We start from the raw sequence: 57671 nt of genomic DNA on the forward strand, positions 1-57671 counted from the left end.
TGCGAGCCGCTGAGGATCGCGCGCGACAGATTGGCCGTCGCGAATCGCGTCCCCGTCAGCACGGCCTTTTCGAAATTGGCGCGTCCGAGTTCGGCCTTTTCGAAATCGGCACCCGTCAGCCGCGCGCCGGTGAAATCGGCGCGTTGCAGCTCCGAGCTGGCAAAGGAAGCATGTTCAGCGGAGATGCCGGTGAAATTGCCGCGATAAGCCTCCACTCTCGAAAAATTCGCCTTGTCCGCTTTCGCACCGGCCAGCGATGCGCGCATCAGCGTCGCCTTCTCGAGATTGGCCGACGTAAGATCGGAGCCGCTGAGATCGGTGGAGGTGAAATCCGTATTGAAGAGAGTGCTGCCCGCCAGATTGCTCCTGCCCAGCATGATCTGCCGCTTGTTGCAGTCGCTCCAATCCGTTCGCGGCTTAGGCAAACTCTTGCAGTCCGCCGCCGCTGCTCCCGAGGCAAGGATCGAGGCGGCCATCGCAACAAGAAGGCCGACAGTTCCCGCGCCCGGCGAGAGCATGCGCCGGCGTCCCGCTCCGCGTCGAATTCCTCCGCACTCGACCCGTCTTGCCGCCCACGAAACCATGTTGTCCCGCCTCCTGCGTGGAAATCCATTTTATTGCGCACGGCCCCCCAATGAAAGCCATCGTTTCCGAAGCGATGCACACTCCATGCCCTGCCGCAAGTGAGCAGACATCATGAAACCGGTTGAAACCGAGAAACACCGCCGGTTGCGCGGCAGGTATTACGCCTCGACGGCCTGGATCGCGGAAACCTGCCAATCGGCACCGCGCCTGCGCAGGAAGGTCCAGAGTTCCACCGCGTCCGTCGGCCGTTCGGGATCGCCGCTGACGACGCGGCCCGTGGCGCGCTCGCGCATCACGTCGATGCTCTCGTAGCGCATCGCAACCGTCGCATAGTCGGTGCCATTCTCATGCCACGCCTCGGCCACGTCGCCCTCGACGAGATGCACGTCCCGCACGTCGTTCTTGAGGCCCTTCGTGGCGTTTTCGCTGAGTTCCTCGGCAAGGTAGGACATCGCCTCGGGCGTCGTCAGCCGCCGAAGCGCCGCATAGTCCTCGGCAGCATAGGCCGCCTGGAGCTGCTTGAGTATCGCCTCGAATTGATCGAGGTCGCCCTGACCGATACCGATCTCGTCATTGTCCCATGCGCTCTTGGCCGACGGAGAGGGTCGGTTTGCCGAGGCGGCGGCTGGGCCCCCGCCGAGCCCCTCGCCGATCCGCGGAATGCGGAAGGACGGGGCAGCGCTCGCAGCCGCGTAGTTTCGCGCGGCGGCAGAAGGCGCCGAATAGGCCGGCTGGCTGCTGCGGCCGAAGAAGCGCTTCGCAAGCGCAATGGCTGCGACGATCAAGCCGACCTGCAGCAGCAGGCCGAGAAAGCCGATGCCGCCGCCGAGCCCATGGCCAAGCAGCATGCCGATCAAGCCGCCCATCATCAGGCCGCCGAGCATCGATCCGCCGAACCCGCCGAAGAGGCCCGGTCGCGACGCCGTCGTCTGGCCCTGCGCCGCCGGCCGCGTCGCAGCCGAAGGTGCCGGCTGCGGCGTCATCGTCCGCTCGATCGGCGCCGCATTGGTCGGCGCCGTCCGGGTAGTCGGCGGCATGGAAAAGGTCCGGCTGCCGCGTGAGCCGAATCCGCCGCCCGCCCTGCGCGCCTCGGCCACGTCGGCCACCGTCACCATCACCGCAAGACCGATGGCGGCCATCGCCAGGACTCGTTGAACACGCTGCATCATTTCCGATCCCGTTTCTCGCTCACGCCGAAGCCGGCCATTTGCTGCCGATATAGACATCGAAGCCGGACAGTTAAAGTCGCTCGTAAGGATTTTGCCGTCCACAGCCGATCAGGGTGCGTCGACAGGAAAGGAAACGGGCGCGATGAACCCCAACTCGAGCAGCTGCGCCGATCCCGAAAAGCGGATCGAATGCTCGTTGGCGAAATCGAATTCGCCGGACTTCTGCAGGTCGTCCAGCATCGTGCGATAGGCGGCAGCTCCATCGAAATACTGCCCATCGGCGACCGCTTCCTCGATTTTCTCCTTGTAGTCGGCGAAGAACTTGAAATGCAGCAGCACCCCGGAAATCGGCAGGAAGTTTCTTTGGAATGGCAACGGCTGATGGATGCTTACGCCCAGGCTGCACTCTCTGTCCCAGAAGATCAGCGGATATTTCATCAGCTCCAGCTCATAGGAGAATTTGCGTTTGCGCGGCCCGCCCGTGACGCTGATCGCCCTCTTCGTATGGGTCAGACCGTAACCGGCCCCATCGAAGTGGTCGGCGATTTCCCAGGGCATGCGATCGTCGCCGTCGAGCGTCGCCGATCCGAGCGAACCGACCGGGTACATGTCGAGCATCGGCGCCGCCAGGCGCTTCTCGCCCCGGCTTTCGAGCGCGCGAATGAGGCTCTCGAGCGGCTGCCGCTCGCAGTCCTGATAGAACAGGAACTCGTCGGAATCGACGTTGAGATACCACCGGTCCGTCCCGTAGCGCTCGAACAGCGTCTCGCGCCATTCGCGCCCGCGGCGGGCATCCCGGTAGCGCAACGGCGATCCCCAGACATCCACATCCGCCTGCGACAGCAGAAACTCGCGCGTGCCGTCGGTCGACACATCATCGACACAGATGAAGCGCGTCACGCCGAGCTTGCGATAATGCGCCAGGAAGGACGGCATCAGCTTGAGGTCGTTATGCGTGTTGAATACCACCGGAACGTCGTCCCGGCCGAGCGGCCGCGGCCCGCCTTTGCCAAGGCAGGTCATCTCGATTTCGCGCCTGCGCCGGCGAACCCGTGCGGTCAGCCGAAAGGTGTCGTAACGCGTGATCAAACGATCGAGAAACGCCCTCCGGGGCGGCCCGTTCCGATTGTCGGAAAGGCGAAATGGGTAGTGATGATCGTTCAATTATGTCGCTCCACTCGAGGCCGCGATAGGAGCGTTTATCGGCATGCCGCCGGGATTTCAACTCTGCGCAAGCCAGGCCCCGCGCATTGCCGGAGCGCAACGCGCGAACGCCGAAAAATTTCCCGACAATTGTGAAAAGGGTGCTGGACAAGCCGAACGAAGGCCATTATACGCCCCTCCATACCGCGGCGACGCGGTCCTGGACGGGTGATTAGCTCAGTTGGTAGAGCAGCTGACTCTTAATCAGCGGGTCCACGGTTCGAGCCCGTGATCACCCACCATTCTTTTCAAAGCCTTGGCGAACTTCTTGAGCGAGCGCCTTGAAGCGCGATGCACCGGGCCAACGATTGGCTCATAACCTCGCCTCGCTTAACACCGACACGCGGCGGTGACGTCCCGCAAGCGACTATCGGTAGGGCGCTTTGGTGGGTACCAGTGCCTGCCTGTACTTCGGCGCGTCAAGCGCTGCCTGATCGACAACCAGTATGCTCCCCACGAGTGAGATGAGGACGAGTATCAGCGCCACGAATGCGATGCCTGCTTTATCCATTCCCCATCATGGTCGGGCGAATGCGAGCAAAGCGAGGCGCCTGCGGCGCAGATCTTCACCAAAGCCCGTGATGGTTAATTTTGCCTAAACGAATGTAAGCACGTCAGCCACATCCCGCGGCACGTCAGACCATCATCTCACCCCCGGCGATCTTCACCGCATGTCCGCCGATGCGGGCAGTGGAAATCCGGCCGGCGACGACATCGAGATGCAGGTGGATGAAGGAGGGGCGGCCCATTTCGACGCCCTGCTCGATCAACATCGGATGGTGGCCATCCACCAGTTCGTCGAAGACATTGATCGCACCGGCAAGGGCCGCCGCGGCAGCCCCGGTCGCCGGGTCCTCCGCGATGCCCATCTCGGGCGCGAACATGCGGGCGTGGAAGCGCGCCATGTGGTTGATGCCACCGCGACAATAAAGATAGGCGCCGGCGAGCCGGCCTTCGGCGAGCGGCGCGAGCTGCTCCCAGCGCTGAGGATCGAACTCCACGGCCGCCACCGCCGCGATGTCGTGCAGCGGCACCATGACGAAGGGAACGCCCGCGCTCCAGAACGAGATGACGTGATTTTCAAAACCGATCTGCGTCGCCTTGAGACTCACCGCATCGGCGATCGCCTGTCTTTCGAAACGGGCATCGAGCCGGACCGGCTTGCGCGGCAGATCGAATTCGGCAAAGGTCGCCTGCCCCGGTTTCAGCCGCACCGCCGCGCGCACCGGCCCGACCTTCTCCTCGAGCACCTGCATGAGATCGAGCCCTCTTTCGGGCTCTCCGTACAGGTCCTCCGCGATCGCAACCGCCGCGCCGACCGTCGGGTGCCCGGCAAAGGGCAGCTCCTGCGAGGGAGTGAAGATCCTGAGCCGCGCCGAATGGGCGGTGCTTGCCGGCCGGTGAATGAAAACGGTCTCCGAAAGGTTGAATTCCTGCGCGATCGCCTGCATGGCCGCATCGCTCAGGTCATCGGCATCGAACACCACGGCAAGCGGGTTGCCCTCCAGGCGCCTGCTGGTGAAGACGTCGTAGATCGCGTAGCGCCGTGCCATAGATATCCCCTTGCCTGGCAAGACCTGCGCCGGAACCTTGCAACGCCTTGGCCCGAGCGGCAAGACAAAAAGCATCCGATCCGATACGCCGGGTTGCAAAGGACCGAAGCTTCGAAAGGCCCATATATCGCGATCGCAGCGCTTGGCCTCCGCCTTGAAACCCTTCCCCGTTGGAAAGATAACCGTTATCACCGCGCCGCGTCGCTCCGGCGGAGGCGAGCTTTGCCGAAAGAACCTCGACGGGTGCAAGCATGACGAATCGGACGCAGAATGACGGATGAGACGATTTCGCGTCGGCGCCTGCCCGCCGGTGTCTGGGCACTCGGCTTCGTATCGATGTTCATGGACATCTCGTCCGAGATGATCCACGCGCTCCTGCCCGTCTACATGGTCGCTGTTCTCGGCACCTCCGCCTTCACCGTCGGCGTTATCGAGGGAATTGCCGAAGCGACGGCCTCGATCACCAAGATCTTTTCCGGCGCGATCAGCGACTGGCTGGGACGGCGGAAACTCCTGGCCGCCCTTGGCTACGGTCTGGCGGCGCTCACAAAGCCGATCTTTCCGCTTGCCCCTTCCGTCGAATGGCTCATGTTCGCCCGTTTCGTCGACCGGATCGGCAAGGGCATTCGCGGCGCGCCGCGCGACGCGCTCGTCGCCGATATCGCGCCGCCGGAACTGCGCGGCGCCAGCTTTGGCCTGCGCCAATCGCTCGATACGGTCGGCGCCTTCATCGGCCCGCTGCTTGCCATCGGACTCATGTGGCTGACGGCGGATCATTTCCAGGCGGTCTTCTGGTTCGCGGTGATCCCGGCATTCCTGTCCGTCGGCGTGATCCTCATCGCCGTGCGCGAACCGGAACGGCCGAAGGAACTGCGCCGGGTACGGATGCCGTTGCGTCGCGACGAGTTGCGCCGGCTCGGACCATCCTATTGGTGGGTGGTCGCCATTGCCGCCGTCTTCACGCTTGCCCGCTTCAGCGAGGCCTTTCTCATCCTGCGCGCCCAATCGATCGGTATTGCCCCGGCGCTCGTCCCGATCGTGCTCGTCGTCATGAGTCTCGCCTACGCGCTGTCGGCCTATCCGGTCGGCGTCCTTTCCGACCGCGTCGATCGCTTCACCCTGCTCGTCCTCGGTCTCGCCCTGCTCCTGGCTGCCGATCTCGTCCTCGCCGTGACCACCGGCATCGCGGCGCTCGGCGCCGGTGTCGTTCTCTGGGGCCTGCATATGGGATTCACCCAGGGCCTGCTCACGACACTCGTCGCCGAAACTGCACCACCGGAACTACGCGGAACCGCCTTCGGCATGTTCAATCTGGTTTCCGGCGTGGCTACTCTCCTTGCAAGCATCATTGCCGGCACGCTCTGGGATTTTGCCGGGCCCGAGGCGACCTTCCTCGCCGGTGCCGGTTTCACGGCGATCGCCATCGTGGGCCTCTTTTCCATTCGCTCCCGCTTGAAGCGCCGCAGTTCCAACGGCTGACCCGATAGGCCATGGGAGCCACCGCGCGGGGTCGCATCTCACTCGGCTGCTTCGACGGGCAGCCCGGCCGCCTTCCATTCGGGATAGCCGTCCTCGAGCCGGCGGACGAGATAACCGCGGGACCTCAGCTCCGCGACCGCTTCGAAGGAGAGGACGCAGTAGGGACCACGGCAGTAGGCGATGACCTCGCGGTCGGCGGGAAGTTCGTCGAGCCGGCGTTCCAGCTCGCCGAACGGGATGTTGAGCGCACCGGGAAGATGGCCGAGCGCGAACTCGTCCTCGGGACGGACATCGAGGACGGTAGCAAGACCATCGTGCAGCCTCGATACCAGGTCTTCTCGTGATACTGGCTCCAACGTGTCGCGCGCGCGGAAATAGTCCGCCATAATGCGGTTGACCTCGGCCACGTTTCGTTCACCGAGGCGTCCGAGCGCATTCATCAACGCGACCACTTCGGTGTCGCCGTCAAGGCGATAGAGCACGTGCTTGCCGCGGCGTTCGGTCTCGACAAGGCGCGCGCGCCGCAGGATCTGAAGGTGACGCGACGTATTGGCGAATGTGAGGCTCGCTCTGGCGGAGAGCTCTTCGACGCTTCGCGCCCCTTGCGCGAGGTGCTCCAAGAGTTCGAGCCGGTGCGCGTGGCCGAGCGCCTGTGCCACCTCTGCGAGACTTTCATAGATCGCCTGTTTCGGTTTGGTACTTGACACGACACCTCCTCAATATATCATTCAGCGGATCAATTGAACGTAATCATACCCTTTCTCAGCGAGAGCGCAAGCTCATGATCCTCCGCCAGTTCCTGCACGCCGGCCCGGTCGCAATTTCCTACCTCTTCGGCTGCGGCGGCAAGGCCACCGTGGCCGTTGTCGATCCGGTCGGCGACATCAATGTCTATCTGCGCGCGGCCGAAGACGCCGGCATGCGCATTCACTTCGTCATCGACACGCATGTCCATGCCGACCATTTGTCGGCTGGCCGCACGCTCGCGGCGGCGGCCGGCGCCGAGTACGTGCTCTCGGCCAATGCGGATGTGTCGTTTCCGTTCAAGGCGGCGCGCGACGGCGACGTCCTGACGCTCGGCAACGTCACCGCCACGGTGTTGCACACCCCCGGCCACACCCCCGAGCATCTCTCTCTGCTCGTCACCGACCACACACGCACCGAGGAACCCTGGTTCGTTTTCACCGGCCATACGCTGATGGTCGGCGATCTCGGCCGCACCGAGCTCGCCGTAAGCGCCGAAGAGGGCGCAAGAGGCCTGTTCCAGAGCGTAAGCCGGCTCAAAGCGCTTCCCGACTATGTCGAGATCCTCCCTGGCGCCCATGCCGGCTCGGTCTGCGGCCGGCGGTTGAGCGGTAAGCCATGGTCCACCATCGGCTTCGAGAAGCGTCACAACGAGGCATTCCGTATAGAAGAGGAAGCGGAATTCATTCGCTTCATGCTCGCCGAGATTCCTCCGCCCCCACCTGAGGCCGCAGTGATCAGAGCCGCCAATTCCGCCCTTGAGGCGGCCGCGATATCAAGAAGGCCGGCTCCTCATCAGTCCAGGCAATGACGACTCCAACCGTCAGTTTGGGGCTCAGGGAGAACTGGCGGCAATTCGCACTCCTCGTGCTGATCAACGCCTTTGTAGGCGGCATGGTCGGCATCGAGCGCACCGTCGTTCCGCTCATCGGTTCGGAAGAATTCCATCTCGCCTCCACGACACTCATCGTCTCGTTCATCGTCAGCTTCGGTATGGTGAAGGCCTTTGCCAATCTGGTCTCCGGCCAGTTCGCCGATAGCTGGGGGCGAAAGCGCGTCCTGGTTCTCGGCTGGCTCGTCGGCCTCCCGGTCCCCTTCATGATCATCTGGGCGCCGAGCTGGAAATGGATCATCGCCGCCAATGCCCTTCTCGGCATCAATCAGGGGCTTGCCTGGTCGATGACCGTGATCATGAAGGTCGATCTGGTCGGGCCGAAGTCACGCGGACTGGCGGTGGGGCTGAACGAGTTCGCGGGCTATCTCGCCGTCGGCGTGACGGCGTTCCTCACGGGCTACCTCGCATCGGAATATGGACTGCGTCCGGTGCCGATCTATCTCGGAATCGGGTATGCGGTTCTGGGCAGCGCGCTATCGGTCCTGCTCGTGCGTGACACACGCGACCATGTTCATTTGGAAGCCTCGTCACATGCTCGACAAGCTCTGCCGATCAGCTTCCGTGAAGTCTTCGCGCTCACCTCGTTCAAGGATCGCAACCTGTTCGCCGCCTCGCAGGCCGGTCTCGTCAACAATCTAAACGACGGCATGAGTTGGGGCATGTTTCCCCTGTTCTTCGCCTCCTTCGGTTTGGGCGTCGAGCGCATCGGTATCCTCAAGGCGATCTACCCCGCGACCTGGGGCATTCTGCAGATCGCCACCGGCCCCTTGAGCGACCGCTGGGGGCGCAAGGGCCTGATCGTCGCCGGCATGTGGGTGCAGGCAGCCGGTCTGTTCCTGACCGCGGCGACGGGCCGGTTCGAATGGTGGCTCGTCGGCAGCCTGCTTCTCGGCCTTGGCACGGCCATGGTCTATCCGAGCTTGATCGCCGCCGTGTCGGACGCCTCGCATCCGGCCTGGCGCGCCCGTTCGCTCAGCGTCTACCGCTTCTGGAGGGATCTCGGCTACGCAATCGGTGCGCTCTCCGCAGGTCTCATCGCCGATCGCTTCGGGCTTTCGGCAGCGATTGCATCAATCGCCGCCCTGACCTTCGTCTCTGGTGCCATTGTCGCGGTGCTCATGCGCGAGCATGCGGCGAGCGCTCTTGATCCTGCGCAACGGACCACGCCGGCCAGTGAAGCAGAATGAGATTTGCGAAGGAGGTGCCAATGCGGGAAGTTCGAGGGATACGTCAAAACAAAAAGCCAAGCGGTTGAAGCGTTGTACCAACGAAGTCTGCTTATGGAGTCAGACGGGGATTCCGGCGGAAAGGTTCGCCTTTTTCCACAATCCCGCTCTAACCCCCGTTTCGCGCAAAAAGCCACTCAAGGATCGGCGGCATGAATCCCGGATAATCGTGCGCCCCGGGGGCCGACGAGCGGATCGCCACCGCCTCGTCGATCTCCGGATGCGGATCGGCCGCGACATGGGCCGCCACCCGCGCGACGATCTCGTCCGCCGCGGATCGCAGCCGGAACACGCGGAAGACGGTGACGGTGCCCTCCATATGGATGACCTGCCAGCCCGGTTCGGCATCTGCCTCGCGAAGCACGATCCCCGTCTCCTCCCTCACCTCGCGCGCGATGTTGGCGGCCACGTCGCAGCGCCCGCCGACAATATCCTCCGGTTCGAGCGAGCCGCCCGGGCTGTAGACCCGTCCGGCATTGGCCGTGTGCGCGCCCATGCGAATTGCGATGAAGGCCCCGTCGGAAGAGACGAGCACCGGCATGCCGAAGAGATGACAGGCTCCCGGAGCACGCGTCTTCCGCCACCAGAGAAAAGTCGAATAGGGAACGACATGCGCCTCGGCATCGATACGCCCGTCCGAAATACGGATCGACCGCTGCAGCACCATCTCGCCGTCGAAGAGATGCGGATTCGCCGCGATCTCCTGCCGCCAGTTCTCCCGCACCCTCTCAGCCTGCCCGAGGTGGAACGGATGCGGTCCGGCGACGACCCTCACATCGACCTCGGAGACGGGAAAAACCGTGCCTTCCGCCGGCCAGTGCGGTTGGTTGCTTTCGATGAGAGCCATGTCAGATATCCAGGGTCATGACCACCGGGCAATGGTCGGAGGCCTTAGGCCGGTCCCAGCCGGTGCGCGGATAACGCTCCACCTCCTGGCCCGCAGGAAAGATCGTCCGGAAAGGCTGGCCGGCGCGGATGATTTCCGGGACGTGGGCCGCGTTGCGGCTGGCGAGCGCCGGCGAGAGCCAGATATAGTCGAGCTGGCAGAGATGCCGCTCCGCGGGTCCCCGGCTGTGGAACAGGGTCCAGCGGTCGAGCACCGGCCGCTTGAGCATCGGATTTTCGACGAATCCGTCCTTGGTGAAGACATCGAGCGCGCTCATCGTCTCCCGCCGCGGCACGAATTCGTAGCCGTTGCGCCGATCGCCGTGGATCTCCACCTTCTCCTGATAATCATTCATGTCGCCGCAGATGGCGAACATCTCGTCCGCCGTCCGGCCGCGGCCGAAGCGACTCTCGACGATGTGGCGCACGGCCGCGGCCTCCGCGATGCGCTGCGCCATTGTCGCCTGCCGCCCGTCCATCCCGTCGCGCGCCGGTCCCATCGACTTGAAGTGCACGACGTAGAGCGTGAGCGGCCCCCCGCCGATGCTCAGCTCCACTTCGAGGCAGTCGCGCCGGAATATCCGGTCGCCCGGCTGGTTCGTCTGCGCCAGTCGATCGTTGAAGAGATCGAGATCCTGATAGGTCAGCGCCGCATGGCTTTTCACATCCAGGCACTCGATCTTCTGCCCATCGCGCGTCTCCTCCCGCATCAGCACCGCCACGTCGATGCCGCGCGAATCGTTGCCCTCGATCAGGTATTTCTGGCGATAGCCGTTGTCGACCATTCGGAAGAGATAGCCATACTCGAAGGCCTGCAGCGCCGCCAAACTGTCGGCCTCCTGCAGGCAGAGAATATCGGCGTCGCAGTCGGCAATCGCCAAGGCCGACATCTGCCGCGTGTCGTCCGTATGCGCGATCGTGCGCGCCTCCTCGAGCCTCTGATACTCCGCCTCGCTGCGCACGTCGAAGAGCCTGAGCACCCGATCCTGCTTCAGCTGGTTGCGGAAGCCGGAAAAGTCGAAACGGCTCATGAGGTTTTCGACATTGAAGGTGGCAAGACGAAGCGACATCAGGCAATCCCGCGGTGAGTTGCGCGGGAGATTAATGCATGTCGCCCGGAAGTGGATAGTGATTTTGGGATAGTGACCTGACGCCGTCACGTCACTCACTCAGTCGTCATCCTCGGCCTCGAGCTGCTCAAGGCCGAGGATGACGGCGGGCGGGCAATGTCAGGCGTTTGCCAGGCCACGCACGTATCGAGGCGCGTTCGGCGTGAAACACGGAAGCTCTAAACGAACTCCAAACTCGACCCTACCGTCTGACCGCGACCACCCGGCCGCGGCTGAAGTAGGAGAACTGGACCCGGCCGGACTGGTTGCCGCCGATGAGTTGCGCCCGTGTTTGCGACATTTTCGCAAGGATGCCGACGTGATAGCCCCGCCCTGCCCTGACGACGACAACGTCGCCCGGGCGGGCGTAGGCGAGCCGTACCGGGGCGCCGAAGCGCAGCCACGAGCGGGCGATGCCGTATCCTTCCGGCGGTGTGCGGCCGGTCAATCGGGCGATCAGCCCCATGAAATGGCCGCACCAGGGCGTGCGTGCGGGATTGACGCCGAGCACGGTGCGCAGTTTGCGGTTGTGCTTGACTTCGTGCAGACCGGCATATTTCTGGGCCTGGTTGAGCATGCCGGCATAGCTGATATCGGGGGACGCAAGCGCGACAAATGCCGCAGTCAGAAACACCATGACCTTCATGATCTGGTCTCCTAGGATGCGCGAACCGGGCGTCATGCCGGCATGCGCCGCTTCGTCTCCGTCCATTGCGACGAAACGCCCTCCGGAGCGCGGCATGTATTGGCACGCACCAAGCCGCCCGCCGTCAGGGGACCTAGTCCTGAAGGCGGATAGTTTGCTCTGGAAGCAAAGGGCTAGAGCGTCCTTGAAATTATCCGCGCGCTGCTCTCAGCGGGCACCGCGCATCCGTGAAAATGCACAACGAAAAACGCTCTAGCACTTTGTGGCTGCACCTGGCTCCCCGGAAAACCGCTTGCCGGTTTCCGGTTCCCTGTTGCAGCCGGCCGCGACCTGCAATGGCCGTGCCCCAACCTGATGGCGTTCGCTACGCGCGACCTGGAAATCCCCTGCCAGCCGTTGATGGCGGCGCGACTTTGCCGGTCGGGTGGAGCGAAATTATGGCAAGGACCGCAACCCGTGCGCCGAAAGCCGCATTTCTTCCCCGAAATGTCTATTCGGGCAGGGAAAAAGCGGACATTCGACGGCAAACGGCCTCGTTCGTCGGATCAACGGAGGGGCCACTACTCGTCGCCAAACTACACAGCTACTGCTGCCTCGCCGGTTGGTGGAATGGCAACGCCAACCGTCCGTCCTCATTCCCGTGCTTGTCACAGGAATCCAGCCAACCCAAGTCCTTGGGCTGAAAAGACGCCTCCGCACCGCAGACGCGGCGCTGCTCGACCCCCGTGACAAGCACAGGGGTGAGGGCAAAAGAGGATACGCCAAACCCAAACGACGCTACTGTCATGTACCGTCACCCGCCGCAGGCGTTCCGATGCGCTGAACAGATATTCAATTGCTTGCCCACGATTACCCGCTGGGGCCGCTTAGGTTTGCCGGAACCTGCTTAGCGCACGAGCCGGATCGTGCCCGGATAGTTCAGTTGCTTGTCGGCGAGTTCGGCGCTGCAGTCCATCTTGAACGTGGCATTGCCGATCATGGTGATCTCCTGGGCGATCAGCCGGATGCACTCGCCGCTGGTGAGCCCGTTGCCGGAATATTGCAGTTCGGCCACATCCGGCAGGTAGACGATGCCGGTCAGCGATGAGTTGCTGTTGCCGTTGATCACCGCCGGCTCGGTATTCCCATGTTCGGCGACGATCGAGAAACCGGCCCAGTCACCGGTGAGCGACGGCGAGATGTCGAAGGTGGCGCCGCCGCGGATCAAGAGCTCGGCCCCGTTCATCAGGAAGAAGGTGACGCCCTTGCCGGTCACCACGGACTGGGCGGCGAGTTCGAGGCGACCGCCGTCGATGATGTAGTTTCCGGGCTCCAGATTGACGCTTCTCTTGACGTCGAGCGTGCCGTAGGTGCCGGGCTTCAGCGTCACCACGTAGCCGTCGGTCTTCTTTGGGGTCTTGCCGGTGCCGTTGCAATCGCCGTTGCCGCCGCCGCCGCTGATATAATCCTGGCCGCAACCCGAGAGATCGACCCAGGCGGACGTCTTCGGCATCGCCTTGCTCGCGAAGGGATCGGGCACGCGCGGCGATCCCTCCACCGCATGGTCGCAGGCAAGCGTGATGTCCTGCGGCGAGCCGTAGATGGCCCCCGCCGCATAGAGACATTCCGCTTTCAGCGTGCTCGTACCACCGACATAAATGGACTCACTGTAGTTCGAATTGGAGACGACGGCGCATCCGGTCAGGTCCACGATCGCGCTGCCGCTGACATTGAAGCCCCGCTGGGCCGTATAGTGAAGGGCCAGGATACAGGCTTCTGCGCCCGCGGCTCTCGCCGCCACCGCCTGGCGCCGGATCTGGAACGGCGCGCGCTCGAGGAACAGCGGCGTATATGCCACGGCATATTCCGCCGTGGCCGTGTCTTCGTTGACGTCGCGGGTGAAGCTCACCTTCAACGCCTCCTCCGTCGGGGTGTCCATCGGCGAGGCCAAAGCTTCGGCCACGACATCCTGCGGCAGCGAATAATTGCTCCAGAAGAACTTCGCGCCTTCCTTTGAGGCGGCGTCTTCGGTCGCCCCCTCGCCATAGGCTCTCACGGATCCGAGCGCCGCGGCATCCAGTGCATTCTGGATCTTTTCCGCTTCGAGATAGGCGCCGACGAAATCGAGCGCCAGCGCCGCTGCGCCTATGATCGGCACGAAGGCGATGGCGCCCAGTACCGCAAAATTCCCGTCCCTGCTGTCTGCCAGTTTCCCGAATTGCGCACGGAACCGCTTGGCCATCATAGCCTTCCCCCTCCGAAACAGGAAATGCCGGCCACTTAAGCATCATCGAATTCACGTTTCGTTAGGAAAATCGTCAGTGTTTTAAGCAATTCTTATATACAAAGGAATAGGTTGCGCTACCGCTGCCACGCGGCTTCATTCTTCTTCTCGTAATCGCCGAACGCCTTTGCGAGCCCGCCCAGAACCTCGGCCGCCGTCTCGAACATCGCCTTGAACTGCGGCTCGTCGACCTTCGTGACGTCGTCGCGCAGATGCGCGATCAATGCGTTCAGCTCCCGCGTCATCTTCCGCGTGTGGTATATCGGATCGGTCTCAGGCTGAGCCATTGTATCGTCCTTTCGCTCCTGCAAGCGTCTGATAAGACGCGCCGCGTGTAGGGGTGAAGTGTGCCGAGGATAACGCCGGCCGCGGGGGGGCGGTTCCTCATGCGGCCGGGTCCGGTGCGGCAGCGTATCGCCGCGCAACATTCGATCCGGCTCGGTAACAAAATGCCCTCAAATGTTACTGGACCAACCCTGTCGATCCTGCAAAATAGGCGGGCAAAAGCGTCGAAGGGGTTTTCAGTAGGAATTTAGATCAGAGCTCGCCCGAGCGGTGAGCTCTGATTGTAGAGGGACCCGATCGAGTTTGCGGCGGCTCTCGGGAGTGGATACTGATCGACGACCAGATTAGCGGATGAGCTTGACGCTCTGCGCAAAAGAATTGCGCCCACAGGTTGGAAGCATTGACCGCAGTCTTCGGCCCGCCTCCTTCGGAGGCGGGCTCTTCTTTGCCCCTCTGCAGCGCTTTGTGTCGCCTGGGGCAGCGGCAAATCCATTATGTCATTCTAATGGACACCCGACTCGGTGATTGCTACTCTCCTCCCGCGGGATGGAAGCCTTCGGCATAGCTTGGGGCGCCGTGCGTCTATCAAAGGCAAGTTGAATTGCCGCATGGCGTTGTCCCTGAATCGAGATCGCTTCAAGGAGACGTCCAGGAACTCACTTCTTCGACTTCCGTCACGCTCGCGCTTCGGGTCGGCTCGTTCCGACCGATCGCGATTGTGCAATCAGGAGGTTGCTGCATGAGGCGGCTGGCAGCGATCATGGATGCCGACGTCGTCGGCTACAGCCGATTGATGGGGCGGGACGAAACGGGAACCTTCCAGGCATTGAAGGCGTGCCGCAATGCTTTTATCGCGCCTGCCGTTGCCGAGCATGGCGGACGCGTCGTGAAACAGACGGGTGATGGTACCCTTGCGGAATTCTCGAGCGTCGTCGATTCCGTCGCCTGCGCCATGGCAATCCAGAAACGAATGGCTGAACGCGACGGGCGGGCCGGCGCCGAAGACCTGCAACTGCGTATCGGCATCCATTTGGGCGACGTCATCGTGGAGGACGGCGATATTCACGGCGACGGCGTCACGGTTGCCGCCCGACTGCAGAGCCTCGCTCCCCCGGGCGGCATCTGCGTTTCCCAGCAGGTCCATGACCAGGTCGCATCGAAGCTCGACTTCCCGTTGAGCGATTTCGGCCGGCGGACGCTCCGCGACGGCCATGCGCCGATACGCGTGTGGCGATGGCAGCCGGACGGCACCGACGGCCCCGTGGCCGAGACACCCGCCGACGACCGGCCGCCCCCGGATCAAAAGCGCCCGTCGATGGCCGTCCTGCCCTTCGCCAATCTCTCGAGCGTCGACGGCCAGGAACATTTTTCGGACGGTTTTACCGAAGAGCTCATTGCCACCCTTGCCCGCTGCCGCTGGCTCCGGGTCGTCGCCCGCAACTCCTCCTTCGCCTACAAGGGCGCCGCCATCGATGTCCGCAAGGTCGCCGAGGACCTTGGCGTCAAATATGTGATCGAAGGCAGCATCCGCCGCGCGGGCAACCGCATCCGCATCACCGCGCAATTGCTGAGCGGTGAAACCGGCATGCTGCTCTGGGCGGAACGCTACGACCGGATGCTCGACGACGTGTTCGTGCTGCAGGACGAGATTGCCGGCCAGATCACCGGCACAATCCAGCCGGAGCTCGGCATCATCGAATTCGCCGCGCTGCGCGGCCACACCGCCGCCGACCTTAACGCCTGGAACATCTATCTGAAGGGCCTCTGGCATCTCTATAAATTCAATCTCGACGACCTCAGGATCGCCAAGGAGTTGTTCGAGCGGGCGATCGAGCTCGAACCCGGCTTCGCCCAGGCCCATGCGCGCCTCGCCTATGTCCATATCCAGCTCGGCTGGTACGGCCCGCTTTCCGAACGCGCCGAGCGCATCGGCGACGCCATCGCCCTGGCCGAGCGGGCGATCGTGCTCGACAGCCGTGAACCGGCCGCGCATGTGGCCCTCGGCCGGGCGCTTGCCCTCGGCGGCCAGCCGGAACGCGGCATCAATCATCTTCGCAATGCGTTGAGACTGGATGCGAGCTTCGCGCAGGGCCATTTCGCCCTCGGGCAGGCGCTCTGCTATGTCGAGCGGCCGGAGGAAGCCATTGCCGAGATCAAGGAGGCGTTCCGGCTGAGCCCGCGCGATCCGCATCTCTGGACGTTTCACAACATGCTGGCGATCGCGCATTATCAATCGGGCCGCCTCGACGAGGCCGCCGCGGCGGCACGGGCATCGCTCCGCCAGGAAAACGTCACCTTCTGGCCGGCCATGGTGCTGGCAGCGGTCCTCGGCGCCGAGGGACCGACCGCCGAGACCCGCGAAGCCGTCTCGGATATTCTCCGCCGACGCCCCGACCTGACGACGGCGACGGCGCGGGCCGAATTCTATTTCGGCGACCGCCCGGCCATGTCGGAACAATTCGTCGACCGCTTCGTCAATGACCTGCGCCGCGCCGGCCTGCCGGAATAGCCTCGAGAATCCGGGTGAGGGACTTTCCCCACCGCCGCTACTGCAGCGGCCGCCCCGGCGCTGCCGCCTGGCCGTTCACGGCCCCGGCCGCTGCCTCGTCCGCTCGGATGCTGTCGAGGCCGGTCGCCACGACCGAGACGCGGAACGTGCCGTCGAGGGTGCGGTCGAAGATCGCGCCGACGACGATGTCGGCCTCGTCATAGACTTCCTCGCGGATGCGGGTGGCGGCCTCGTCGACCTCGAACAAGGTCATGTCCATGCCGCCGGAGATCGAGACGAGCACGCCCTTGGCGCCGCGCATCGAAACCTCGTCGAGCAGCGGGTTGGCGATCGCCGCTTCGGCGGCCTTCATCGCCCGGCCTTCGCCCGTCGCCTCGCCGGTGCCCATCATCGCGCGGCCCATGCCCTTCATCACCGTCTTCACGTCGGCGAAGTCAAGATTCATCAGGCCTTCCTTGACGATCAGGTCGGTGATGCAGCTGACGCCCGAATAGAGCACCCGGTCGGCGATCATGAAGGCGTCGGCAAAGGTGGTCTTCGCGTCGGCGATGCGGAAGAGATTCTGGTTGGGGATGACGATCACCGTGTCGGCGCTTTCGCGCAGTCGCTCGATGCCGAGCTCCGCCGTCTGCATCCGCCGCCGCCCCTCGAAACTGAAGGGCTTGGTGACGACGCCGACGGTCAGAATACCGGCCCGCCGCGCCGCTTCGGCGATGACGGGAGCTGCCCCGGTGCCGGTGCCGCCGCCCATTCCGGCGGTGACGAAGCACATATGCGTGCCGCCGAGGTGGTCCATGATCTCGTCGATCGATTCCTGTGCCGCCGCATTGCCGATATCCGGCACCGAGCCGGCGCCGAGACCCTCGGTGATCGCCGTGCCGAGTTGGATTCGCCGTTCAGCCTTCGACATCGCCAGCGCCTGCGCGTCCGTATTGGCGGCGATGAAATCCACGCCCTGCAGGTCTTCGGCAATCATGTTATTGATGGCGTTACCGCCGCCGCCGCCCACGCCGATGACGGTGATTTTCGGGCGCATCTCCGTGATGATCGGCTTCTTGAACTCTGTCATGCTCTTCTCCTTGGGCAGATCCCCGGCTGTCAAAGGCTGTCCGTCCCCCCGGAACCTGCGATCGAAAGCGGCGCGGGCGCGAATCACGCATTGTCATTGTAGGAATTCAAAAAAGCCACGGAGAAGGCAAGAGCGGCGAAAACAAGGCGCGTCCACAGCTACGAGCAAGAGTAGCTTGGCGAGCCATTATATGACGCCGGAGCGCCTGCGGAGAGGAACAAGGTCCGACTGCCAGCGTTCATGCTGCACATTCACCTAAGGGAGTGGCTGCCATGGGCGTGAGAAATGCACCGACGGAAAAGGGCAAGCAAGCTGCCCGCGGCCTGCGCGACAGCGCCGCGCAAGAAGAGAAGGAGACCGAGGCGAGGAAGGGATCGGACCTCGCCAAAGGTGCAGACCGGTTCGATGAACGCTCCAGGAGCTCCGACGGCAGGAGCGCCGCAGCGAAGCAAAAGCCCAAGAAATAGGGCGGAAACACCGCCCTCAGTCTTTCTCCGAGGCGGGCGCGGTGTAGCGGCGGCGCACCGCTTCCGCCAGCCGCTTGCGGCTTTCGGCCGGGGCCAGCGAACGATCCTCCTCGAGGGCCGCGGCTTCGTCGGCGAGTTCCGGATCGCCGATGCGCTCGCCGAACCATTTCGAATAGTCGCCCGCCCGCAGGTGATGGTCCCAGGTCTCATCGTCGACCCCCTCTGCGATCTGCAGGAACATCATCAGATTGTGGGCCCGCAGGTTCAGCCTCTTCTCCGGGCCGCGGAAATAGAAGCTCGCATCCTCTCCGAGATGTCCCTCGGCATATTTCCGCGTGTGCCGCTTGCGCACCTGCTTCGGCTTTTCGACGCGGATGCGCTGCGCCGGCGCGCCGGCCGAGCGCCGCCAGAAGAGGACTTCCTCGTCCGAGTGGCGCCGGTCGAGCCCCTCCGGCAGATCGTCTCCGGTGGCTTCGCAGAAGCTCTCGATCGCCTCCCGCCCCTTGGGCCCGAGCGCCGCGACCGCGGTCACCGCCGAAAGCGCCTTGGGCGAGACCGAATCCGGGTGAACGGTGATCATGATGGTTCCCGAGCGGTCGTCGGACAGCGCCAGCGAAGCGCTGTCGCGCGCCGCCGGCATGAGGTGGTGGGCCTCGTCGATGATCAGCCAATGCGGCCTGCCCGTTCGAGCACGCATCGCCGAAATGTCCGGCATCAACTCCGCGAAAAACCCCGGCCGCTCCTGAAGCTCGAAGCCGAGCGCGCTGACGACGACGTTGTCCTCGGGATTGGCAAGGAGCTCCAGCACCTGGCGATTCGTCGGCGTGACAGAGCCGCTGCCGACGGTCACGGCACCCTCGAGATCTTCGTAATCGCCCTCCGGATCGAAGACGCAGAATTGAAAGCTCTGTTCGCGCAGCCGCTCCGAAAGCGCCGTCGCCAGTGTCGATTTGCCGATCCCGGAGCTGCCGGTGATGAGCAGCACGTCGGGCGGCGTTATCACAACGGGCCCGGCGTCATTTTCGCCGATCTGCACCTGATGGCGCGCATTGGTGCAGAACGCGAAATCCTGCGCGATAATCTCGCCGATCAATTCCTCGACGCCTTCGCCGCGTGCGCCCTCCAGCGCGAAATCGGCGGTATCCTTCACCGCAGGCAACGCATTCGCCACGGCGGCGCCGCAGCCGCACATCCGCAATAGGGCGTGGTCGTTTTCCGCATCGCCGACGGCGACGACATTCAGGAAAGAGAGTTGCATCTCCTTGAGCGCCGCCTTGAGCCCGCTCGCCTTGTTCACCCCGCTCGGCAGCACCATGACGGCGCCCTTGTTGAAGATGATTTCCAGCTCGAGGCCGAGCTCGTGGATCGCCTCGAGCACGGCTGTCTGATGCGGCTCCCAGGTGGCGACGATCGTGCGCCCGACCGAGATATTGTCGACGCCCTTCTCTCTCAGGAGATCGACGAACTCCGCCGGCGGCGCCGGCGCCAGCGGCCGCTCCTCTTCGGTCTCCGGCGTATAGAGGAGCGCGCCGTTCTCGGCGACGATCTTGTCGAAGAGATCGGTTTGCGGAAACACCCTTTTCAGATCCGGCAATTCGCGTCCGGTAACGAGCAGCAGCTTGCGGCCCGTCTCCCGCAGTCTTTTCAGCGCTTCGAGGCTTTCGGTCCTGACCGTGCCGTGATCGGCCAGGGTCCCGTCATAATCCGTCGCAAGAGCCATGTAATACATGCGGGCTGCCTTTCCTTGAGCTCGTTCTGCAGGATGGAACGTCAAAGCTCGGGGCTGGTTCCCGCGGCGCTGGCTCGGAGTTCCGCCGGGTCCGTCGGCTTGGGCATGGATCTTCGGGCCAAGCGCCCCAAGCAGGAGCGGCCAGTCACCTTGCCGCTCCGCCCGCTCGGGCAGGGCAAGTCAGAGCTTCGCTTCGAGGACCAGGTTGAATGGCGTCTCGAAGGCGCGGCGGAAGCGGGTGAAGCCCGCCTTGCGGAAGACATCGGCCAGCCGCCCCTCGCCGGCCTGCGCGCCGAGCACCAGGCGACCGCCGTCGGAGATCGCATGGGCACAGCAGATGGTGGTCGAGGCCGCGTAGTACAATCTTCCCACCGGCGAAATGTTGTCCTCGACGCGATCATTCGCGAAGGGCTCCACCAGCATGACGACGCCGTCCGGCGCCAGTGCCTTGGCGGCATGGCTCGCTGCCGCTACCGGATCGCCCATGTCGTGCAGCGCGTCGAAGAAGCAGATCAGGTCGTAGTCCTTGCCCGGATAGCCATCGGCGCGCGCCTCGCGGAAGGTTGTCTGATCGGCAATGCCCGCTTTGGCTGCGGCTTTCCGCGCCTCGAACAGCGACTCCTGATGCGTGTCGAAGCCGCAGAACCTCGATGCCGGAAAGGCCTCCGCCATCAGCACCGTCGAATGGCCGTGGCCGCATCCGATGTCGGCAACAAGACCACCCGCCTCGAGCTTGTCGACGACGCCGTCGAGAGCTGGCAACCATTCGGAGACCAGGCTCGCCTTGTAGGCATTGCGATAGAAGGATGCGACCCCGCAGGAGAGCCGCCCGTCGTGGTCGCCCCATGGAATACCTCTACCGGTGCGGAACGCCTCGACGGCCTTGTTCTCGTCCGCCCACATGGATGCGGGGACTGCCCAGGCATTGGGAATGAAGGTGGGGCTGTCCGGATCGGCAAGCACGAGAGCCTGTTCCGGAGTGAGCTCGTAGGTGTTGCTGACACTGTGGTAGGAGACGTAGCCGCCTGCGACTTGCGAATTGAGCCATTCGCAAACATATCGTTCGGCGCAGCCGCTACGCTTGGCCAGTTCACGCGCGCTGAGCGGGCCGGCCCCAGCCATGGCCTTGTACAGGCCGAGCCGGTTGCCGAGGCTGATCATGACGCCGCCATAGCCGGCCGAAAGATCGCCGACCGCTCGCGCGACAAGCGCGTCGAGCTTCGCAGAATCGATTGCGCCGCGGTGGATGTGTTGCATGTTCGTGTCTCCTCTTGAAGCGCTCCGGGGAAAGATCCGGGCTGCCCCATCAATCGCAGAGACAGGGCACGAGAGGCAGAGCCGTTATCTCCAGAATCGGGCCGTTCGGGCCACATGGGCAGCAGCAGGCCAGGAACGTGGCGCGACAATCTCGCCGGCGCTATTGTCGGACTCGCAAAGAGGGAGTCGACATGCTGCGTGATACAGTTGCGACCAGATCCGAGCCGCTCCACGTGAGCCTCATCGCCATTCCGGAGGCCGTCGTCTCGACTCTCTCCGGCATCTTCGACGTGATGAACGCCTTCGCCATGATGCCGTCCTCCGACAATGCCCCGGCACCGGCACCGCCGTTTCGCGTCGAGATCGTCGGGCTCAGACCGGGGTTACTCGAGCTCGCCAGCCGCGTCCCGGTCATGGTCCAGCGCGCCGTTGACGAGCTCGAGGCAACCGATATCGTCATTGTCCCATCGATCCTGCTTGGCCCGGAAGGCTGGCAGAAGGGCCTGCATCCGGAACTGGTCGACTGGTGTCGCGCGATGCATAGACGCGGAGCGCTCCTGTGCTCGGCTTGTTCAGGCATTTTCCTGCTTGCCGAAACCGGCCTCTTCGATGGCGAGCAAGCGACGGTGCATTTCGGCTATGCGGCAGCCTTCGCCTCTACCTTTCCGCAGGTGCCGATCCACCCCGAGCGCGTGCTTGTCGTCTCCGGAAAGAGCGACGAGCTGATCACTTCCGGAGCGTCGATGACGTGGCACGATCTGGTGCTGTATCTGATCGCGCGCCACGCCGGAGCAACATCCGCACAGACGGTCGCGCGATCCTTCGCGCTGCAATGGCACCAGGACGGGCTCGCGCCCTATATCGTATTCGAGGGGCGCAAGGACCACGGAGATCACGCGATTCAATCGGCCCAGGACTGGGTTGCCACGCACTTCTCTGTGGCCAGGCCCGTGGAAGAAATGATCCGGCGCACCGGGCTCACCGAGCGTACCTTCAAACGACGGTTCACCAGCGCTACGGGCCTTAGCCCAATCGCCTATGTTCAGCGCCTCCGAATAGAAGACGCCAAGCGCCGCCTGGAGCGGACTGAAGCCTCGGTGGACGAAATCAGCTGGCGCGTCGGCTACGAAGAACCCGCCTTCTTCCGGCGCCTCTTCAAACGCATCACCGGCCTGCCGCCGGGGGTCTATCGGAGGCGTTTCAAGATCCCCGACTATGCCCTTCCACTCTCCCGAGGCGGAGGAGCCTCTCCATAAGTGGCGGTCCCTGTCGGCAGCAGGTATCGACCCGACTTGAGCCACATTCATCGAGTCGCCTAGGCAGTCGCCGCTAAAGGCGCCAGCCATGGCCGATGACGAACGGCACCAAGGCGCCCCCGTCGATCGCCACGCTGCTGTAAGCCTTGAGGCGCTGGCCACCGGAAAGCGCGAGGTCGAGCGCGAAACGCTCCCCTTCGAAAACGCAGGAAACCACCCGCATGGGGATCCCGTCGGTGCCGCGGTGGACATGCTCCGGCCGGATGAGCACATCCGCAACCGGCCGCCTGCCCGAATCTCCGGACCCAGAATCTCCGGGCCCAAGCGCTAACCTGAGGCGTGGCCAGTCGATCTGCCGCCCCGCCCCTTCGGGCAGGCTCAGCCGCAAGATATTGCCGCGGCCGATCAGTCCGCCGACGACCCGGCCCTCGGGGCGCGCATAGATTTCCGCCGGTGGCGCCACCTGCAGGAGCCGGCCTTCCGACATCACCGCGACGTCGGTCGCAAGCGCCATCGCCTCCGCCTGGTCGTGCGTCACATAGATCATGGTCGCGCCGGAGCGCTCGTGAAGGGCGCGGAAGGTTTCCTCCATCGCCTTGCGCAGATGCTGGTCGAGATTGGCGAGCGGCTCGTCGAGCAGGACGACATCTGGTTCGGTGACGAGGCAGCGGGCGAGCGCCACCCGCTGCCGCTGGCCGCCGGAGAGCGCCGCCGGCCGCCGCTCGGCAAAGTCTTCGAGCTTGACGAGCGCCAGCGCCTCGACGACCCGCCGGCGATAGGCCTCGCCGGAAACGCCGCGCACTTTCAGGGGGTAGCCGACATTCTCCGCCACCGTCATATGCGGCCAGAGCGCATAGGACTGGAACACCATCGCCATATTCCGCCTTTCCGGCGGCAGCGACCGGGCGGCGTCCGATAGCCGCCGCCCGCCGAAGTCGATCGAACCGCCCGTCGGCTGCTCGAAGCCGGCGATCATCCTGAGAAGCGTCGTCTTGCCGCAGCCGGAGGGACCGAGAAGCGCCAGAAATCCCTGGCGGCGGACGGCAAGCGAGACATCCGAGACCGCTGGGCGCTCGCCTCCGAAGGTCTTCATCACGTGATCGAGGATCAATTGCGCCACGGCAGCACGCCCTCCGGCATGTATCTCGCGGAGATTTCCAGCGCCGCCATCAGAGCCGTCACCATGAGGACGACGAGGACCGAGAGCGCCGAGGCAAGATCGGAGGAACCGCTGTCGTCGAGATTGAAGATCGCCACCCCGAGCGTCTGCGTGCCGGCCGACCAGAGCAGCGCCGACACCGTCAGCTCGTTCGCCGCGATCAGGAAGACGAGGATGACGGAGGCGCCGGCCGCGGGCGCGATCACGGGCAGCAGCACGTCGCGCATGCGACGCAGGAGACCGGCCCCCGCGAGCCGCGCCGCCTCTTCGAGCGACGGGTCCATCTGCAGCATGGCGCTCATCACCGGCTTCAGGCTGACAGCAAGAAAGGAAGAGAAATAGGCGGCGAGAATGATCCAGACCGTGCCGTAGAGCGACAGCCCGACGAGCGGCAGCGGCGCCGCGAAGAGAAGGACGAAGGCGACGGCAAGGACGATGCCCGGCAGCGCATAGGGAACCTCGATAAGGATCGCCAAAAAATTGGCAAGCGCACCCTTCCGTCGCGCCAGCAGATAGCCGGCAGGCACGGTGATGACAAGCAGACCGACCGCGGCGGCGGAGGCGAGAAAGAGTGAATTCCGGAACGCCGTCAGCGTCAGGGATTGGCGACAGAGGATTTCGCCATAGGCGCGGAAGGAGACCGTCTCGAGCGTCAGAGGCACGCCATAGGCCGGCACCAGCGAGCTTGCGACGAGCGCCAGCAGCGGCGCCGCGAGCACGAGCGCCAGCACGCCCCAGAGCAGGCCTTCGACGAGGAGCCTGAAGCGGCCGAGCGAAAAGGCGGCACTGGCACCGGAAAGGCCGAGCGGGCGATAGTCCCGGCCCTGAAGCATCCGCTGCTGCAGGAGGAGCCCGGCGGCGGAAATGACGGCGATCAGGGTCGACAGTATGGCGATCTCGCCGAAGGTGGAGGTGCCGAAGCTCGCGAGCCGGCTATAGATCAGGGTCGGCAGCGTTTCGATCGAGGCGGGAATGCCGAGGATCGCCGGAATGCCGAAATTGCCGATGCCGGAAACGAAGGCGATCGCCGCGCCCGCGACCAGTCCCGGACTTCCGAGCGGCAGCAGGATGTCGCGGAAGACCCGCAAGGGCGAAGCGCCCGCAAGGCGCGCCGCCTCGACGCCGTCACGCGGGATTGCGGCAAGCCCGGCCTTCACCGCCAGGAAGACGAGCGGCGCATGCTGCACGCCGAGCAGAAGCGCGATGCCGGAAAGCGAGTAGAGCGGCTGCGGTCTACCGAGCGGCGGCGCCAGCCCCAGCGTCTTCAGAAGCGGACTCGACGGGCCCGACATCTCCACCCAGGCAAGCGCCGTCACCTGCGGCGGGATCATCATCGGCAGCATGAAGGCGAAGCTCAAGAAGAGCTTGCCGCGAATGTCGGTGAGCGCCAGGGCGAAGCCGAAGAGCGTGCCGAGCACCAGCGAAACGGCCATGCCGCCTGTGGCGGCCAGCAGGGTGTTGCGGAGCGCGGCGATGGTGGCGGGCTCAAGAAGCAGCTTTGCGCCCTCGCCATCCGTCAAACCGCCAAGGCCGGCCCAGCCGAGACGGATCAGCGGCAGCGCCGAAAGCAGGAACACGAGGCAGAAGACCAGGGGCAACAGCCAGCCGGGCTCGCCGCCGGCGGTCGCCTGCGGGCTGCTGCCGTGCTCCTGCGGCGCCAGCCGCCTCGGCTTGCGTAACCCGTCTTCCGTAACGTCAGGCGACGACGGGTGGTTCAGTTCCTTCGCGATCCTGCCCGGCACGGCCGGCGACGCCTCCCCTCGCCGTCCGGCGCCTTCCAGCGTTTCGCCGCCAAAGGCAAGCCGCAGCCGGCCGAAACGGCCACCGCGGGCGATCTCGTCCGTTCCGGAGCAGGCACCCGCGGATTTCCCCGCGGGTGCCTGGCCGGATTCCGTCTGCCGCCGGTTCTGAACCGGGAACCGTGACACATTTTTGCGCAACTTGCTCAGCATCAGCCGATCAGTTGGTGCCGAAGACGCCGGAGAAGGTTTTAAGGTCCGCTTCGGCATTCTTCACCGCCGCGGCCGCATCGACCGGCAGAACCTTGATCGTCTCGCGGGCCGGAAAGCCTTGCGGCAGCGCCACGCCGTCGCGGGCCGGGATATAGCCCATCTTCGATGCCAGCTTCTGGCCCTCCACGGAGAGAAGGAAGTCGACGAACTTTTTCGCGGCGTCTGCATTCTTCGCGGTCTTGAGGATCGCCACCGGCTCGGTGACGACGGAAACGCCTTCCGCCGGGAAGACGAACTCCACCGGTGCGCCCCTGGCCTTTTCGCGGATGGCCATGAAATCGACCACCATGCCATAGGCCTTCTCGCCGGTTGCGACTGCCTTCAACACCCCGCCATTGCCGCCGGCGGCCGTCGCGCCGTTTCCGGCAAGCGCCTTGTAGTAGTCCCAGCCGAGGCCGTCGATCGCGGTCAACGTCTGCGCATGGATCAGCGCCGCGCCGGAGGTGAGCGGGCTCGGCATGGTGACGAGGCCCTTTGCCTCCGGTTTCGCCAGGTCCTGCCAGCCCGTGGGCTTCATCGCGGCAGCCGTGTTGTAGATGATCCCGGTGGTGATCATCTTCGTCGAGTAGTAGGCGCCGTCCGCGTCGAAGAGCGCGGCATCGTAAGCCGCCGCTTCCGGAGACTTGTAAGGCATCAGGTGCCCCGCTTCCTTCAGCCGCTGCATCGTCACCGTATCGGCGATCAAGAGCACGTCCGCCGCCGGATTGCCCGCTTCGATCTCGGCCATCAGCTTGGCCATGATCTTCGTCGTGCCCTCACGCACCCACTCGACCTCGACACCGGGATTTGCCGCCTCGAACGCATCCACCGTCGCCTGCGCATCCTCATTCGGCTGGCTGGTGTAGAGGATCAGGCTTTCGGCCTGCGCCGCGGTGGAGAGAAGACCGGCAATGGCTGCTGCGGCAACGGCGGAGATGATCGTTTTCATGGCGTAGCCCTCGGCTTGTGGAATATGGAGCCGAGGGATAGTGGCGTTGTTTTACAGGGGTGTGACAGGGGGGGCGAATGCGGCGCTACTGCATGTCTCCTTTGATTGGTCTAAGGCAAAGACATGCAGCAGTTCAAAGTGTTACGACGCCGCTGCGTGCCTCAGGACGGCGACGCCGCCGGCAAGGCGTTTCCGGCAGTGCCCCGCGCCTCCGTGACTGCGGCCCGGACGAGCGTCCGGCGGCGCAGCATCAAGGCGTAGACTGCCGCGTAGATGCCGATCACGACCACGCCGACCCACTCGATCTTGAACGGCGTGAACTGATAGGCCATCACCAGGCCCAGCTGAAGAAAGAAGTGCAAAGGATAATATGCCGGGCCGAGCCGTGTCTTCGTCCAGCCAAGATTGAGGCCGTAGAGACGGATCAACGAGTCGAGCGAATTCACGACGAAAACGATCCCGACCGTCACCATGAACCAGTTCAACCAGCCGGGAATTGTGATCTGCCGCTCGAAGTAGATGTAAAGCACCGCGAACCAGACGGCCAAGGGGATGGAAGGCAGAAGGATCATCGCGCCGGCCAGCCGCCATGTCCTGAGCCCTCCGACGAACATGGACACGAACTGGCCGATCATGATGCTCCACGAGAACCACCAGAAAAGATAGAATTCGTGATAGGCGGTGATCGGGCTGACGAAACGGTGCAGATTTGCAAAATAGTCCGACAGCAGGCCGAGATTCGACGCGAGACTGCCCGCTCCAGCGCCGCCGGAGTAATAGGCCGCCGCCGGTACCGCGACGACAGCCAGGGTCACGAACATCCATGTCGAACTGACGGCCAGCCATTTCATGAAATTGACGCTGCCGCTGGAATAGACCGACACCGCGATGACGCAAAGGACGATCGCCCACAGCGCGGTCGCCGAAACATCGCCGATATAGCTCGGCAAGGCGGTGAGAAAGAGATAGCAGGTGAAGGCGCAGGTCGCGATCACCGTGAGGTTGTAGACCCATTTGACGATCGCAATCTCGAAAATCTGCAGCCGCGGTTCGAGCACGACGAAGTAGAAGGCCGAGAGAAAGTACATCATCCAGACCAGCGGTCCCCACATGCCGAACTCGATGGCGAGCGGATTGGTGAACCGGTAGGCCTCATCCGCCGCGTAAACCGGAAATTCGGTGAGCGGCAGCATGACGAGACCCATGTCCAGGCCGGCCGTGAACAGCAGCGCCACGAAGGTGAAGGTGCCGACCGGGGTTTGCCCGCAACAGCGGACGTTGCTCCAGCGCAGGATGACGAAGACAGCGCTGATTAATACCGCCAGATAGGCGGTGCTGATGATGTAACTCACTGATGACCTCCCTTGCGGCAGTTCCGCCAGATTGATCGAGAGGGGAAACGCCGCCCGTAGGACGCCACAGGAACGGCAGAGATCTACGTCGGAGAACGACGCGGCGACAACCAAATGCGACGAAAGCGCCTCGCATGTTCGGATGAGCCCCTGCAGATGGCCGCCTCTTCCGAGGCGGCCATCCTGCCCGAGTTGCCCGGCTTTCCGCACAGCTTTCACCATAGCCTCGTAGCCAAAGCACCCCCAGCAACCGAGCAATGTGCGCTCCAAGCTGCGTCCGGGCCATGACTATTACCGCAGCAGCGCGGCGTCTTCGCGAGCCCTGTCCAGGACGTAGCCGACATCCTCCGGCAACATGAAGCCATCAGCGACCAGGGCCTCCGCGGCGGTCTTGACCGCCATCAGATAGGCTTCCTCGTCGGGATAGCGCTCGCCGAGGGACTTTCGGTCATCGGTCGCGTTCGGCTCCTTCGGGAAGGGGATGAAAGTGCCAGCGAGGCTACAGAGCTCGCCCTCCGCAAAGCCCTCCCTTCGAAGGTTCCAACCGGCATAGGTTCCGAGCGGCGCCTCGACATTTGCCATCCTGATGCCTCCCAACGGATTGCCGTCATCATCGAGCGCAGGCACGGACACCGGATAAGCCTTTCCGCGCACCGGCGGCTGTGAAGAATGGTCCATTACCCTCAGCTCATTGAAAACAGGCCGCGCCACCTCTCCGCCGATCCTCGGCAGCTTCAGATCTTCAAGGCGGACCAGCGTCGCGTCGGTCAGGCTGGGATAGCGGCTGGCCGGCGGTGCCTTGTCCTCCGATACCCAATTCGCCAAGGCGACATAAAGCGCCCGCATCACGGGTGCCGCACTCAGCGGATTGGTCGGAAAGGCGCAGGCAGCCTCCTCTTTCGACTGGGCCGACCAGCCGTTGAAATGCGGCGCTCCGGCAATGAAGTAGAGCCGCACGTCGTCCGGCATTTCCAGGGGTTCGCCGGCGGGCGAGGTGGTGACCAGCGATGCACGAGCCTGCCAGAACTCTGTAGACGTATCAGTGTGCATGATCTTCGGGCAGGTGGCGGTGGCGCGGCAGGCGGACAGAATGCTGCCGCTTTCGCCGGTGAGCGGATCGGTGGTCTCCGCATAGGTGAAGGGGAATTGATCGCCCGGATAGTCGTGATCCTCGTGCTGGCGCGAATACCGGCCCGGCTGCGCGAAGCGGAAATTGGTAAAGGTCTTTCGCGATCCGGCGATGTGCGGGATGGCTCCGTCGAAAACCCTCTTGCCCGCCTCGTCGGCGTTGAAGCCGTGATAGACCAGGTCGCGCAGGAAGCGTCCCGATTGCGAGACACCGAGGGCGATCGTGTGCTCGACGCCGTCCAGCGGGCTTTGCACCTCATGGCCATGACTGCCGCGGAGGAAGGAAACCAGGTCGCTCGTCGCGACGAAGGCAAGCCCGGCCGGAACCGCATCCTTGGCCGGATAGATGAATTCGTAGATCGCACCGGCGTCCATGTCGGCGGGTCGGGTGATCTCGATCTCCGTCGGGCCGAGATATCTGAAACTCAGGCCGGCCTTCTGCTCCGGCTGGTCGGACTCCCTCGCGCGCACCGTGAGCCTTGCCTTTGACGGATCGAGATCGGCGGCGGCATAGGTCAGGACGGCACTGCTGACGGCACCGGGCTCGTCGAAGATGAACTGCTCCCGCGATTCGCCCGTGATCCCGTCGAGAGTGGGCAGCTCCATGTTCAGCAGATTGTCTGGCAGGTGGGTCTGCCAGCCGCTCCAGACGATCGTGTCGCCGCGATCCAAGAGAAAGCCATCGCCCGCATCGGCGGCCGTCGCCGGGACGTCGGTCGTACCGCTGCGATTGAGCAGCATGAAACTGAGATTCCTGCCGCGGTTCGGAACCTCGTAGAGAAGAAACGGCGAACGCCGCGCCGGATCTGCGGGCACCAGCATCGAGACCTCGGCCCTGAACACGACCTCGCCCGATCCATTCACCGGTGCCTTGTCGATGTCGACGATGCCGGCGACACGCGGCGATTTCGAGTCAACCGCGAAACTCGCGATCGCATCGATACGCTTATACGCCCCGACGCTGCCGAAGGTCTTGCCTTCGAAGGCCGGGCCTGTGGCCTTGACCTCGAAGCCGGTGACCCGCGCCAAGCCACTGCTCGACAACAGGGCGCCCGCCAGGGTGGCCGAAATTAAGATCAGGTATTTCAACATGGTCTCCTCTCCTCTGCTGACAACGATGTGCGGAGATTTTCGGGACCTGCCCATGGCCCGCGTCGGGTCCCTCCCTGCTTCAGCCTTGCGTTGAGTCGTATTATGGATCACTTCTCTTGCGCACAAAGTCAATATTCTTGTATGCAATAAGCACCGGTCTGCATAATCTGAAGGGTGGAGCCGGTATCTTCCGGAAGCCCACTCGGTTCAAGTTCCGGAACCGTTGGCAGCCTGTCCCGTTGGAGCGTCGAGGCATCCAAGAGCGATTTGTCCGGAAAGGTTCAGGTGCGATGGATCTCCTGCGATGGATATCCAGCCATGGCCAGTTGATCTCGGCGCTTACCGGCGTCGGCATGCTGCTGGTCTGGGTTATCTATCTGCAGGTATTCATCAGCAGCTACAGAAGGCAACTGCGCGCGACGCTTCTGATCGCGCGCGGTGTCGGCGACGGCCTGGAGGCCCGCTGCTTCCTGAGCAATATGAGCTCGGGGCCGGTTTACGTGCAGAGCGTGATCATCACGCTCGAAACCCCCGATGGAACATTGGTCAGGCCGGCAACCGACATTCAGGACGGCGAAGGCAGCCCGATCCAGCGGACGCGCCAGGGGCCGCTTCAACCCGGCGATATCCGCGACATCGGCTCCTTCCGCAGCCTGATCTGCCATGCGCTCGAGGCCGCCGATGACGACCCGGAGATGGTTGAGGCGATGGTCATCGAAATCCTCGGCGTCTACGGCTCCGAGGACCTGCCCGTCGGCGCCCGCCGGCGCTTCATCCTGACGAAGACGCAAGGCCGGATACGCCTGCGAGGAGCCACGATCGAGACGCAGCAGATCAGGAAGAGACGCGAGCGACGAAGGCTGATCTCCGAACTCGGGCGGGACCAGTAACAGACCGCTCAAGAGAGTGTGCCGCGCGGCCGCTTCCAGACTGTGACCGCGCTCATCCCTCGGGGGCTGCGCGCCACGCGCTTACCACCTTACCCGAGGCCTGGGCAGAATTGTCGGTGGCAGGGGCCAAACTCTCTCATTAAACCGATTGCTCGGAAGCGTGGGGCATCAGCACCTGCCGCGTGATCACGGCTCCCAGCAGCGCGATCCCCACAATCGTGGCGGCCAGATCGGGCGCGATGAGCAACAGCGCCGCGATCATCAGCAGCAGCCGCTCTATCAGGTAGAGCGGTCCGCGGAGCCAGTTGGTGATTGCCGCCGACAGGGCGAATATCCCCAACATTGCACCACCGGCCGCCAGTGCGAAGTCCGTGACGGTGAACTGCGGCGTGACGATCAGCAGCGCGGGCGAGAATACGAAAACGAAGGGCACCAGCGCCTTACCCATGCTCAGTCGGAAGGCAGTGTTCCCGGCCCGGAAGGCGTTCGCTCCCGCAATTCCGGAGGCAGCATAGGCGGCCAGCGCCACCGGCGGCGTTACATCCGCGAGCACGCCGTAATAGAACACGAAGAAATGCGCGACGAGTGGCTCCACGCCCATCAGGCCGAGAATCGGCGCGGCCACCGCCACCATGATGATGTAGTTGGCCGTCGTCGGAATGCCACAGCCCATCAGCACGCAGACCACCGCCGTAATCATCAGCGTGAACAGGAGCGTGATCGTCTGCACGCCCATCAGGTCGAACGGCAGGATGGACAACGCCGCATGCGCGGCAACCGCCCAGCCGCTGGCGAGGCTGGTGACCATGAAGGCGATCTTGAAGCCGACACCGGTCAGGGTGACGACCCCGATGATGATACCGACAAGCGCCGCCGCCGCGGTGACGGACAGTGACTGCCGCGCCCCAAGGACAAATCCCTCCCAGACGCCGATAGCCGCCTTGCGCATCCCTTCTGCGACGCCAAGCGTTTGCACCGACTGAATGACGAGCACGGCGATACAGGCAACGATGGCCCAAAAGGCCGACAGGAACGGCGTGCGCCCACTCATCAGCATCAGGACGAGAAGAATCAGCGGCAGGACCGTCAGCCAGCCTTCGCGGATCACCTTGAGCGCATTCGGCAGTTCCTCCCTGGTCAGGCCCCGCAGGCCGAGCCGTTTCGCTTCCAGGTGCACCTGCAGCAGCACACCGAAGAAATGCATGAAGGCCGGTACGATCGCGGCCAGAAGAATCGTCGTCAGCGGCAGGCCGAGGTATTCGATCATCAGGAAGGCCACCGCCCCCATGACCGGCGGCGTGATCTGGCCGCCGGTCGAAGAGGCCGCCTCGACCGCCGCCGCGAAATGTCGCGGATAGCCAATGCGGATCATTGCCGGGATGGTCAGCGCGCCGGTTGTCACGGTGTTTGCGATCGACGAACCGGAGATCGAACCGAGCATCGCCGAGGACACCACAGATACCTTGGCCGGGCCACCCGCGAAGCGGCCGGTCAGCGCCGTTGCGACGTCGATGAACAATTGCCCAAGCCCGATCCGCGTCGCCATCACGCCGAACAAGACGAAATGGAAGACATAGGTGGCGATTACCCCAAGTGCGGTGCCGTAGATGCCCTGAGAGGTCAGGTAGAGGTGATTGACGATATTTGACCAACTCGCTCCGGGATGCACGAGAATGCCGGGCATCGATTGGCCGAAATAGGCATAGCACATGAACAGGATTGCGATGACCGGCAACGGCCACCCCATCGCGCGGCGCACCGCCTCCAGGAGGACGAAGATGAGCACGCTGCCCATCGCCAGGTCGAGCGGCAAGGGGTTGCCGACGCGGAAGGCAAGCTGGTCGTAGATCCACGGTATGTAAAGCGAGGTGACCGCCGCAGCGATGGCCAGGAGCCAGTCGGCCAACGGCAAGCCGAGCGGCGCGAGCCGCCCCGGTTTCATGTCACGCCGCCCAGAAGCGGAAAAACAGACGAAGACGAGCGACAGCGTTACCGCCATATGCAGGCCGCGATGGGTTGCGGATCGCGGAATTCCGAAACCCGCCGTGTAGAAGTGATAGCAGGACAGCAGAAACAGAACTATCCCAGACAGGATCGTCAGGGCCTGCCCGAGATTGCGGAACCGCAATTCCGGATCGAATTTCTCCTCGAGTGCCTGCAGTTCTTCAGCGGTCAGGGGGGACGCCCCCGCCGCGCCTTCGTGGTGATCTCGCGCGCTCATCTTATCCCCTTGGCGGTTAATACCAAGTCTCGATGATAGGAACCGATAGGACCGGCTCGATCGGGCTGTCTGGCCCACAATCAGCCATAGGCCATCCTATCGGCTCCTATCATCGAGACTTGGCATAAGGGGAGCGGGGCCGCCACTGCCGCCACACTCCCGCTAGCGCATCGGCCCGTAAATCGTACGCGATTTTCGGAAGGCTCGATGCGCAGATTCAAATGGCGTTTATTTCAGCGCGCCGATTTCCTTGTAGAACCTCTCCGCGCCCGGGTGGAACGGAATGCCCACGCCGGCCGTCGCATTCTCGGTGCGAATCAGCTTGCCCTTTGCATGTCCCGCATCGAACATCTTGCGGGTGTTGTCGTTCCAAAGTGCTTTGGTGATGTTGTAGATCAGCTCTTCCGGCTGGTCCGCGCTGGTCACCCATTGCGCGCCGACCGAGAGCGTCGGCACATCGGCTGCCTGTCCCTCATAGGTACCCGCCGGGACGGTGTCTGCGGCAAAGAAACCGAACTGCGCCCGGATCTTGTCCGCCCCCTCGCCGGTAATCGGGATGATCTTCACCTTGTGCTGGCTCGCCAGTTCGGCAATCGCCCCGGCCGGATAGCCGCCGACGAAGAAGAACGCATCCATTGCGCCGTCACGCATCCGGTCGGCAGCCTGGTCCGGCTTGAGGTATTCCGGCGTGATGTCGGCTTCACTCAAGCCGAAGCCTTCCAGCACGATGCGCGCATCGACCAGCGTGCCCGAGCCCGGCTCGTCGAGCGAGACGCGCTTGCCCTTCAGGTCGGCCACGCTTTCGATACCGGATTCGGCGCTGGCCACCAGATGCAGGCTTTCCGGATAGAGATTGGCGATCACCCGCAGCTTCTCGGCAGGCGCCTGCCCTTCCCACATGCCGGTGCCGGTCTGCGCCCATGTGGCCACATCGGACTGCGAGAATCCGCTTTCCAGCGATCCGCCCATGACGGCATTGATATTGCCAACCGATCCGTTTGAGGCCACGGCGGTCGCAACCAGACCGGGCACACCGCAGGACCCGCCATCCTCGCAGGCGCGCGAGCCGGGCGGGTTGGAGATGGCATTCGCGATCAGCCCGCCGATCGGATAATAGGTACCGGCGGTCCCGCCGGTGCCGATGCGGAAAAACTTCATCTCCTGCGCGGTTGCCGCCCCCGCCGTCAAACCTATGGCAACGGCGAGGCAAGTCAGCAATTTGAATCGATTGGACATAGTTTTCTCCTCTGGTGATGTTTCATCTCCACCTGACACAAAGACAGGCAGGCGGAGGGAAACTCGTTGACCGCTCCGTTCCGGTGCGGGTGACGTACCGGGCGGTTAGCTTGCGGATCGCAAAACCACTTTGCCGCCGCCGGATGTAATCTATTGCTCCGCCTTTCTGCCACAGCGCGCATTGCTTGGACAACCGCTCGCCACGATTGTCTCCGGCATCAGCAACAGAGCGAGCAGGAAGCAAACGGCCGGAGCTGCAATCAAATAGATCAGCGCGTAGCCAATGCTGCCGGTTGCCGCGAAGGCAGCCGAGGTGACGAATGGCCAGCCCGCCGCCCCAACCGTTGCCGATGTGATAGGGGACCGATACCGACGTGTAGCGAATCCTGCCCGGAAAGAACTCTGCCAGTAGAATCGGGGTCTCCTAAAGCTGGAGCCGGATGTAAATTGCGATGGCGACCAGCAGGAACGACACGAGGAACGGCACGCGCCATGCCCATGCCTCGAAAACCTCCTTTCCGAAATAGGTGCGTGCCGCGATGATCCCAGCCAGTGACACGACGATCCCAAGAATGGGAGAAGTCTGAAGCCAGGGCGTGGGCCAATGGAATATCGCCGCCCTGCGGCAAGTGCTCGAAAAAAACGATATTGTGGAAGACTATCGCGTCGAACATGAGTTCGAAACGATCGGCAAGCGCGGCCTGCGCCTCTTGCTGGTTCGGCTCTTGCCAGCGTGACGCTCCGAGAATTGTCGGGGCCGATACGCTAGCCGTAACGGCGGCTGCCATTCACCTCTTTGCCGACGATTTCTCTGATAATGGTCAAGGTTTCCCTGGCGGCTTCTCGTGGCGACAGAGCCGTATCAGCCACATTGCTGACGAGCTTCGTGATGTCGTGGTCGATACCCTTCTCGGACCAGCGCCTGCCTCTGGCAACGGTGATGTAGACCGAATAAGCGTGGTGCATCGTTCCGGGGCGCTCACCGATAATATGGAGAATTCCCCTTAAACTGTTTGGATCGGAGTTCTCGAACAGCAATTCGCCGATCCGGTAGCCTGCCCGCACCCGTCCGCCCGTGACCATGATGTTCTTGTCGCTCAGGGTGACACCCGCCCCGGCAAGCAGCCCACGCATCTCCTGAAGGTAGGGTGCGAGATGCCCATCGTCCATGATGGCTTTGGCGTTCAGACCATCCGAGATGACAATCTGACCTTTGGGCAAGTCGTTTCCCCAGGAGTCTCTGATCCTTTCAATTGCCCGGATTCCGTCCGGACTGAGCATTTCGCCCGTATTGGGGTGAGCAATGTAATCGTTGCGGTCCTTGGACAGGGTGCGAACCGGCACGACATCGGGTATGGCGGCAACGAACTCGGGCGTGAGTTCGGCCCAAAGGGACTGTTTCGCGTCGTCGTACAGTCCCTTCACCTTGGCTGCGAGCGGTGGATTGAGATCCCATATATTGGCCCCGTGGCCGGTGGCGAGGTCGACGCCTCGCTCTTCAACTTCCCGCATGCTCTGCCGTCCTTCCGCATAGATCGCGTCCCTGGACCTTTTGTCGCCTTTGGCCTGGCGGTACTGGTAGTACACCCAGAGTGGATCTCCGAAGTTCGCGGTATAGCTGCCGTCTGCAGCCACGATGCCTATACGTTTGTAGAAGTCCCACATCGCGTCATTGACCTTGAAGCCGAACTTGTCGCGCAAGCGAACGTGGTCCTGGAACGAGGTGGTGAGATAGCTCAGCATCGGGTCGTTTTTGGTAGGCAGGGCAATCAGATAGGCGGGATTGGCCGGCATGATCTGGTCCTGGCACCAGTCGAGGTCGTCGAGGCTGACGGTCATATGCAAGGTCGTGCAGATATCGAGGCCGATGGTAAGTCCATGGAGCTTGCCCATGACCATGTCTTCGAGACAGCACCGCACCAGTTGCTCCCGGCTCTTGAAGACTTCCGGCCCAATGAAACCGGCAACATCGTTGACATGAAGCCATGCGCCCTTGGGTTGCACGTTCGCGAGTTCGATCCCCACCGCTCTGCTGAAGCCGTATTTTCGCGACTCGAGCACCATCATGTCGACGCCGTTTGCGACGCCATTGGTGAATTCGGAACCCTGCCCCGTTTCGAAATACAGGCCGTATCGTTCCCCCTTCTTCGCGCGTGCATAGCGCAGGATTTTCTCGTTCGTAATGTCGAAGATCTTGTTGCAGTCATCTGTCCCGGCCAGGCTCTGGAACATCGTGGAAACCGTTCCGGGAAAACTCTCGGCCGTCTCGGCCTGGACATCGATGTGTGCGAGCACACACCACGGGATCACATCCGCCAGCCCGAACGTATCCACGATGTCCTTCAGCGCACGTTCGACCGCGACGACGCTTTCGACCGTGCTGTCCACCGGATTGGTGCCGATGACGATGTCGCCGGTTGCGTAGGAGAAGGCATCGAAAACCTGCCAGACGATATCATCGGGATGGTCGGTCGGAGAATTTGGCTGGATCCGGGCCCCCATGTAGCCCTTCGCACCCATCTTCGTGCCCGGCATCACGTTGAATAGCTTCTGGCTGAGCGAGATCAGTTCCTCGTTGTTCATCAGCTTGGGGACCATGCCTATAGTATCGCTGGTCAGGCCAGTCATGAGACCCTTGATCTCTTCCTCGGTTTCTGTGAGCAGAAATTCCTTCAGTCGGCCGATCGTCCAGTCTTTCACCCGTTCAAACTGGGCCTGATCGGTAGTCTGCCAGATCAATTTCTGCAGATCGTCCTCGAGGAGCGGCTGCTGGTGCAGATCCTTGATCTTCGTGTTTGCCAGAAGAGCGCGGGCATTTCTTCGACTTGCCTCATCTTGGGCTCCCACCCCGATTGCCTGATCTCCCTCCTTGAACGCATTCGCGGCGCCGATGACTTGCTGATAGGCGGCCTGATCGAAGCCACCCTTCATCCTGCCGATGTATGCAAACACGTCCTCGCCGTCTTTCACGTCGTCGATCACGATGCTCCGTCCGCCAGAAGCGCTTCTGGCAATAGGACCGTAGCTTGCGAGCGTGGCGGCAGCTCCCGCCATCACCAGGAGATTTCTTCTGGTAAGCCCATCACCGTGCTGTGAGATCGCGCGCTTGCTCATGGCCAATTCCTTTCTGCAGAAGGCTCGGCGCCATGGGCAAATTCGCCGAACGGCTTGCCACCGCAAACCGACAGCCCATGCCGCAAATCCACTTCGCGCGAGCTACGGGAGTGTCGGTTGCTTCAAAGCCATCCACCCGAGAACCCGGCTCGCCTCAAACCCACCACCAACGGCTCGCACCGGCGCATGATCTTCCACAACAGCCCGGTCCTGTAGTTTTCGATCATCAGAACGACGGGGCCCTGGTCGACGCCGAAGTGATAGGGACTGACCCACCATCCGGTCTCGCTGTCCTCCACGACAAAGGTCTGGTTGAAGGACGGCTTGAACCCGTAAAGCCGCGTCATGCCGAGATGCATGCGCGCAAAGTTGCGGAGGGTCGGGATAACGATTTCCGGTGCAAATGGCAGGGAAGCGACGACCACCCACGGGGATACGGTTCCGTCGTCCGGTCCGTATGGCGCGCCGCGGGCGATATAGTCGAAGAACTCCCTGTCGACGCCGCCGATGTGGCGCCTGGTCCAGCCGGGGCCGTCGCTGGCCGTGAACCCCCAGCAATATTCGCCATAGCCGGCAAAGTTCAGGGGATTGCGGACGGCGTATTGCTGCTGGACAAAAGCCGCGTGCCGGCTGTTCTGGAAATAGTCGCTGTCATGCGCTCGCATGAATGCGTCACGGATGCCGCGAAAGTCGATCCACATGTGCGAAAGCTGGTGGGTAAAAAGCGGTCCCGAATAGAGCAGTTCCCGGCCGTAAAGGTTCCGCCACTCATAGCTCTCGGTATAGGCGGCATAGGCTTCGGGCGGCAAGGGATGGTTGGGTGAACCGAGACCGAGAATATAGAGGAGCAAGCCCTCGTCGTAGCCGCGCCACCGATAGGGAATGAAGCCGTTTTCCGGTCGCCAGCCGTGGGTGAGCGTCGGCCCGTGGTCGCAGGCCCAGTTCCAGTCCGCCCGTTCGTAAAGTGCGTTTGCCAGGCGGCGAACCTCGGCCTCCTCCTCCGCATCCGCGTCGAAATAGGCGGCGACCGTCAGTGCTCCTGCGAAAAGGAACGCCGAGTCAATCGTCGACAATTCGCACTCCCACACGCGCCTGCCGGTTTCGATGTCGAGGAAATGATAGAAGAAGCCTTTGTAACCGGACGCGTCAGGATCAGGCCCCTGTGGGCACTCGAGGAGAAACTTCAGCCGTCGGCGCGCTATTTTCGAGGCGAACTCGCGAATGATGATCCCCCGCTCCACGAGCACGGGGATCGTGGCGAGAGCCATGCCGATCGCGGCGATGCTTGCCGGAGCGCCGGGCTCCGTCTTGTCGCGAACGAGCCCGTTGTCCGGATTGGTGCAATGCAGGTAGTAGAGCAGCGTGGTGAACTGAAGCCGAGCGAGATCCTGATCGGTCGGCATCCGGTTCAGTTCGGGATCGGTCGACAGCAGTTCCGTCATGGCTGGAAAACCGCCAACCGGACGTCGTGCTGTCGTCCGTCGTCCACGAGTGGAACGCTTCGCGCCGCCCGGGCCTCGCCGTCCACGGTCAGCGAACGCCGCCTGCCGACAGCTTGGCTATCCCTGCTCACCCTGATGCGGTAGGTGGAAGCTCCATACCGGAAGTCGACCTCGTAGCCGGGCCATCCCGTCGGCAAGCACGGCTCGATAAAGAGGCTCTCCCCTTGCCTGCATATGCCGAGAATGGCTTCCAGGCCAACGCGGTACAGCCAGCCTGCCGACCCCGTGTACCAGGTCCAGCCCCCGCGGCCGGTATGCGGAAATGCCCCATAGACGTCGGCGCTGACGACATAGGGCTCCACCATGTAACGCTCGGTGTCTGCGTCAGAGAGCGCATGATTGATGGGATTGAGCATGCTCCAGAGCTCGAATGCCCGATCGCCGTCGCCGAGCAACGCCGTGGCCCAGACAACCCAGGCGGCCGCGTGGGTGTACTGGCCGCCATTCTCCCGAATTCCCGGCACATAGCCCTTGATATAACCCGGTTGCAGAACCCCCTTGTCAAAGGGCGGATCGAAAAGCTGGATCAGCTTGTCCTCCGGGCGAACGAGCCGCTCCCAGACGGCCCGCATCGCCGTGGACGCGCGGTCAGCGTCAGCAGCACCGGAAATGACCGCCCATGCCTGAGGGATGGCGTCGATCTGACACTCGTCATTGCTGCGGGAGCCAAGCGGCGTGCCATTGTCGAAATAGGCACGGAGATACCAGGAGCCATCCCAGGCATGGGCCTCCAGCGACATGCGCAACGCCTCGGCGCGCTCGCGGCACCACACCGAGCGTTCTTCGTCGCCCATTGCCGATGCGATACTGGCAAACGATCTGAGCACCGTGAGGAAGAACCACCCGTTCCACACGCTTTCACCCCTGCCCTCCGCGCCCACCTGGTTCATGCCGTCGTTCCAGTCACCCGTTCCCATGAGGGGAAGCCCGTGGCAACCGAGCCGGAGACCCCAGTCCAGGGCCCGGCAGCAGTGGTCGTAGACGGTCCCGCTTTCCTGACTGACCTGCGGTACGCCAAAGCTCTCCTCCTGATCGTCAGCCAGGAGTGGCGACGTGATAAAAGGAACTCGCTCGCTAAGGAGCCCGTAGTCGCCTGTGACCGATACGTAGTGCTGAACGACATAGGGCAGAAAATAGAGGTCATCGGTCATGCGGGTCCGCACGCCGACGCCCGACGGAGGATGCCACCAGTGTTGCACATCCCCCTCCGTGAACTGACGCTCGGCGGCACGAAGGATGTGGGCGCGCGCCTCGTCCGGCGCGCAATGCACCAGGGCAGCAACATCCTGGAGTTGGTCGCGATATCCATAGGCGCCGCCGGACTGATAGAAGCCCGTTCGCGCCCAGACGCGGCAGGCCAACACCTGATACAGCAACCAACGGTTCATCATGAGATCAAAAGCGGGGTCGGGCGTCCGAACGGTGACCGCGCCCAGAAGCCGGTCCCATTGGCGGGAAACGACCTCCAGCGAGTTTCGGGCGCGTGTTGGCTCGGCAAATTCGCGCACGAGCCGGCGGACCTCCTGTGGACTATCCGCTTGGCCCAGCACGAATACCCGTTCGACGGTCTCGGCGGGAGGGATTGTCATCTCGACCATGAGCGCGGCGCAGGGATCGAGCAGAGAGCCGACCCTTCCTTCGAGACCGGATCCATCCAGTCCCACCGGCTGGAAGACCGAACCGTTCCGGCCCAGAAATTCACGCCGATCGCAGGTGAACGACACGGGCGGCACGCTCGAGGCAACGAATGCCAGTTTCCCGGAGAAAGCATTTTCCCAGAGGTTGCGCGCGATGATCGCACCGCATTCGGCAGCGAATTCACACGTCACGCGCGCAGATGCGTTCTCGCGCAACGTGCCAAGAACCCATTCGATGAAATAGGTGACAGTGAGCGCGCGCGCTTCGGTTCCGTCGTTGCGGACAGCGAGGCGAACCACCTTGATCTGGTCCGGGCCTGGGACGTGGACGGTCATTTCATGGTGCAGCAAGTGCCCGGCGCTCTCATAGCGACTATAACCCTGCCCATGACTGACGGTCGTCTCGAAAGACTGCCCGATCGGCAGCGGCGTCGCGCTCCAGACATCCCCGGTTTGCCGATCGCGCAAGTAGATCACCTCACTCGGCGAATCCGAAACCGGATCATTCGACCAGGGTGTGAGCCTGTTCAATTGGCTGTTGCCTGACCAGGTATAGCCAAGAACGCTTTCGCTGGTCAGGCAGCCAAACTCGCGATTGGCGATAATGTTGCACCAGGGCATTGGCGTCTCCGCGCCCCTCGTCGCGATCACATATTCTCGCCCGTCTTGGGTGAAACCCCCGCGACCATTCCAATAAAGCAAGTCGGTGCGTGCTGCTCCGGCGTGCTTCTCGCGCACTCCGTGAAAATGCCTCTCCGTACGCTTCAAAGCGCAAGGCGTGGTCGGCGGCCTCTCGACCTGATCGACAAGCGATCCTCGACTGCAATCAAGGATGACGCGCGCCGCAGCGGCGACCGCATCTGCCGAGCTGTTCGCAATAGTTTCTGCCGACAGCACATGAACGCCGCCGGCCTTGCCAAGTATCCCCTCCAACCGGCCTCTCACCGTGTTGCTCAACGGCATTTCTTCGCCGGCGCCGCTGGCGTCAAGGAGAATGAGATCGAAAGGAAGGCCGCGGCCGCCGATGAAAGCGTGAGCATCGACAACTTCGTCGATGAGAGGCTTTTCGCCCATGTCGTCGACGCGCAGCAGCAGGATTGGGAGATCTCCGGATATCCCCACGGACCACAGGTTCTCCGTGGCCAGCCGCCCCGTGACGGGCGGGCTGCCCTCGCGAAAACCGGGATCCGAAAACGCCAGTCTTCCGGCGAGCCGGTTGTAGGCGGCGACCTGTTTTACAGAGAGATTCGAGGAGGCCAGTTCCCTGGCATGACTTTCCCTCGCTTCTGAAAACGCCCTGCCCGCGGCGTCGATGCCTGCAAATCGCTTTGCGATGACTTCGGCCTGATCTTCGACCTCAGCCGCGCCCGTCACGAATGCCATCCGCGCCGTTCCAGAGGGCTTCAGACACACTCTCCTGCGCAAGCTGAAGACAGGATCGAGCACCGGACCCGTCGTGCCTGTCAGGCAGCCTTCCGGTTCGAATGCGCGGGGGTTCGCGGGCGTGCGTCCTCGACCAAGGAACCTTGAGCGGTCGGTATCGTACTCGACCGACGGCTGGTCGTTTTCGCTTGATGCCGAAACGTGCACCGCCCAGACGGGTTTTTCCGAGCCGCCGCGTGGGCGACGCCGGGCGAACAGTGCGGCGGATTTGGCGTCGAAGCGGGTTTCGACGAACAGCTTGGCAAAGGCCGGATGTGCGCTATCGGCCCGTCGGTTGTTGAGGCAGATTTCACAATAGCTCGTCAGCTCAAGTACTCTTGCCCGGGTTCCCCTGTTGAACAGCCGCAGCAAACGCACTTCGGCGTCGCAATCCGGCGCGACGCAAACTTCCCACCGGACATCGATGTCCCCGGCCGAACAGCGAAACTCTGCCCGATCGCCGTGAAACCGGTGCGCATAAGTGGCGTCTTCGCGACAGATCGGCTGCCGGCCGATTGTCCAGACCTTTTCGTCCTCAAGGTCTCGGATGTAGCAGAACTGGCCCCAGCAATCGCGGGTGCCGTCCTCCCGCCAGCGCGTCACATCGAGGCCACGCCAGGAACCGACGCCGGAACCGGCCTCTGTAAGAAGCACGCTGTATCGACCGTTCGAAAGCAAGGCGGTGTCGGGAGACACGCCCACCCGATGCGAAGCTCCGACGCTTTCAAATTCGTCAATCGACTGGACCATCAGATTGATCCCTTCATTGATGGGGATAGTTCAGCCGTCAGCTACAGCGCCGCGCGTCTTTCCAGACGCGCAAAGTCGCTGTAACTCTTTGAACCTGCGCATCGAACTTACCGAAAATCGCGCACGATTTTCGGGCCGATGCGCTAAGCGTTGTCGCCTTCCGTGGACGTCGCTCCCCTGACCTTCTCCGAGCTCTTGATGCCCCATTGCCAGCCGCTGATCGATGGCATGTCGTCGCCATGCTTCTCGATATATTCGCGATGTTCGATCAGCTTCGACTGGATGGCCTGCTTGAAGTAGGCCGCGCGTGCACCGAGTTGCGGCAACCGATCGATGACGTCGTTGACAAGATGGAAGCGATCAAGCTCGTTCAGGACAACCATGTCGAACGGTGTGGTCGTGGTGCCTTCTTCCTTGTAGCCGCGCACGTGAAGGTTGCGATGGTTTGCTCGGCGATAGGTCAGCCGATGGATCAGCCAGGGATAGCCATGAAAGGCGAAGATAATCGGCTTGTCCCTCGTGAAGAGGCCATCGAAATCCCGATCCGAGAGACCATGGGGGTGCTCCTCCGCCGGCTGCAGCTTCATCAGGTTGACGACATTGATCACCCGGACCTTCACCTCCGGAAGGTGCTCGCGCAGCAACTGGACCGCGGCCAATGTCTCGAGCGTCGGCACGTCGCCGCAGCAGGCCATGACGACATCGGGCTCGCCATTCCTGTCATTGCTCGCCCAGTCCCATATGCTGAGCCCCATGCTGCAATGCCGCACGGCCTGTTCCATTGTCAGCCATTGCGGCGCAGGCTGTTTTCCGGCGACGACGACGTTGATGTAGTTGCGGCTGCGCAGGCAATGGTCGGTCACGGAAAGAAGCGTATTGGCGTCCGGCGGCAGATAGACACGGATGACGTCGGCCTTCTTGTTGACGACGTGATCGATGAAACCGGGATCCTGATGGCTGAAACCATTGTGATCCTGTCGCCAGACATGGGAACTGAGGAAATAGTTCAGGGAAGCCACGGGCCTGCGCCAGGGTATTTCGTTGCACACCTTCAGCCACTTGGCGTGCTGGTTGAACATCGAGTCTATGATGTGGATGAAGGCTTCGTAGCAGGAGAAGAATCCGTGGCGACCGGTGAGCAGATAGCCCTCGAGCCAGCCTTGGCACTGGTGTTCGCTCAGTACCTCCATGACGCGGCCATCCGGTGAAAGATGGTCGTCCTCCGGACGGATCTCGACCATGTAGCAGCGGTCGGTGACTTCGAGCACGTCCTGCCAGCGGTTGGAGTTGTTTTCGTCCGGGCTGAACAGGCGGAAGTTCCGGATGTCCATGTTCAGCTTCATCACGTCCCTCAGGAACGTGCCCATGACGCGGGCGGCTTCCACGGTACTGGCTCCAGGGCGGGTAACTTCCACCGCATAATCCCTGAACGCCGGCATCTTGAGGTCGCGCAACAGCAGCCCGCCATTGGCATGCGGGTTGTCGCTCATCCGGCGTTTCCCAACCGGTGCCAGGGCGGCGAACTCCGGCCTGAGGCGCCCCTCGTCGGTGAAAAGCTCCTCGGGACGGTAGCTTTTCATCCACTGCTCGAGGATGCGGATGTGCTCGGGCTTGTCCTGGCGATCCGGGACGAGACCGAGAAACGGCGTCACGAGTCGCAACAGAAGGTTTTGGTGGGCGAGCTCCAGCACCGGGTGAAGAACATTCTTGCCAACGTGCACTCGATCGCCACGGCGACGCTGCGCCGCAGCAACTCGCTGGCGGAGTTCGAAGCGGCCTTTCTCGATCGGCTCAAGTCGCTCGCCCGTACCCAGGATCTGTTGCTGCGCGAGAGTTCCGGCTGCGTCGACCTTCACGAACTGGTCAGCTGGGAGCTGGCCGCGCATGGCTGGGAAGAAGACGGCCGGCTGACGATCGACGGACCGGAGGTCACGCTGTCGCGGCGGGAGGCGCAGGCCTTTGCGATGCTGGTGCACGAACTCGCCACCAATGCGGTGAAGCACGGCGCGTTTGCAGGACCCGAGGGCCGTCTTGACATCACCTGGAGCATCGCACGTGCAAACGGCAGGGACAATATCTCATTTGAATGGCGGGAGGACGGTGTTCTCATCGACAAGCAGCCGACCTCGAGCGGTTTTGGAAGCGGCCTCATCCGGCGAAGCGTCGGCCATATGCTCGGCGGCACGAGCCGCCTCGACTTTTCCGCGCGCGGCGCTATCTGCAAGGTGGAATTCGCGCTTGACGCATGAGGCGCTCGTGTCAGCTGACAGAAGGCTCGCTGGACTTCACATTCTTGTCGTCGAGGACGAGTTTCTCATCGCGATGGAGCTAGAAGACGCGATTGCCCAAATGGGAGCGACCGTGACGATGGTCGGGGGGCGCACCGAGGCGCTGGATGCACTGGCGCATGAACGGCCCGACGGCGCAATTCTCGACGTGCAGCTCGGTGAGGAGATGTCGTACGACGTCGCGAAGCAACTCATCGGACTTAAGATACCGTTCATTTTGGCGACCGGCTTCGAAGGCACCATCTTGCCGCCCCACATGCGCGACCGCCCTCGCCTGAGCAAGCCGTTTGCGCCGGCCGATCTGGAGCGGCTGGCCGTTCAAGTTTTCCGCGCCAGACGCTGAGCGCAACAGCGGCAATCGGATGCTGCATCTGCACCTCGCGCTTTACGCTGCAGGGCGCGCTTGTCTGCTACCGGAAATACGTTGAACCGGGATCGGATTGGGCACAAAATTATCGAGCAAGTCCAAGGCAGTACGGCGTCCTGCGTCATATCCCTGGTGCGGCGCTGGAGCGGAAAGGTGAAGCCAATGAAGAGGCTGGCAATCATTGCCTTGTCGCTGGCGACGGCGCTGACGAGCGGTGCACCGGCGATGGCGTTTCCCACCCCTGTCCCACTGAAGGTCGAGACACCGCAGGCGGAACCGGTGCAATACAGGCGCTACCGCGGAGGCTATCGCGGAGGCTATCGCGGCGGCTACCGTGGCGGCTACTATCGCGGGCACCGCCACCATGGCGGCGACGACTGGGCCTGGGCACTCGGCGGGCTCGCCGTTGGCACGATCATCGGCGGGGCGCTGGCGCAGCCGAGATATTATGGTCCTGGCTACTATGGCGGCTATGACGGCTATTACGGCTCGGCCTATTACGGCCCGCGCTATTACGGGACAGGCTACTATGCGCCGCGGTATTATGCACCGCGCTATTACCGCCAAACCTACTATGGTGGCGGCAATGCCCATGTGCGCTGGTGCTATGCACGCTACCGTTCCTACAGGGCTTACGACAACACGTTCCAGCCCTATTACGGTCCCCGGCGTGCGTGCGTCTCGCCTTACTGACAATGGCGCAGCATAGTACAGCGCCGCGCGTGATTGGACGCGCGGCGCTGTAGTTCCGGACTTGAGAGCGCCGCGAAAATACCTTGAATCGAGATCGATTAAAGGCGCCATGCTGTAGAAATCCGCACCACCCGCACCTACTTGTCCGCCTGTCGAGTGTGTAGACGTGATGGCCGGCAAGATGTCCAGCAACACAAGAAAGCCTGCAAGGAGGGCCGAGGAGCAGCGGGACGCTGCGGCGGACGCACAGCCGAAGCTGCTTTCGGGCGGCAATCCTCAGATCGCAAAAGCCTATGGAGACGCGCCGGTGCGGGCCTATATCGCGGCCATGCCGGGCTGGAAGAGCGAGGTCGGACGGCGCCTCGACGCGCTCGTCACGCGCACCGTTCCCAACGTGCGGAAGGCGGTCAAATGGAACTCGCCCTTCTATGGCATGGAGGATGAGAGCTGGTTTCTGAGCTTCCATTGCTTCACCAGATACGTGAAAGTCGCCTTCTTCCGAGGGAGCTCGCTGCGGCCACTCCCTCCGGGCGAGTCCAAGCGGAAGGAAGTGCGCTATCTCGATATCCACGAGGACGACGAAATCGACGAAGCCCAGTTTGCCGACTGGGTGAGGCAAGCGAGCCGATTGCCCGGCGAACGAATGTGAGCGGGCGAGCGACGACAAACACGAGGAGACGACATGACGAGGAACGGCACGAACGGCGGCGATACCGGAGACACGCCTTCCGAATTGATCGATGCGAGGATCGGCGCGCTCGGTGATTGGCGGGGCGAGACGCTCGCATGGATCCGGCGTGTCATTCAGGAAGCAGACCCGGATGTCGTCGAGGAATGGAAGTGGCGCGGCGTTCCGGTGTGGGAACACGACGGGATCATCTGCACCGGTGAGACCTATAAGCAGGTCGTGAAGATGACATTCGCCAGGGGCGCCGCGCTCAAAGATCCGGCAGGGCTTTTCAACTCCAGCCTCGACGGCAACACCAGGCGCGCCATCGACATCCGTGAGGGCGAGGAGATAGACGAAGAGGCGCTGAAGGCGCTCATTCGCGCCGCCGTGGCGCTGAACACGTCGACGCGGGCAGAGAAGAAGCGGAAGAGCGTTTGAGAAACGTCGTGTGGCGGAGGCATGCAGTAGCCACTTGCATTCGCATCCCCGCCGGCTACCCTGTTCGCCCCACCGCAAAGGAGCACGACCATGGAGTATCGTCTGCTCGGCCGCTCCGGCCTCAAGGTCTCCACCATTACCATGGGCACGATGACGATCGGCGGCGGCGGCAAGTTCGCCCAGGTCGGCAATGTCGGGCTCGATGATGCTCGACGCTACGTCGACATCTGCCTCGATGCCGGCGTCAACCTGATCGACACCGCCGACATCTACTCGACCGGCGCCTGCGAGGAGGTCATCGGCGACGTGCTCGGCGGCAAGCGCAAGAACGGCGTGCTGATCGCCACCAAGGCGCGCTTCTCCATGGGCCCCGGTCCGAACGACGGCGGCCTTTCGCGCCGGCACCTGATTGCGGCCTGCGAGGCGAGCCTAAAGAGGCTGAAGACCGACGTGATCGACCTCTACCAGGTGCATGAATGGGACGGCCTCACGCCGCTCGAGGAGACGATCGAGGCGCTCGATATGCTCGTGCGCCAGGGCAAGGTCCGCTATATCGGCTGCTCCAACTATTCCGGCTGGCACATCATGAAGGCGCTCGGCATCAGCGCGCTCGAGCACCGCCAGCGTTTCGTCAGCCAGCAGATCCATTACACGCTCGAAGCCCGCGAGGCGGAATACGAGCTGATCCCGATCTCGATCGACCAGGGTCTCGGCATCCTGGTGTGGAGCCCGCTTGCCGGTGGCCTGCTTTCCGGAAAGCACCGGCGCGGCGCCACGCCGGAGGGCACCCGCCAGCTTGCCGGCTGGAACGAGCCGCCGATCCGCGACGAGGAACGGCTGTGGAGGATCGTCGACATGCTGGTGACGATCGCGGCCGAGCGTAACGTCTCCGCCGCACAGATCGCGCTCGCCTGGCTGATTGGCCGCAAGGGGGTGACGTCGGTCGTCATCGGCGGCCGCACCGAAGCGCAATTCCGGGACAACCTTGCCGCTGCCAGCCTCAAGCTCAACGACGAGGAGCGCCAGTTGCTGGACGCCGTCAGCCTGCCGCCGGTCCTCTACCCCTACTGGCACCAGCTCTGGACCGCCAAGGATCGGCTCGGCGAGGCCGATCTGTCGCTGCTTGGGGCGCATATGTAAGGGGTTGTGGGGTACCCGCTCTGCCCTGCCGGGCAGGGCAGAGGGGGGTTAGCTAACGGCCCACGGCCGGTTGCCGCACCCAACCGAGCGTATCGCCTCCAAAAACCGCCCGCTGCACACGCGGCGCCAGCGATTCCGCGTAAGCCGTAGCAATGTGGTGGCGGTCGCGGAAGGTCAGTTTTCCGCCGATCACCGCCGGGCAGACCGTCTCGTTGCAGAAGAGATCGATCAGATCGACATACTCCGCGTTCAGCGCCGCTGCGACCGCTCGCTCGGCGGCGGGAACCGTCTCCTCCACCGCTTCGGCGCGCGGCGTGTCGCAGACGCTCGGGCTTCGCTCCTGCCAGAGCGCCCTCGCGACGCATTTGTCGAGATAGGCCTTGTGCACCGGCACGTCGCGAAGCAGCACGACTTCGCTGCCGTCCGCTTCAAGCCTTTCGATCGTCCGTCTGAGACCGGCCGTCCAGTCCTTAAGCGCGATCGGGTTGGACGCGTGGTTGATCTCGTTTTCGACGTAGCTGGAGGAATATTGCGACAGGATCACCATGTCCGGCTTTAGCGACGCGATCTCGCGGAAAGCCCGCTCCTTGAATTCGTCGCACTCCTCATAGCTCCGCATCAGCACGCCGTTCCAGACCGGAACGCTTGCCGTCGGGCAGGACGACTTCATATAGGTGACCAGGCGCCAGCCCTTCGCCTCGGCGATCTTCTTCAACGGCGTCGACCAGTGATCGGCATGGGAATCGCCGAAGAGCACGATCGTCTTCTTCGGATCGGCGGCGCCGAACGAGCAGGCCTTCGGCTTGACCTCCTCCCGATCGAGGACGCAGTCCGTGTCGAAGCTGCGCGCCGCCGATTGCCGCTCGGCGCTCCGAAGGACCTGCCTCTGCTCGGTATCGAGGCTGCGGCTCGCGAGCGCCGCGCTGCCATAGGCGAGCGTTGTCCCGGCGCCGGTGAGGAGCACCGCCAGTGCCAGCGAGCGGCTCGTCTTGGCCGCCAGCCAGCCGTTCTGGCGCACCGGGTTTTCGATGAAGCGATAGCTGAAGACGGAAAGCGCGAGCGTCGCCGCGCCGCAGAGCAATCGGTCGGCGATGGTCAGCTCGGGTTTGAGAATCCCCGCATAGACGATGACCGGCCAATGCCAGAGATAGAGCGAATAGGAGAGCTTGCCGATCTCCTGCAGCGGCCGCAACGCGAGAAGCGATTTCGGCCCGGCGCCACTCTGATGCGCGCCGCTCAGCAACACCATCGCCGTACCGATGACCGGCAGCAGGGCGATCGATCCGGGAAAGGGGACCTCTTCGGTGACGGTCAGATAGGCAATGGCGATCAGCAGGAGCCCGATCCAGCCGAGGATGGGCGAAAAGCGAAAGCGTCTCGCCCATTCCTGCGGCAAGGCCATGGAGGCAAGACCGCCAAGTGCGAATTCCCAGGCCCGGAAAGGCGAGAAATAGAAGGCCCAGGGCTGGGATATCGCCGTCATTCGCCAGCAGAAGGCGAAGGAGACGGCGGCGATGATGGCAAGGAGAACGAATAGGCCGCCCCTCCCCGGCCGAAACTTCGCCAGGAGCAGCAGAAGTGCCGGCCAGACGAGGTAGAACTGCTCCTCGACCGACAGCGACCAGAAATGGATGAAGGGATTGTTCGACGCATCCGTGGCGAAATAGTCGACGGTCCAGCGGATGAGCCAGAGATTGATCATATAGGCGGAGGCAAACAGCGAGCCCTTGGAGTAGAACTGCTGTTCGGAGGGCGCCAGAATGAAATAGCCGACGATAAGCGTCGTCAGGATGACGAAAAGCGAGGCCGGAAGCAGGCGCCGGGCACGCCGGGCGTAAAAGCGCCAGAGGTTCACCGTGCCGCTCCTGGCGATTTCCTGCTGGAGGTGGCGGGTGATGAGATAGCCGGAGATGACGAAAAAGATATCGACACCGACAAAGCCGCCAGGCAATCCGCTCAGGCCGAAATGAAAGGCGACGACGCCGGAGACCGCCAGGGCCCTGAGCCCTTCAATGTCCGGACGAAACTCGCTCGAAGATGCTGATGAACGCATATGACCGGTGCCCTGTCCCTTGCCCGCCCGCCTGCCGCATGGGCCGGTCGCGACGCGAAGTTCTATTACGCATTGCAACAGTCCTGCTGCAGTGCAACGCACGGTGAAGCGATCCTGCCTGACAATATGGCGTCAATAAGGGCGCCGGCGATTTATCCCCGGCGACTGTCTCCGGCTTCAGGGCGCGAAGCCCTCTACCTGCCGGGCAGAGGGGAAGAATTTGTGCCAAAGCCCCTCCCCAAAAGGGGGAGGGATTTACGATGCCGCACCCTCTCTGCCGATACCCACCTCGCAACCGACGCTACCGCATTGAAATTTCATGAGATCGCCGCGAATACCAAGCCCCTCCCCCTTGTGGGGAGGGGTTGGGGAGGGGTCGTCCTCGCTTGCGATTTGAAGCGCTCAAGCGGCCTCGGCCATTTCGCCGCGTATCAGCGCGCCGAGGCGGCGGATGCCCTCGTCGATCATCTCGTCGTTGGCGCAGGAGAAGCTCAGGCGCAGGGTGTTTTCGCCGGATCCGTCGGCGAAGAAGGCGCGGCCCGGCACGAAGGCGACCTTGGCGGTCTCGATCGACTTCGCAAGCAGCGCGGCGCCGTCCGTGCCCTTCGGCAGCGTCACCCAGACGAACATGCCGCCTTCCGGCTTCGTCCAGCGGACATCGGCCGGCATGTATTTCTCGAGCGCCGCCAGCATGGCGTTGCGGCGGTGGCCGTAGACGCGGTGGATCTTCGCGACCTGTGCGTCGAAACCGCGCTCTGCGACGGTGCAGATCGCCATCTGATTGATGGTCGAGGAATGGAGATCCGCCGCCTGCTTCAACAGGACCAGCTTGCGGATGACCCGGTCTGCGGCGCAGACCCAGCCGACGCGAAGCCCAGGCGCCAGCGTCTTGGAGAAACTGCCGCAATAGATGGTGCGGGCCATGTTGATGTCGCCCTTGCGGGCGATTTCGAGCGCCAGGACCGGCGGGATGGCCTCGCCGTCATAGCGTAGCGCCTGGTAGGCCGCGTCCTCGATCACGGCGACGTCGAGCTCCTCGGCAAGGGCGAGCACCCGTTGGCGGCCGGCGCGGTCGACCGTCTCGCCCGTCGGATTGGCGAAATCGGCCGACAGATAGGCGAACTTGACACGGCCGCCCGCTTCCGCCGCGGCCTGGACATAGGCCTCCGGCGTCCGGTTGCCTGCGGGATTGAGCTGGTCATAGACCGGCTCATAGGCATTGAAGGCCTGCAGTGCGCCGAGATAGGTCGGCCAGGTGACGAGCGCCGTGTCCTTGGGCGAGAGAAACAGCTTGCCGAGATAATCGAGCGCCTGCTGCGAACCGGAGGTGATGAAGATGTTGTCGGCCGCTGCCGGAATGCCGAGGCCCCGCATCTGACCCGCCAGCCATTCGCGCAGCGGCCGATAGCCCTCGCTCACCGAATATTGTAACGCCGCACTGACCGCCGGCCCGCCGAAGACCTCCGCATAGGCCGCTTTGAACTCCGCATCGGGGAAAAGCTCGGGATCGGGAATGCCACCGGCAAACGAGATGATGTCCGGGCGGTCGAGAAGTTTCAGAAGCTCACGGATTTCCGAGGCCTTCATCCGGCTCGAGCGCGTGGCGAAAATGCTTTCCCAGTTCAGCATGCGGGCCCTCCCTTTGGCGAAGGCCGGACATCATCACAGCGCAGGATTTATGTCAATATTACTGACCTATTTTCCTCTACGTCGGCTCGACAGAGCGTCGCTTGACAGATGGATACTTTAGTGTCATTCATAGTGACATGAATACACAAAAGATGCGAAAATATTCGAGCCCCCTGAGAGAGGCGCACACTCAGGATACCCGCGAGCGGATCCTCGACGCCGTCGGCGTTGCCCTGCAGGAAACGCCGGACGGCAACATGTCGATCGATGCCGTTGCCCGGATTGCCAGTGTCGAGCGGCGAACCGTGTTCCGCCATTTCACGAGCAAGGAAGCCCTGCTCGATGCCTTCTGGGAATGGATCAACGCCAGGCTCACGGACAAGACCCTGCCGGAATCGCTTGAAGAGCTCTTGTGGGCACCGAGACAAACATTCACGCGCTTCGATCGAGAGGAAGCCTTGATCCGGGCAAGCCTGCACACCTCGTCCGGCCGGGAGATGAGGCTGCGCATGGTTCCGAAGCGCCGAGAGGCATTCCATCAAGCGCTGCTGGAGGTCACGCGCGGCCTCGAGGACAACGAGGCGCGACGGGTCGAAGCGATCGCCCACCTTCTCTACAGCGCATCCGCGTGGGAAACGCTGCGCGATTATGGCGGCCTCAGCGGCGAGGAAGCGGGAGAGACCGTTGAATGGGCTCTCAGGCTGCTCGTCGAGACGATTGCGAGACAAAAGAACGACGGCGATGCGCCGGAAATCACAGACAGGCGAGAGAAATGAACACATCGATTGGCATCAGCGATCCGGACGGTCTGGATTCTCTGTGGGTCGTGCGCGACCGGATCACGTTCAGGGGCGAGGTCGCGGACACGGGACTGTCCATTGTCGACGTCGAGGTTCCGCCACAATCGGGCACGCCGCCCCATCGCCATCCGTCGCCGGAGATATTCCGCGTGCTGGATGGTGAAATTACCTTCGGTCTCTTCAATGAAATCCCGCCGAGGGAGATCGTCGCCGGCCCCGGCACCGTCGTCACCGTCCCCTCCAACACACCGCACAACTATCTCAACGCGAGCGGCCGGTCGGCGACGATGATGGTCGTGGTCGAAAAACAGATGGCCGATTTCTTCCGCGACCTCGGCCGCAGCGAAACGCCCGTTGGAGGCCCGCCGGATGAAGGCGAGATCGCCGCCATCATGGCCGCCTGCCAGCGCCACGACATCGAAATCCTCGGCGGCCCGCCGGCGTGACGCCCTTTCTAACGGGCGCCTACAGCGTCGCTCGTCGGGAAGAGCGAACCGCTTAGGGTTTCAAAGCCAGCCGGCCTGCCTACCACCGCGGCATATTGACCGCTGGCCGGGCGGCCCCGCTCAGTGCCCGATGCCGCCCTGCCCGCGCCTGACCCATCGAATGCCGGCGGCGGTCGCGAGACCAAGGAGCGGCCAGGCGGCCCAGAAAGTTCCGTGCCAAGTGAGAAGGTTGATCGACGTGACCGCAAGTCCGGCCACGGCCAAAGCGGCGAAACCGCGGTCGAGCCGGGACGTTCTGATCCAGAGCAAAGCCGCAATTAGCGCCACGGCAAAAACAGGCCAGACGGCCCAGACCTCGCCGCGCCAGGTGAGAAGGTTTACCGCGACGACTCCTGCGGCGATCATGCCGAGCCCGCAGAACACAGCGCGGCGCCGCCGCGCGGCGGATGCCGCCGCCCGCTCGGGCGCCGCCTGCCGCCCGAAAACAGACCGATTGCCCCGAGGCCCTGGCCGATCCTCCTCCGCGCCGATGTGAACCGCATAGCTTGCGACACCGCCTTCGATGTTTTTCACCTGGAGCTGCCCGAGAAATTCGAAGCCGACGGCCACCTTATTGCGAACCTGATCATAGACGGTGTTGGAGATGACGATGCCGCCGGCGGGGGCAGAGGCTTGCAGGCGCGCGGCGATATTGACGCCATCCCCATAGATGTCGTCGCCCTCCCCGATCACGTCGCCGAGATTGATGCCGATACGGAAATACATCCGGGCTCCGTCGGCCTGCGCTACGTTGAGCCTGGCGAGCTCGTTCTGGACATCGATCGCCGCCCGCACCGCCTCGACTACGCTCGGGAACTCGGCGATCAGCCCGTCGCCCCAGGTGTTCACCACCCGCCCGCCGCGCGCGTCGATCAACCGCGCCATCGCATCCCGGTAGCGCCTGAGGGTCGCGAGCGTCCCCTCCTCGTCCGCCCCCATCAGGCGCGAATAGTCCTGGACGTCGGCACAAAAAATGGTCGTCAGCTTGCGGTGCATGTCCGACATCGCCTGATCCCCTGCTTGCGGCTGAAAAGGCAAGATAGGTGAGCGCATACCATTCTCAAGGAACTGGGCGCCACAGGGGCTTGCCGAATGCCCGAGCCCCTGCTCCGTTCAGATCTCTCGTCCTGTTTGCTCCCACATCCGGCGCTGGCAACCACCGTTGCCGTTCGCGCCAGGGAACTGAAACAGCAGTTCGAGGTTTGGCTCCGCGTAAGAGGTAAACACCAGACTCTGGAGGTCACAGTTATGCTGACAAGATTCCTCATCGCCGGCGCCCTTTCCGCAGCTTTCGTGTCCCCGGTTTTTGCCCAGGCCGACATGATCTGCGATCAGGACGGCCTGTCGAAGGTGGAAACCGAAGTCGGGGCGTTCACCGACGCCACGAGAAAGGACTATGCGGAGAAGGAGCTTGCCATGGCAAAGGAAGCCATGGCGGCGAATGATGCCGAAAAGTGCAAGACTCACATGGCCAACGCTCTCAAGGGTGGATCCTCTGATTGAGGCTCCGTCCGCCGGCACTCATCCGGCGTTCTTCGGCTCCTTCCAATAGCTGAACAAAAAGGCCGGGGCTCGATCCCCGGCTTTCTCGCGTCATGATAACGCTTGCGTAGCGGATGACGGGATGCTCCCATGGTACCGCGCCGGCACGAGTGATGCGGGGGTTTTGGATGAGATTGCCAATGTCGAGCGAGGTAATCACCCAGGCGGCAAGCAGCGACCAATATAGCGCTTTCGCAGCCATGGTTCGCGAATATGTCGAATGGTGCCGCGAACGCTATTCTGCCGACGCATGGATGGTCGATGCCGCATTCAGTCACCAGGCCCTCGATGAAGAGTTGCAGACCCTGTCGTTCTCCTACGGACCGCCGAACGGCCGCACGTTTCTCGCGGCCCACGGAGACGAGATGCTCGGCTGCATTGCCTATCGGCGGCTGTCGGACACGATTTGTGAGATGAAGCGACTTTTCGTTCGCGGGAGCGGCCAGGGGCGCGGCACAGCGCGACGCCTGTGCATGGCCGCGATCGATGCGGCACGCAGCGACGGCTATACGCTGATGCGACTGGACACAGCCAGCCGGCTCACGGAGGCGATCGCCCTGTACAGGTCCATCGGCTTTCGCGACTGTCCCGCCTATAACATGTATCCAGACGCGCTGATGCCCCATATCGTCTTCATGGAGATGCCGCTCGTAACAGGAACCACGAGTCCGTCGTGAACTTTTCGGGGTGGTTCCTCGATTGCGCCGATCGCATCGCCCATAAAATGAAAGCCGAGGCAATCGCCCCGGCTTCCTTCGATCTAATGGGACAGGGCGATCCGCTGGGTAGGCGCGCTGTGCAGGGCGATGCTCACGCACATCGGCCAAGCAGCGTAACGGCGTCCAGCGGGTCGCCCTGTCCCACCCGAAGGGCCGGGCTCTTGCGCGCCGCGGCTGCGTTGCGCCACGCTTGTGATGCTATGGCATCACGGCGCGTGACGCGCCTTGCCACGACGCCCAATAGCTCCGGTTAGATCGGCCAGAATCTACCGCCGTTGGTATTAGTTCTTCGCCTTGTCGACCAGCTTGTTCTTGCCGATCCAGGGCATCATGCCGCGCAGTTTCGCGCCGACTTCCTCGATCTGGTGGGCATCGTTGACGCGGCGGATGCCCTTGAAGCGGGCAGCACCCGAACGGTACTCCTGCATCCATTCCGAGGTGAACTTGCCGGTCTGGATGTCTTTCAGCACGCGCTTCATCTCGGCCTTGGTCTCTTCCGTGATGATGCGCGGACCGGTGACGTATTCGCCCCACTCGGCCGTGTTCGAGATCGAGTAGTTCATGTTGGCGATGCCGCCTTCATAGATGAGGTCGACGATCAGCTTCACTTCGTGCAGGCATTCGAAATAGGCCATTTCCGGCGCATAGCCGGCTTCGACCAGCGTTTCGAAACCGGCGCGGATGAGTTCGACGAGACCGCCACAGAGAACGACCTGCTCACCGAAGAGGTCGGTTTCGCACTCTTCCTTGAAGTTGGTTTCGATAATGCCGGAGCGGCCGCCGCCGACGCCGCAGGCGTAGGAGAGTGCCAGGTCGAGCGCATTGCCGGATGCGTCCTGATGCACGGCGACGAGGCAGGGAACGCCGCCGCCCTTCTGGTATTCGCCGCGAACCGTATGGCCCGGGCCCTTCGGCGCGATCATCACCACGTCGACCGAGGCCTTCGGCTCGATCAGGCCGAAATGGACGTTGAGGCCGTGGGCGAAAGCAATCGCCGCACCGTCGCGGATATTGCCGGCGATCTCGGCCTTGTAGATGTCGGCTTGCAATTCGTCCGGGGTCGCCATCATGATGAGGTCTGCCCAGGCGGCCGCTTCTGCAACCGAGAGAACCGAAAGACCGTCGGCCTCGACCTTGGCGGCGGTCGCCGAGCCCGGCTTCAGCGCAATGCGGATTTCCTTGGCGCCGGAATCCTTGAGGTTCAGCGCATGGGCGCGGCCCTGGCTGCCATAGCCGACGATAGCGACCTTCTTGGACTTGATAAGGTTGAGATCGGCATCACGATCGTAATAGACGCGCATCGAATTTTTCCTTCCCTTTGCTTGTCTGTTTGCCTCTGGCAGCCAGTCGAGGACCGCCGTTACGCTTTCGCGCCGTAGAGCTTCAGAAAGGCGTCGACCGCCCGCTCCGCCCTGCGGCTGAAATCCTTCTTCATCACGCCCGTCTCTTCGCCGAGCAGCAGGCGAAGATGCCAGTCGGAGACGACGAGCCCGTATAGCGCGCCATAGGCCTCCTCCGCGTCGTCGAAGGCGAGAAGCCCCGCCTTGCAGCCCGCCTCCAAGAGCGCTCCTGCCCGCCGCCCGATCGGCCGGCGGCCGCGCTCCTGCAGGAGTCGCCCGAGCCTGGAGCCTTCGCGGCTCGCCTGACCGATCGCCAGCCGGTTGAGCGCCAGCGACACCTCGCCGGAGAGAACTTCGAGCAGGTCTCTCGCGAAGGCGACAAGATGCGCCTTGAGGCTTGCCGCGTCCAGCGCTTCCGCCGAAACGTCGAGCGTCCTGACCTTGCTCGCCTGGAAAGCGATCATCGCCGAAAGCAACCCCTCGCGATCGCCGAACCACTTGTAGAGGCTTTCCTTGGAGCAATTGGCCGCGCGCGCAACCCCCGCCGTCGTCAACGCCTTTTCGCCGCCATCGACGAGAAGGCGCAGCGCCTGCTCGAGCACCACGCCCTGACGCTCGGTCAGGCCGGTCCCGGCACTTGCCTCTCTTGTCGCTTCGACGCGTGGCACTTTGCCATTCCTCTGAGTACCGTACGGTACGGTTCGCACTCTTCTATTGAGAAGGAGAGACGGCGTC

Annotated in this window: 47 protein-coding genes, 1 tRNA gene and 2 pseudogenes (1 of these 50 only partly in view); 19 read left to right on the forward strand and 31 right to left on the reverse strand. The window is 63.2% G+C overall.

What is annotated here, in order from left to right:
- The 3 genes from EKH55_RS09710 to EKH55_RS09720 form a co-directional block, all read right to left on the reverse strand.
- Positions 1-518: the 5' portion of a pentapeptide repeat-containing protein gene (locus tag EKH55_RS09710; RefSeq protein WP_069457346.1), read on the reverse strand. 187 nt of this gene lie to the left of the window's left edge; only the first 518 of its 705 coding nucleotides appear in the window; it begins with the start codon at positions 516-518; the stop codon falls past the left edge of the window.
- Positions 519-743: 225 nt separating this feature from the next.
- Positions 744-1751 carry a Tim44 domain-containing protein gene (locus tag EKH55_RS09715; protein ID WP_151611974.1) on the reverse strand — a complete coding sequence of 336 codons (1008 nt, stop codon included), beginning with the start codon at positions 1749-1751 and terminating at the stop codon, positions 744-746.
- 111 nt (positions 1752-1862) lie between these two features.
- Complete coding sequence (locus EKH55_RS09720) at positions 1863-2843, reverse strand: glycosyltransferase family 2 protein (RefSeq protein WP_192803778.1); 981 nt, start codon at positions 2841-2843, stop codon at positions 1863-1865.
- A gap of 280 nt (positions 2844-3123) precedes the next feature.
- Between EKH55_RS09720 and EKH55_RS09725 the strand changes: the two genes are divergently transcribed.
- A tRNA-Lys gene (locus tag EKH55_RS09725) sits at positions 3124-3199 on the forward strand.
- 125 nt (positions 3200-3324) lie between these two features.
- Here the strand turns inward: EKH55_RS09725 and EKH55_RS29380 are convergent.
- Positions 3325-3468 (reverse strand): hypothetical protein, encoded by a 144-nt coding sequence (locus tag EKH55_RS29380; protein ID WP_165614694.1) that lies wholly within the window; start codon positions 3466-3468, stop codon positions 3325-3327.
- A 124-nt stretch (positions 3469-3592) separates the two neighbouring features.
- Entirely contained in the window at positions 3593-4510 is a 918-nt protein-coding gene (locus tag EKH55_RS09730) for a PhzF family phenazine biosynthesis protein (protein ID WP_069457343.1), read from the reverse strand.
- Positions 4511-4780: 270 nt separating this feature from the next.
- On the opposite strand from EKH55_RS09730, the gene EKH55_RS09735 reads away from it, so the two are divergent.
- On the forward strand, positions 4781-5989 hold the full coding sequence (locus EKH55_RS09735) for an MFS transporter (RefSeq protein ID WP_069457342.1): 1209 nt from the start codon (positions 4781-4783) through the stop codon (positions 5987-5989).
- A gap of 38 nt (positions 5990-6027) precedes the next feature.
- Here the strand turns inward: EKH55_RS09735 and EKH55_RS09740 are convergent, their stop codons facing one another.
- The gene (locus EKH55_RS09740; RefSeq protein WP_069457341.1) at positions 6028-6696 is read right to left on the reverse strand and encodes an ArsR/SmtB family transcription factor; all 669 of its coding nucleotides are present in this window, start codon (positions 6694-6696) and stop codon (positions 6028-6030) included.
- A gap of 74 nt (positions 6697-6770) precedes the next feature.
- Here EKH55_RS09740 and EKH55_RS09745 point away from each other — a divergent pair, with 74 nt between their 5' ends.
- Positions 6771-7544: an MBL fold metallo-hydrolase gene (locus EKH55_RS09745; protein ID WP_069457340.1), complete on the forward strand. Its 774-nt coding sequence runs from the start codon at positions 6771-6773 to the stop codon at positions 7542-7544.
- On the forward strand, positions 7541-8815 hold the full coding sequence (locus EKH55_RS09750; RefSeq protein ID WP_069457339.1) for an MFS transporter: 1275 nt from the start codon (positions 7541-7543) through the stop codon (positions 8813-8815). The genes EKH55_RS09745 and EKH55_RS09750 overlap by 4 nt, the downstream gene beginning before the upstream one ends.
- Before the next feature lie 148 nt (positions 8816-8963).
- On the opposite strand, the gene EKH55_RS09755 is transcribed toward EKH55_RS09750, so the two are convergent.
- From EKH55_RS09755 to EKH55_RS09780, 5 genes are all read right to left on the reverse strand, one after another.
- Entirely contained in the window at positions 8964-9701 is a 738-nt protein-coding gene (locus EKH55_RS09755) for an NUDIX hydrolase (RefSeq protein WP_069457338.1), read from the reverse strand.
- A gap of 1 nt (position 9702) precedes the next feature.
- Positions 9703-10809: an endonuclease/exonuclease/phosphatase family protein gene (locus tag EKH55_RS09760; RefSeq protein WP_069457337.1), complete on the reverse strand. Its 1107-nt coding sequence runs from the start codon at positions 10807-10809 to the stop codon at positions 9703-9705.
- A 241-nt stretch (positions 10810-11050) separates the two neighbouring features.
- Positions 11051-11494 carry a TIGR02594 family protein gene (locus tag EKH55_RS09765; protein ID WP_069457386.1) on the reverse strand — a complete coding sequence of 148 codons (444 nt, stop codon included), beginning with the start codon at positions 11492-11494 and terminating at the stop codon, positions 11051-11053.
- 886 nt (positions 11495-12380) lie between these two features.
- A complete protein-coding gene (locus EKH55_RS09775) occupies positions 12381-13718 on the reverse strand; it encodes a TadE/TadG family type IV pilus assembly protein (protein ID WP_151611424.1) in 1338 nt (445 codons plus the stop codon).
- A 116-nt stretch (positions 13719-13834) separates the two neighbouring features.
- Positions 13835-14044, reverse strand: a complete 210-nt coding sequence (locus EKH55_RS09780; protein ID WP_069457334.1) for a hypothetical protein — start codon at positions 14042-14044, stop codon at positions 13835-13837.
- 737 nt (positions 14045-14781) lie between these two features.
- Between EKH55_RS09780 and EKH55_RS09785 the strand changes: the two genes are divergently transcribed.
- Entirely contained in the window at positions 14782-16551 is a 1770-nt protein-coding gene (locus EKH55_RS09785) for an adenylate/guanylate cyclase domain-containing protein (protein WP_069457333.1), read from the forward strand.
- 37 nt (positions 16552-16588) lie between these two features.
- Here the strand turns inward: EKH55_RS09785 and ftsZ are convergent, their stop codons facing one another.
- Positions 16589-17620, reverse strand: coding sequence for a cell division protein FtsZ (ftsZ, locus tag EKH55_RS09790; RefSeq protein ID WP_069457332.1), 1032 nt, complete (start codon positions 17618-17620; stop codon positions 16589-16591).
- Positions 17621-17892: 272 nt separating this feature from the next.
- On the opposite strand from ftsZ, the gene EKH55_RS09795 reads away from it, so the two are divergent.
- Positions 17893-18087, forward strand: coding sequence for a hypothetical protein (locus tag EKH55_RS09795; protein WP_069457331.1), 195 nt, complete (start codon positions 17893-17895; stop codon positions 18085-18087).
- Positions 18088-18103: 16 nt separating this feature from the next.
- On the opposite strand, the gene EKH55_RS09800 is transcribed toward EKH55_RS09795, so the two are convergent.
- Both EKH55_RS09800 and EKH55_RS09805 read right to left on the reverse strand, forming a co-directional pair.
- Positions 18104-19816 (reverse strand): HAD family hydrolase, encoded by a 1713-nt coding sequence (locus EKH55_RS09800; protein WP_069457330.1) that lies wholly within the window; start codon positions 19814-19816, stop codon positions 18104-18106.
- A 180-nt stretch (positions 19817-19996) separates the two neighbouring features.
- The gene (locus EKH55_RS09805; protein ID WP_069457329.1) at positions 19997-21073 is read right to left on the reverse strand and encodes a class I SAM-dependent methyltransferase; all 1077 of its coding nucleotides are present in this window, start codon (positions 21071-21073) and stop codon (positions 19997-19999) included.
- 191 nt (positions 21074-21264) lie between these two features.
- Here EKH55_RS09805 and EKH55_RS09810 point away from each other — a divergent pair, with 191 nt between their 5' ends.
- The gene (locus EKH55_RS09810; protein ID WP_069457328.1) at positions 21265-22329 is read left to right on the forward strand and encodes a GlxA family transcriptional regulator; all 1065 of its coding nucleotides are present in this window, start codon (positions 21265-21267) and stop codon (positions 22327-22329) included.
- Positions 22330-22402: 73 nt separating this feature from the next.
- Here EKH55_RS09810 and EKH55_RS09815 read toward each other — a convergent pair whose 3' ends face one another.
- The 5 genes from EKH55_RS09815 to EKH55_RS09835 all read right to left on the reverse strand — a co-directional run bounded on the left by EKH55_RS09815 (position 22403) and on the right by EKH55_RS09835 (position 30000).
- Positions 22403-23449: an ABC transporter ATP-binding protein gene (locus EKH55_RS09815; RefSeq protein ID WP_083265242.1), complete on the reverse strand. Its 1047-nt coding sequence runs from the start codon at positions 23447-23449 to the stop codon at positions 22403-22405.
- On the reverse strand, positions 23437-25440 hold the full coding sequence (locus EKH55_RS09820) for an ABC transporter permease (RefSeq protein ID WP_106407773.1): 2004 nt from the start codon (positions 25438-25440) through the stop codon (positions 23437-23439). Before EKH55_RS09820 ends, EKH55_RS09815 begins: the two co-directional genes overlap by 13 nt.
- A gap of 7 nt (positions 25441-25447) precedes the next feature.
- Complete coding sequence (locus tag EKH55_RS09825; protein ID WP_069457327.1) at positions 25448-26428, reverse strand: ABC transporter substrate-binding protein; 981 nt, start codon at positions 26426-26428, stop codon at positions 25448-25450.
- A 161-nt stretch (positions 26429-26589) separates the two neighbouring features.
- On the reverse strand, positions 26590-27780 hold the full coding sequence (locus tag EKH55_RS09830) for a BCCT family transporter (protein WP_069457383.1): 1191 nt from the start codon (positions 27778-27780) through the stop codon (positions 26590-26592).
- Between the two features lie 291 nt (positions 27781-28071).
- Positions 28072-30000, reverse strand: coding sequence for an alpha/beta hydrolase domain-containing protein (locus EKH55_RS09835; protein WP_069457326.1), 1929 nt, complete (start codon positions 29998-30000; stop codon positions 28072-28074).
- A gap of 290 nt (positions 30001-30290) precedes the next feature.
- On the opposite strand from EKH55_RS09835, the gene EKH55_RS09840 reads away from it, so the two are divergent.
- Positions 30291-30890 carry a hypothetical protein gene (locus tag EKH55_RS09840; protein ID WP_225191701.1) on the forward strand — a complete coding sequence of 200 codons (600 nt, stop codon included), beginning with the start codon at positions 30291-30293 and terminating at the stop codon, positions 30888-30890.
- Positions 30891-31029: 139 nt separating this feature from the next.
- On the opposite strand, the gene EKH55_RS09845 is transcribed toward EKH55_RS09840, so the two are convergent.
- The 3 genes and pseudogenes from EKH55_RS09845 to EKH55_RS09855 all read right to left on the reverse strand — a co-directional run.
- On the reverse strand, positions 31030-33111 hold the full coding sequence (locus EKH55_RS09845; RefSeq protein ID WP_151611425.1) for a TRAP transporter permease: 2082 nt from the start codon (positions 33109-33111) through the stop codon (positions 31030-31032).
- 228 nt (positions 33112-33339) lie between these two features.
- Entirely contained in the window at positions 33340-34347 is a 1008-nt protein-coding gene (locus EKH55_RS09850) for a TAXI family TRAP transporter solute-binding subunit (RefSeq protein ID WP_069457324.1), read from the reverse strand.
- Between the two features lie 150 nt (positions 34348-34497).
- A pseudogene (locus EKH55_RS09855) lies at positions 34498-34945 on the reverse strand (hypothetical protein); the annotation flags it as partial.
- Here EKH55_RS09855 and EKH55_RS29385 point away from each other — a divergent pair.
- Complete coding sequence (locus EKH55_RS29385; protein WP_192803710.1) at positions 34944-35084, forward strand: hypothetical protein; 141 nt, start codon at positions 34944-34946, stop codon at positions 35082-35084. The pseudogene EKH55_RS09855 and the gene EKH55_RS29385 overlap by 2 nt on opposite strands.
- Positions 35085-35112: 28 nt before the next feature.
- On the opposite strand, the gene eutB is transcribed toward EKH55_RS29385, so the two are convergent.
- From eutB to EKH55_RS09875, 4 genes and pseudogenes are all read right to left on the reverse strand, one after another.
- Positions 35113-37461 carry an ethanolamine ammonia-lyase subunit EutB gene (eutB, locus tag EKH55_RS09860; RefSeq protein WP_151611426.1) on the reverse strand — a complete coding sequence of 783 codons (2349 nt, stop codon included), beginning with the start codon at positions 37459-37461 and terminating at the stop codon, positions 35113-35115.
- Positions 37462-37583: 122 nt separating this feature from the next.
- Complete coding sequence (locus tag EKH55_RS09865) at positions 37584-38903, reverse strand: glucoamylase family protein (RefSeq protein ID WP_151611427.1); 1320 nt, start codon at positions 38901-38903, stop codon at positions 37584-37586.
- Positions 38900-42772: a GH36-type glycosyl hydrolase domain-containing protein gene (locus tag EKH55_RS09870; protein WP_151611428.1), complete on the reverse strand. Its 3873-nt coding sequence runs from the start codon at positions 42770-42772 to the stop codon at positions 38900-38902. Before EKH55_RS09870 ends, EKH55_RS09865 begins: the two co-directional genes overlap by 4 nt.
- Before the next feature lie 143 nt (positions 42773-42915).
- Positions 42916-44388: pseudogene (locus EKH55_RS09875) on the reverse strand (phosphoketolase family protein); the annotation flags it as partial.
- 99 nt (positions 44389-44487) lie between these two features.
- Here EKH55_RS09875 and EKH55_RS09880 point away from each other — a divergent pair.
- The 6 genes from EKH55_RS09880 (at position 44488) to EKH55_RS09905 (ending at position 48368) form a co-directional block, all read left to right on the forward strand.
- Positions 44488-45021, forward strand: a complete 534-nt coding sequence (locus EKH55_RS09880; RefSeq protein ID WP_246231801.1) for a sensor histidine kinase — start codon at positions 44488-44490, stop codon at positions 45019-45021.
- Positions 45011-45403: a response regulator gene (locus EKH55_RS09885; protein WP_151611430.1), complete on the forward strand. Its 393-nt coding sequence runs from the start codon at positions 45011-45013 to the stop codon at positions 45401-45403. The genes EKH55_RS09880 and EKH55_RS09885 overlap by 11 nt, the downstream gene beginning before the upstream one ends.
- Before the next feature lie 186 nt (positions 45404-45589).
- A complete protein-coding gene (locus tag EKH55_RS09890) occupies positions 45590-46120 on the forward strand; it encodes a BA14K family protein (RefSeq protein ID WP_151611431.1) in 531 nt (176 codons plus the stop codon).
- 169 nt (positions 46121-46289) lie between these two features.
- Positions 46290-46769: a DUF1801 domain-containing protein gene (locus EKH55_RS09895; RefSeq protein WP_151611432.1), complete on the forward strand. Its 480-nt coding sequence runs from the start codon at positions 46290-46292 to the stop codon at positions 46767-46769.
- 33 nt (positions 46770-46802) lie between these two features.
- On the forward strand, positions 46803-47228 hold the full coding sequence (locus tag EKH55_RS09900) for a DUF1801 domain-containing protein (protein WP_151611433.1): 426 nt from the start codon (positions 46803-46805) through the stop codon (positions 47226-47228).
- A gap of 90 nt (positions 47229-47318) precedes the next feature.
- Positions 47319-48368 carry an aldo/keto reductase gene (locus EKH55_RS09905; RefSeq protein ID WP_151611434.1) on the forward strand — a complete coding sequence of 350 codons (1050 nt, stop codon included), beginning with the start codon at positions 47319-47321 and terminating at the stop codon, positions 48366-48368.
- Positions 48369-48420: 52 nt separating this feature from the next.
- On the opposite strand, the gene EKH55_RS09910 is transcribed toward EKH55_RS09905, so the two are convergent.
- Together EKH55_RS09910 and EKH55_RS09915 are read right to left on the reverse strand one after the other, a co-directional pair.
- On the reverse strand, positions 48421-50421 hold the full coding sequence (locus EKH55_RS09910; protein ID WP_151611435.1) for an acyltransferase family protein: 2001 nt from the start codon (positions 50419-50421) through the stop codon (positions 48421-48423).
- A 402-nt stretch (positions 50422-50823) separates the two neighbouring features.
- Positions 50824-52050, reverse strand: a complete 1227-nt coding sequence (locus EKH55_RS09915; protein ID WP_151611436.1) for an aminotransferase-like domain-containing protein — start codon at positions 52048-52050, stop codon at positions 50824-50826.
- A gap of 152 nt (positions 52051-52202) precedes the next feature.
- Here EKH55_RS09915 and EKH55_RS09920 point away from each other — a divergent pair, with 152 nt between their 5' ends.
- Both EKH55_RS09920 and EKH55_RS09925 read left to right on the forward strand, forming a co-directional pair.
- The gene (locus tag EKH55_RS09920) at positions 52203-52826 is read left to right on the forward strand and encodes a TetR/AcrR family transcriptional regulator (protein WP_225191694.1); all 624 of its coding nucleotides are present in this window, start codon (positions 52203-52205) and stop codon (positions 52824-52826) included.
- Positions 52823-53296: a cupin domain-containing protein gene (locus EKH55_RS09925; RefSeq protein ID WP_069457314.1), complete on the forward strand. Its 474-nt coding sequence runs from the start codon at positions 52823-52825 to the stop codon at positions 53294-53296. The genes EKH55_RS09920 and EKH55_RS09925 overlap by 4 nt, the downstream gene beginning before the upstream one ends.
- Positions 53297-53416: 120 nt before the next feature.
- On the opposite strand, the gene EKH55_RS09930 is transcribed toward EKH55_RS09925, so the two are convergent.
- Positions 53417-54340, reverse strand: a complete 924-nt coding sequence (locus EKH55_RS09930; RefSeq protein WP_151611438.1) for an adenylate/guanylate cyclase domain-containing protein — start codon at positions 54338-54340, stop codon at positions 53417-53419.
- Between the two features lie 243 nt (positions 54341-54583).
- Between EKH55_RS09930 and EKH55_RS09935 the strand changes: the two genes are divergently transcribed.
- Complete coding sequence (locus EKH55_RS09935; protein ID WP_069457313.1) at positions 54584-54838, forward strand: hypothetical protein; 255 nt, start codon at positions 54584-54586, stop codon at positions 54836-54838.
- A gap of 179 nt (positions 54839-55017) precedes the next feature.
- Positions 55018-55554, forward strand: a complete 537-nt coding sequence (locus EKH55_RS09940) for a GNAT family N-acetyltransferase (RefSeq protein WP_192803712.1) — start codon at positions 55018-55020, stop codon at positions 55552-55554.
- A 323-nt stretch (positions 55555-55877) separates the two neighbouring features.
- Here EKH55_RS09940 and ilvC read toward each other — a convergent pair whose 3' ends face one another.
- Both ilvC and EKH55_RS09950 read right to left on the reverse strand, forming a co-directional pair.
- Positions 55878-56897, reverse strand: a complete 1020-nt coding sequence (ilvC, locus tag EKH55_RS09945) for a ketol-acid reductoisomerase (RefSeq protein ID WP_069457311.1) — start codon at positions 56895-56897, stop codon at positions 55878-55880.
- A gap of 59 nt (positions 56898-56956) precedes the next feature.
- Entirely contained in the window at positions 56957-57604 is a 648-nt protein-coding gene (locus tag EKH55_RS09950; RefSeq protein ID WP_151611440.1) for a TetR/AcrR family transcriptional regulator C-terminal domain-containing protein, read from the reverse strand.
- Positions 57605-57671 lie beyond the last annotated feature (67 nt).

This window comes from Sinorhizobium alkalisoli (assembly GCF_008932245.1).
In the GTDB taxonomy this organism is placed as follows: Bacteria; Pseudomonadota; Alphaproteobacteria; order Rhizobiales; family Rhizobiaceae; genus Sinorhizobium; species Sinorhizobium alkalisoli.

Excerpts from the sequence above, each read along its gene's own strand:
- EKH55_RS09715 (WP_151611974.1), bottom strand. The coding sequence starts at position 1,751 with ATGCAGCGTGTTCAACGAGTCCTGGCGATGGCCGCCATCGGTCTTGCG.
- EKH55_RS29380 (WP_165614694.1), bottom strand. The coding sequence starts at position 3,468 with ATGGATAAAGCAGGCATCGCATTCGTGGCGCTGATACTCGTCCTCATC.
- EKH55_RS09730 (WP_069457343.1), bottom strand. The coding sequence starts at position 4,510 with ATGGCACGGCGCTACGCGATCTACGACGTCTTCACCAGCAGGCGCCTG.
- EKH55_RS09735 (WP_069457342.1), top strand. The coding sequence starts at position 4,781 with ATGACGGATGAGACGATTTCGCGTCGGCGCCTGCCCGCCGGTGTCTGG.
- EKH55_RS09745 (WP_069457340.1), top strand. The coding sequence starts at position 6,771 with ATGATCCTCCGCCAGTTCCTGCACGCCGGCCCGGTCGCAATTTCCTAC.
- EKH55_RS09750 (WP_069457339.1), top strand. The coding sequence starts at position 7,541 with ATGACGACTCCAACCGTCAGTTTGGGGCTCAGGGAGAACTGGCGGCAA.
- EKH55_RS09755 (WP_069457338.1), bottom strand. The coding sequence starts at position 9,701 with ATGGCTCTCATCGAAAGCAACCAACCGCACTGGCCGGCGGAAGGCACG.
- EKH55_RS09760 (WP_069457337.1), bottom strand. The coding sequence starts at position 10,809 with ATGTCGCTTCGTCTTGCCACCTTCAATGTCGAAAACCTCATGAGCCGT.
- EKH55_RS09765 (WP_069457386.1), bottom strand. The coding sequence starts at position 11,494 with ATGAAGGTCATGGTGTTTCTGACTGCGGCATTTGTCGCGCTTGCGTCC.
- EKH55_RS09775 (WP_151611424.1), bottom strand. The coding sequence starts at position 13,718 with ATGATGGCCAAGCGGTTCCGTGCGCAATTCGGGAAACTGGCAGACAGC.
- EKH55_RS09780 (WP_069457334.1), bottom strand. The coding sequence starts at position 14,044 with ATGGCTCAGCCTGAGACCGATCCGATATACCACACGCGGAAGATGACG.
- EKH55_RS09785 (WP_069457333.1), top strand. The coding sequence starts at position 14,782 with ATGAGGCGGCTGGCAGCGATCATGGATGCCGACGTCGTCGGCTACAGC.
- ftsZ (WP_069457332.1), bottom strand. The coding sequence starts at position 17,620 with ATGACAGAGTTCAAGAAGCCGATCATCACGGAGATGCGCCCGAAAATC.
- EKH55_RS09795 (WP_069457331.1), top strand. The coding sequence starts at position 17,893 with ATGGGCGTGAGAAATGCACCGACGGAAAAGGGCAAGCAAGCTGCCCGC.
- EKH55_RS09800 (WP_069457330.1), bottom strand. The coding sequence starts at position 19,816 with ATGTATTACATGGCTCTTGCGACGGATTATGACGGGACCCTGGCCGAT.
- EKH55_RS09805 (WP_069457329.1), bottom strand. The coding sequence starts at position 21,073 with ATGCAACACATCCACCGCGGCGCAATCGATTCTGCGAAGCTCGACGCG.
- EKH55_RS09810 (WP_069457328.1), top strand. The coding sequence starts at position 21,265 with ATGCTGCGTGATACAGTTGCGACCAGATCCGAGCCGCTCCACGTGAGC.
- EKH55_RS09820 (WP_106407773.1), bottom strand. The coding sequence starts at position 25,440 with ATGCTGAGCAAGTTGCGCAAAAATGTGTCACGGTTCCCGGTTCAGAAC.
- EKH55_RS09825 (WP_069457327.1), bottom strand. The coding sequence starts at position 26,428 with ATGAAAACGATCATCTCCGCCGTTGCCGCAGCAGCCATTGCCGGTCTT.
- EKH55_RS09835 (WP_069457326.1), bottom strand. The coding sequence starts at position 30,000 with ATGTTGAAATACCTGATCTTAATTTCGGCCACCCTGGCGGGCGCCCTG.
- EKH55_RS09840 (WP_225191701.1), top strand. The coding sequence starts at position 30,291 with ATGGATCTCCTGCGATGGATATCCAGCCATGGCCAGTTGATCTCGGCG.
- EKH55_RS09845 (WP_151611425.1), bottom strand. The coding sequence starts at position 33,111 with ATGAGCGCGCGAGATCACCACGAAGGCGCGGCGGGGGCGTCCCCCCTG.
- EKH55_RS09850 (WP_069457324.1), bottom strand. The coding sequence starts at position 34,347 with ATGTCCAATCGATTCAAATTGCTGACTTGCCTCGCCGTTGCCATAGGT.
- eutB (WP_151611426.1), bottom strand. The coding sequence starts at position 37,461 with ATGAGCAAGCGCGCGATCTCACAGCACGGTGATGGGCTTACCAGAAGA.
- EKH55_RS09865 (WP_151611427.1), bottom strand. The coding sequence starts at position 38,903 with ATGACGGAACTGCTGTCGACCGATCCCGAACTGAACCGGATGCCGACC.
- EKH55_RS09870 (WP_151611428.1), bottom strand. The coding sequence starts at position 42,772 with ATGGTCCAGTCGATTGACGAATTTGAAAGCGTCGGAGCTTCGCATCGG.
- EKH55_RS09890 (WP_151611431.1), top strand. The coding sequence starts at position 45,590 with ATGAAGAGGCTGGCAATCATTGCCTTGTCGCTGGCGACGGCGCTGACG.
- EKH55_RS09895 (WP_151611432.1), top strand. The coding sequence starts at position 46,290 with ATGGCCGGCAAGATGTCCAGCAACACAAGAAAGCCTGCAAGGAGGGCC.
- EKH55_RS09900 (WP_151611433.1), top strand. The coding sequence starts at position 46,803 with ATGACGAGGAACGGCACGAACGGCGGCGATACCGGAGACACGCCTTCC.
- EKH55_RS09905 (WP_151611434.1), top strand. The coding sequence starts at position 47,319 with ATGGAGTATCGTCTGCTCGGCCGCTCCGGCCTCAAGGTCTCCACCATT.
- EKH55_RS09910 (WP_151611435.1), bottom strand. The coding sequence starts at position 50,421 with ATGCGTTCATCAGCATCTTCGAGCGAGTTTCGTCCGGACATTGAAGGG.
- EKH55_RS09915 (WP_151611436.1), bottom strand. The coding sequence starts at position 52,050 with ATGCTGAACTGGGAAAGCATTTTCGCCACGCGCTCGAGCCGGATGAAG.
- EKH55_RS09920 (WP_225191694.1), top strand. The coding sequence starts at position 52,203 with ATGCGAAAATATTCGAGCCCCCTGAGAGAGGCGCACACTCAGGATACC.
- EKH55_RS09925 (WP_069457314.1), top strand. The coding sequence starts at position 52,823 with ATGAACACATCGATTGGCATCAGCGATCCGGACGGTCTGGATTCTCTG.
- EKH55_RS09930 (WP_151611438.1), bottom strand. The coding sequence starts at position 54,340 with ATGTCGGACATGCACCGCAAGCTGACGACCATTTTTTGTGCCGACGTC.
- EKH55_RS09935 (WP_069457313.1), top strand. The coding sequence starts at position 54,584 with ATGCTGACAAGATTCCTCATCGCCGGCGCCCTTTCCGCAGCTTTCGTG.
- EKH55_RS09940 (WP_192803712.1), top strand. The coding sequence starts at position 55,018 with ATGTCGAGCGAGGTAATCACCCAGGCGGCAAGCAGCGACCAATATAGC.
- ilvC (WP_069457311.1), bottom strand. The coding sequence starts at position 56,897 with ATGCGCGTCTATTACGATCGTGATGCCGATCTCAACCTTATCAAGTCC.